This window comes from Streptomyces sp. TSRI0281, assembly GCF_001905125.1.
Classification (GTDB): domain Bacteria; phylum Actinomycetota; class Actinomycetes; order Streptomycetales; family Streptomycetaceae; genus Streptomyces.
In genome coordinates this window covers 337,549-394,808 of record NZ_LWLE01000002.1, presented here as the reverse complement: position 1 = coordinate 394,808, position 57,260 = coordinate 337,549, and the positions used below count along the sequence as shown (strand labels likewise).

The 57,260-nt window shown below is 69.9% G+C and carries 51 protein-coding genes and 3 pseudogenes (2 of these 54 only partly in view); 20 read left to right on the top strand and 34 right to left on the bottom strand.

Annotated elements, in window-relative coordinates:
- Nucleotides 1-127 carry the 3' end of an ACR3 family arsenite efflux transporter gene (gene arsB, locus A6A29_RS08340; protein WP_073719323.1) on the top strand. Its footprint begins 965 nt before the window's first position, so 127 of the gene's 1,092 nt are visible here — the last part of the coding sequence; the start codon falls outside the window, past its left edge; it ends in the stop codon at nt 125-127.
- A 181-nt stretch (nt 128-308) separates the two neighbouring features.
- Here arsB and A6A29_RS08335 read toward each other — a convergent pair whose 3' ends face one another.
- Entirely contained in the window at nt 309-767 is a 459-nt protein-coding gene (locus tag A6A29_RS08335; protein ID WP_073719322.1) for a hypothetical protein, read from the bottom strand.
- Between the two features lie 329 nt (nt 768-1,096).
- Here A6A29_RS08335 and A6A29_RS08330 point away from each other — a divergent pair, with 329 nt between their 5' ends.
- Nucleotides 1,097-2,029, top strand: coding sequence for an erythromycin esterase family protein (locus A6A29_RS08330; protein WP_241838378.1), 933 nt, complete (start codon nt 1,097-1,099; stop codon nt 2,027-2,029).
- A 358-nt stretch (nt 2,030-2,387) separates the two neighbouring features.
- Here the strand turns inward: A6A29_RS08330 and A6A29_RS08325 are convergent, their stop codons facing one another.
- From A6A29_RS08325 to A6A29_RS08310, 4 genes are read right to left on the bottom strand one after another with little or no spacing between them, the layout of a single operon-like run.
- A complete protein-coding gene (locus tag A6A29_RS08325; RefSeq protein WP_158074374.1) occupies nt 2,388-2,870 on the bottom strand; it encodes a barstar family protein in 483 nt (160 codons plus the stop codon).
- Entirely contained in the window at nt 2,870-7,546 is a 4,677-nt protein-coding gene (locus A6A29_RS08320) for a putative T7SS-secreted protein (RefSeq protein ID WP_073719320.1), read from the bottom strand. Before A6A29_RS08320 ends, A6A29_RS08325 begins: the two co-directional genes overlap by 1 nt.
- On the bottom strand, nt 7,546-8,193 hold the full coding sequence (locus A6A29_RS08315) for a hypothetical protein (protein ID WP_073719319.1): 648 nt from the start codon (nt 8,191-8,193) through the stop codon (nt 7,546-7,548). The genes A6A29_RS08320 and A6A29_RS08315 overlap by 1 nt, the downstream gene beginning before the upstream one ends.
- Nucleotides 8,190-8,639 carry an SseB family protein gene (locus A6A29_RS08310; RefSeq protein ID WP_385729723.1) on the bottom strand — a complete coding sequence of 150 codons (450 nt, stop codon included), beginning with the start codon at nt 8,637-8,639 and terminating at the stop codon, nt 8,190-8,192. Before A6A29_RS08310 ends, A6A29_RS08315 begins: the two co-directional genes overlap by 4 nt.
- Before the next feature lie 579 nt (nt 8,640-9,218).
- Between A6A29_RS08310 and A6A29_RS08305 the strand changes: the two genes are divergently transcribed.
- The 4 genes from A6A29_RS08305 (at nt 9,219) to A6A29_RS08290 (ending at nt 12,678) form a co-directional block, all read left to right on the top strand.
- Nucleotides 9,219-10,274 (top strand): lipoate--protein ligase family protein, encoded by a 1,056-nt coding sequence (locus A6A29_RS08305; RefSeq protein ID WP_073719371.1) that lies wholly within the window; start codon nt 9,219-9,221, stop codon nt 10,272-10,274.
- A gap of 193 nt (nt 10,275-10,467) precedes the next feature.
- Complete coding sequence (locus A6A29_RS08300; protein ID WP_073719317.1) at nt 10,468-11,046, top strand: COG4315 family predicted lipoprotein; 579 nt, start codon at nt 10,468-10,470, stop codon at nt 11,044-11,046.
- Between the two features lie 178 nt (nt 11,047-11,224).
- Nucleotides 11,225-11,452: a hypothetical protein gene (locus A6A29_RS08295; protein WP_073719316.1), complete on the top strand. Its 228-nt coding sequence runs from the start codon at nt 11,225-11,227 to the stop codon at nt 11,450-11,452.
- Nucleotides 11,453-11,490: 38 nt separating this feature from the next.
- The gene (locus A6A29_RS08290) at nt 11,491-12,678 is read left to right on the top strand and encodes an SPFH domain-containing protein (protein ID WP_073719315.1); all 1,188 of its coding nucleotides are present in this window, start codon (nt 11,491-11,493) and stop codon (nt 12,676-12,678) included.
- Between the two features lie 126 nt (nt 12,679-12,804).
- Here A6A29_RS08290 and A6A29_RS08285 read toward each other — a convergent pair whose 3' ends face one another.
- Nucleotides 12,805-15,027 (bottom strand): NADP-dependent isocitrate dehydrogenase, encoded by a 2,223-nt coding sequence (locus A6A29_RS08285; protein ID WP_073719314.1) that lies wholly within the window; start codon nt 15,025-15,027, stop codon nt 12,805-12,807.
- Between the two features lie 104 nt (nt 15,028-15,131).
- Nucleotides 15,132-15,326, bottom strand: a pseudogene (locus A6A29_RS08280) (response regulator transcription factor); the annotation flags it as partial.
- A gap of 16 nt (nt 15,327-15,342) precedes the next feature.
- Between A6A29_RS08280 and A6A29_RS45745 the strand changes: the two are divergent.
- From A6A29_RS45745 to A6A29_RS47480, 3 genes are all read left to right on the top strand, one after another.
- Nucleotides 15,343-15,504, top strand: coding sequence for a hypothetical protein (locus A6A29_RS45745; RefSeq protein ID WP_198953022.1), 162 nt, complete (start codon nt 15,343-15,345; stop codon nt 15,502-15,504).
- Between the two features lie 198 nt (nt 15,505-15,702).
- Nucleotides 15,703-15,936 (top strand): hypothetical protein, encoded by a 234-nt coding sequence (locus tag A6A29_RS45740; protein ID WP_073719313.1) that lies wholly within the window; start codon nt 15,703-15,705, stop codon nt 15,934-15,936.
- A complete protein-coding gene (locus A6A29_RS47480; protein ID WP_274535792.1) occupies nt 15,933-16,055 on the top strand; it encodes a hypothetical protein in 123 nt (40 codons plus the stop codon). Before A6A29_RS45740 ends, A6A29_RS47480 begins: the two co-directional genes overlap by 4 nt.
- Here the strand turns inward: A6A29_RS47480 and A6A29_RS08270 are convergent.
- Entirely contained in the window at nt 16,033-17,574 is a 1,542-nt protein-coding gene (locus tag A6A29_RS08270; RefSeq protein WP_073719312.1) for an amidase, read from the bottom strand. The two genes, A6A29_RS47480 and A6A29_RS08270, sit on opposite strands and share 23 nt — an antisense overlap.
- Nucleotides 17,575-18,054: 480 nt before the next feature.
- Here A6A29_RS08270 and A6A29_RS08265 point away from each other — a divergent pair, with 480 nt between their 5' ends.
- Complete coding sequence (locus tag A6A29_RS08265; protein ID WP_073719311.1) at nt 18,055-18,822, top strand: hypothetical protein; 768 nt, start codon at nt 18,055-18,057, stop codon at nt 18,820-18,822.
- 72 nt (nt 18,823-18,894) lie between these two features.
- On the opposite strand, the gene A6A29_RS08260 is transcribed toward A6A29_RS08265, so the two are convergent.
- The gene (locus A6A29_RS08260; protein WP_073719310.1) at nt 18,895-20,421 is read right to left on the bottom strand and encodes an NCS1 family nucleobase:cation symporter-1; all 1,527 of its coding nucleotides are present in this window, start codon (nt 20,419-20,421) and stop codon (nt 18,895-18,897) included.
- A gap of 136 nt (nt 20,422-20,557) precedes the next feature.
- The gene (locus A6A29_RS08255; protein ID WP_073719309.1) at nt 20,558-21,559 is read right to left on the bottom strand and encodes a TIGR03842 family LLM class F420-dependent oxidoreductase; all 1,002 of its coding nucleotides are present in this window, start codon (nt 21,557-21,559) and stop codon (nt 20,558-20,560) included.
- 1,090 nt (nt 21,560-22,649) lie between these two features.
- Here A6A29_RS08255 and ccrA point away from each other — a divergent pair.
- The 5 genes and pseudogenes from ccrA to A6A29_RS46315 all read left to right on the top strand — a co-directional run bounded on the left by ccrA (nt 22,650) and on the right by A6A29_RS46315 (nt 25,939).
- A complete protein-coding gene (ccrA, locus tag A6A29_RS08250; protein WP_073719308.1) occupies nt 22,650-23,930 on the top strand; it encodes a crotonyl-CoA carboxylase/reductase in 1,281 nt (426 codons plus the stop codon).
- Nucleotides 23,930-24,712 carry a 3-oxoacyl-ACP synthase III family protein gene (locus A6A29_RS08245; RefSeq protein ID WP_338012860.1) on the top strand — a complete coding sequence of 261 codons (783 nt, stop codon included), beginning with the start codon at nt 23,930-23,932 and terminating at the stop codon, nt 24,710-24,712. Before ccrA ends, A6A29_RS08245 begins: the two co-directional genes overlap by 1 nt.
- Nucleotides 24,643-24,930, top strand: coding sequence for a 3-oxoacyl-[acyl-carrier-protein] synthase III C-terminal domain-containing protein (locus A6A29_RS47770; protein WP_338012861.1), 288 nt, complete (start codon nt 24,643-24,645; stop codon nt 24,928-24,930). Before A6A29_RS08245 ends, A6A29_RS47770 begins: the two co-directional genes overlap by 70 nt.
- Nucleotides 24,927-25,067: pseudogene (locus A6A29_RS46320) on the top strand (3-hydroxyacyl-CoA dehydrogenase NAD-binding domain-containing protein); the annotation flags it as partial. The gene A6A29_RS47770 and the pseudogene A6A29_RS46320, both read left to right, overlap by 4 nt.
- An 11-nt stretch (nt 25,068-25,078) precedes the next feature.
- Entirely contained in the window at nt 25,079-25,939 is an 861-nt protein-coding gene (locus A6A29_RS46315) for an MFS transporter (RefSeq protein WP_241838377.1), read from the top strand.
- Nucleotides 25,940-26,142: 203 nt separating this feature from the next.
- Here the strand turns inward: A6A29_RS46315 and hydA are convergent, their stop codons facing one another.
- Nucleotides 26,143-27,534, bottom strand: coding sequence for a dihydropyrimidinase (hydA, locus tag A6A29_RS08230; RefSeq protein WP_073719306.1), 1,392 nt, complete (start codon nt 27,532-27,534; stop codon nt 26,143-26,145).
- A gap of 492 nt (nt 27,535-28,026) precedes the next feature.
- On the opposite strand from hydA, the gene A6A29_RS08225 reads away from it, so the two are divergent.
- Nucleotides 28,027-29,916, top strand: a complete 1,890-nt coding sequence (locus A6A29_RS08225) for an alkaline phosphatase family protein (protein ID WP_079182630.1) — start codon at nt 28,027-28,029, stop codon at nt 29,914-29,916.
- A gap of 118 nt (nt 29,917-30,034) precedes the next feature.
- Here the strand turns inward: A6A29_RS08225 and A6A29_RS08220 are convergent, their stop codons facing one another.
- Both A6A29_RS08220 and A6A29_RS08215 read right to left on the bottom strand, forming a co-directional pair.
- Nucleotides 30,035-31,318 (bottom strand): aspartate aminotransferase family protein, encoded by a 1,284-nt coding sequence (locus A6A29_RS08220; RefSeq protein ID WP_073719305.1) that lies wholly within the window; start codon nt 31,316-31,318, stop codon nt 30,035-30,037.
- Complete coding sequence (locus A6A29_RS08215; protein ID WP_073719304.1) at nt 31,315-32,157, bottom strand: nitrilase-related carbon-nitrogen hydrolase; 843 nt, start codon at nt 32,155-32,157, stop codon at nt 31,315-31,317. Before A6A29_RS08215 ends, A6A29_RS08220 begins: the two co-directional genes overlap by 4 nt.
- A gap of 328 nt (nt 32,158-32,485) precedes the next feature.
- Between A6A29_RS08215 and A6A29_RS08210 the strand changes: the two genes are divergently transcribed.
- Nucleotides 32,486-33,544, top strand: a complete 1,059-nt coding sequence (locus A6A29_RS08210; protein WP_073719303.1) for an aldo/keto reductase — start codon at nt 32,486-32,488, stop codon at nt 33,542-33,544.
- A 58-nt stretch (nt 33,545-33,602) separates the two neighbouring features.
- On the opposite strand, the gene A6A29_RS08205 is transcribed toward A6A29_RS08210, so the two are convergent.
- From A6A29_RS08205 to murJ, 6 genes are all read right to left on the bottom strand, one after another.
- Nucleotides 33,603-35,111, bottom strand: coding sequence for a hypothetical protein (locus A6A29_RS08205; protein WP_073719302.1), 1,509 nt, complete (start codon nt 35,109-35,111; stop codon nt 33,603-33,605).
- A 102-nt stretch (nt 35,112-35,213) separates the two neighbouring features.
- The gene (locus A6A29_RS08200; RefSeq protein WP_073719301.1) at nt 35,214-35,594 is read right to left on the bottom strand and encodes a PPOX class F420-dependent oxidoreductase; all 381 of its coding nucleotides are present in this window, start codon (nt 35,592-35,594) and stop codon (nt 35,214-35,216) included.
- Between the two features lie 22 nt (nt 35,595-35,616).
- Nucleotides 35,617-35,886 carry a helix-turn-helix domain-containing protein gene (locus tag A6A29_RS08195; RefSeq protein WP_073719300.1) on the bottom strand — a complete coding sequence of 90 codons (270 nt, stop codon included), beginning with the start codon at nt 35,884-35,886 and terminating at the stop codon, nt 35,617-35,619.
- 177 nt (nt 35,887-36,063) lie between these two features.
- On the bottom strand, nt 36,064-36,762 hold the full coding sequence (locus A6A29_RS08190) for a glycoside hydrolase family 75 protein (protein ID WP_073719299.1): 699 nt from the start codon (nt 36,760-36,762) through the stop codon (nt 36,064-36,066).
- 180 nt (nt 36,763-36,942) lie between these two features.
- Complete coding sequence (gene ggt / locus A6A29_RS08185; RefSeq protein ID WP_073719298.1) at nt 36,943-38,760, bottom strand: gamma-glutamyltransferase; 1,818 nt, start codon at nt 38,758-38,760, stop codon at nt 36,943-36,945.
- Between the two features lie 133 nt (nt 38,761-38,893).
- Nucleotides 38,894-40,612, bottom strand: coding sequence for a murein biosynthesis integral membrane protein MurJ (gene murJ / locus A6A29_RS08180; RefSeq protein ID WP_073719370.1), 1,719 nt, complete (start codon nt 40,610-40,612; stop codon nt 38,894-38,896).
- 252 nt (nt 40,613-40,864) lie between these two features.
- On the opposite strand from murJ, the gene A6A29_RS08175 reads away from it, so the two are divergent.
- Nucleotides 40,865-42,067, top strand: a complete 1,203-nt coding sequence (locus A6A29_RS08175; protein ID WP_073719297.1) for a L,D-transpeptidase — start codon at nt 40,865-40,867, stop codon at nt 42,065-42,067.
- Between the two features lie 104 nt (nt 42,068-42,171).
- Nucleotides 42,172-43,115: pseudogene (locus A6A29_RS08170) on the top strand (CocE/NonD family hydrolase C-terminal non-catalytic domain-containing protein); the annotation flags it as partial.
- Between the two features lie 32 nt (nt 43,116-43,147).
- On the opposite strand, the gene A6A29_RS08165 reads toward A6A29_RS08170, so the two are convergent.
- The 5 genes from A6A29_RS08165 to A6A29_RS08145 form a co-directional block, all read right to left on the bottom strand.
- Entirely contained in the window at nt 43,148-44,020 is an 873-nt protein-coding gene (locus A6A29_RS08165; RefSeq protein ID WP_073719296.1) for an amino acid ABC transporter permease, read from the bottom strand.
- Nucleotides 44,017-44,661, bottom strand: a complete 645-nt coding sequence (locus A6A29_RS08160; RefSeq protein ID WP_073719295.1) for an amino acid ABC transporter permease — start codon at nt 44,659-44,661, stop codon at nt 44,017-44,019. The genes A6A29_RS08165 and A6A29_RS08160 overlap by 4 nt, the downstream gene beginning before the upstream one ends.
- 16 nt (nt 44,662-44,677) lie before the next feature.
- Nucleotides 44,678-45,637 carry a glutamate ABC transporter substrate-binding protein gene (locus A6A29_RS08155; RefSeq protein ID WP_241838376.1) on the bottom strand — a complete coding sequence of 320 codons (960 nt, stop codon included), beginning with the start codon at nt 45,635-45,637 and terminating at the stop codon, nt 44,678-44,680.
- A gap of 11 nt (nt 45,638-45,648) precedes the next feature.
- Nucleotides 45,649-46,392, bottom strand: a complete 744-nt coding sequence (locus tag A6A29_RS08150; protein ID WP_073719294.1) for an amino acid ABC transporter ATP-binding protein — start codon at nt 46,390-46,392, stop codon at nt 45,649-45,651.
- Nucleotides 46,393-46,516: 124 nt separating this feature from the next.
- A complete protein-coding gene (locus A6A29_RS08145; RefSeq protein WP_073719293.1) occupies nt 46,517-46,957 on the bottom strand; it encodes a DUF6278 family protein in 441 nt (146 codons plus the stop codon).
- A 106-nt stretch (nt 46,958-47,063) separates the two neighbouring features.
- On the opposite strand from A6A29_RS08145, the gene A6A29_RS08140 reads away from it, so the two are divergent.
- On the top strand, nt 47,064-47,843 hold the full coding sequence (locus A6A29_RS08140; protein WP_073719292.1) for an SDR family NAD(P)-dependent oxidoreductase: 780 nt from the start codon (nt 47,064-47,066) through the stop codon (nt 47,841-47,843).
- Between the two features lie 21 nt (nt 47,844-47,864).
- Here A6A29_RS08140 and A6A29_RS08135 read toward each other — a convergent pair whose 3' ends face one another.
- The 10 genes from A6A29_RS08135 to A6A29_RS08090 form a co-directional block, all read right to left on the bottom strand.
- Complete coding sequence (locus A6A29_RS08135) at nt 47,865-48,623, bottom strand: Clp protease N-terminal domain-containing protein (protein ID WP_073719291.1); 759 nt, start codon at nt 48,621-48,623, stop codon at nt 47,865-47,867.
- 68 nt (nt 48,624-48,691) lie between these two features.
- The gene (locus A6A29_RS08130; protein ID WP_073719290.1) at nt 48,692-49,471 is read right to left on the bottom strand and encodes an exodeoxyribonuclease III; all 780 of its coding nucleotides are present in this window, start codon (nt 49,469-49,471) and stop codon (nt 48,692-48,694) included.
- 99 nt (nt 49,472-49,570) lie between these two features.
- On the bottom strand, nt 49,571-50,218 hold the full coding sequence (locus tag A6A29_RS08125; RefSeq protein ID WP_073719289.1) for an MBL fold metallo-hydrolase: 648 nt from the start codon (nt 50,216-50,218) through the stop codon (nt 49,571-49,573).
- A 13-nt stretch (nt 50,219-50,231) separates the two neighbouring features.
- The gene (pcaDC, locus tag A6A29_RS08120) at nt 50,232-51,518 is read right to left on the bottom strand and encodes a bifunctional 3-oxoadipate enol-lactonase/4-carboxymuconolactone decarboxylase PcaDC (RefSeq protein ID WP_073719368.1); all 1,287 of its coding nucleotides are present in this window, start codon (nt 51,516-51,518) and stop codon (nt 50,232-50,234) included.
- 531 nt (nt 51,519-52,049) lie between these two features.
- Complete coding sequence (locus tag A6A29_RS08115; RefSeq protein WP_073719288.1) at nt 52,050-52,646, bottom strand: hypothetical protein; 597 nt, start codon at nt 52,644-52,646, stop codon at nt 52,050-52,052.
- 77 nt (nt 52,647-52,723) lie between these two features.
- A complete protein-coding gene (locus A6A29_RS08110) occupies nt 52,724-53,890 on the bottom strand; it encodes an ROK family glucokinase (protein ID WP_073719287.1) in 1,167 nt (388 codons plus the stop codon).
- 134 nt (nt 53,891-54,024) lie between these two features.
- The gene (locus A6A29_RS08105; protein ID WP_073719286.1) at nt 54,025-54,885 is read right to left on the bottom strand and encodes an ATP-binding cassette domain-containing protein; all 861 of its coding nucleotides are present in this window, start codon (nt 54,883-54,885) and stop codon (nt 54,025-54,027) included.
- Nucleotides 54,852-55,934, bottom strand: a complete 1,083-nt coding sequence (locus A6A29_RS08100) for an ABC transporter permease (protein ID WP_073719285.1) — start codon at nt 55,932-55,934, stop codon at nt 54,852-54,854. The genes A6A29_RS08105 and A6A29_RS08100 overlap by 34 nt, the downstream gene beginning before the upstream one ends.
- Complete coding sequence (locus A6A29_RS08095; protein ID WP_443333351.1) at nt 55,931-56,941, bottom strand: sugar ABC transporter substrate-binding protein; 1,011 nt, start codon at nt 56,939-56,941, stop codon at nt 55,931-55,933. The genes A6A29_RS08100 and A6A29_RS08095 overlap by 4 nt, the downstream gene beginning before the upstream one ends.
- A gap of 152 nt (nt 56,942-57,093) precedes the next feature.
- Nucleotides 57,094-57,260 carry the 3' portion of a sugar ABC transporter substrate-binding protein gene (locus A6A29_RS08090; protein ID WP_073719283.1) on the bottom strand. Its footprint extends 832 nt past the window's final position, so 167 of the gene's 999 nt are visible here — the last part of the coding sequence; its start codon lies off the right edge, out of view; the stop codon is at nt 57,094-57,096.

Sequence of the window (57,260 nt, the reverse complement as noted above, 5' to 3'; positions counted from 1 at the left end):
CGTCACCTCCGGCCAGGCGCTCTCCGGCGTGGTCGGGCCGCTGATCGAGGTCCCGGTCCTGATCGCGCTGGTGTACGTGTCCCTCGCCTGGCGCAAGAAGTTCACCCCGGCACCCTTGGGTTCATGACACCGCACCCGCGGGTGGTGGTGATCGGCGTCGGCCGGCCGGCCCGAGGTGCGGCTCGCGGGATCACCGAGCCGCTGGACACGTAGAACGCGTGCGCCCTCGCGGCGGGGGCGCACGCAAAGGCACGGGCGAGGGCGACAATCACGGCAGCCGACGGGCGGGCAACTGCGGCCCTGGGACGTCAACGACCCTGTCGTCCCCAGCGGTTGGGTTCGAATCCGCATGTCCGGGCCACCGCCCATCCCCATGCCACCACCAGGACCACGCCGGGCACCGCCCCCAGCGCGACGAGGGCTCCGTGGAACAGGAGGAGCGGACCCGCTACGAGCCCCGCGACGAGGACCCCCAGCACGAACCCGCCCACCCAGCGGTCGTCGTCCTCGGTCCAGCCCTGGACGCGCAGCCCGGCGAGTATCAGCACCATGAGCCAGAACTCGGTGCCGAACAGCCACCCGAACTCCCCTGTGCTCGCCCGGACCATCCGCGCGTCGACGTACGAAACGATCACCGCCAGAGGACCGACGACGGCCGACTTCCCGGCCGCCGCGAGCAACGATGCCGCTGTCGGAACATGTCCCACCACGGACCGGTCCCCGCCCTCACCCGACGGTCCGTCATCCCCGTCAGCCGTCTCCGTCACCTGGCTTCCTCCCCGCGATGGCAGCTCTCCCGGTGTCTGTGACACACCGATCCTGACAGGTGCCTCTGACAGGCGTCTGCGACAGGTGCGCCGACCGTTGCTCCGCAGGTGCTCCGCACATGGCGCCCGCCTGGTGCGGAGCACCTGCGGGCACATGGCGCCCGCCTGGTGCCGCGAGTCGGTCCGGTCTCCCTGCGAGGGCACTCGGCGACCGGCCGGACCTTCCCGACGAGACCGTTTGGCCTCAGCCGTGGTTCACGTATGAGGCTGCTCCTCAGGCGGCGTTGGCCGCGTCCGGAACGGATCATGCCGATCGAGGAGCCCTCGTGATGAGCGAGACAGTGACCCAGTGGATCAGGCAGCACGCCCACCCTCTCACCACTCTGGATCCGGAGGCGCCCTTGACTGATCTCTCGCCTCTGGCCGGCCTCATCGGTGACGCCGAGATCGTCGCCATCGGTGCCATGACCCGCCAGTCCCACGAACTGTCCGCTCTCGCACACAGGACCGTCCGGCTCCTCGTCGAGGACCTGGGGTTCCGCTCACTGGCTTTGGAAGGCGACGACGCGGCGAGGATCGGACTCGGCGAGTACATCGGAAGCGGTACGGGAAACCCGGAGGCATCACTGTCCGGCGCACGGACGTTCTGGCGGACCGAGGAGATGCTCGACCTCGTCCGATGGATGCGCTCCTACAACCGACGCAACCCCGATGCCCCGGTCCGGTTCACCGAAGACCTCGGCAGCTCCGGGACACCCCGGCCGGACGATCACGCCGCAATCGACCGGGACTTGACCGAGAGCGTGAGGCGGTGGCACGAACATTCCGGCGACAGAATCGTCTACTTGGGCGGCCTCGCCCATACCGCCAACGGCGACGCGCGCACCACCTACCCCACGTCGCCGCCGGTGACACACCGGAACGCGGGCAGCCATATGCGCGAGTACTTCGGATCGGGTTACCTGAGCATCGGCCTGACGTTCCACCACGGCATGGCTCCCTACCCCATTCCCGCTCCACCCGCGGAGTTCGCCGACGCCGTCCTGGGCAGCGCCGGTCTGGACGCCTATGTCCTGGACCTGCGCGGTGAAGGCCCCGCCGCCGCACGGGCATGGCTCGACGCCCCGGCCAGGACGCGCGTGGTGCGGTCCCGTCTACGACCCGGCCGACAACGCCGCCTACCGTCTTTCTGGTGGGTCGTTGGCCGACTGGTTCGACGTCGTCCTCCACTCCCGAGTGGTCACGCCCGCGCGCCTCCTTGAGTAGGGCGGCACAGGGATGCGGCCGTGACGACGAACGGCCCTCGTGCCGTGGCCCCACCGCCGGACGTGATCATGTGGAAGATCACCTCGGACGGGTACCGGCCCGTTCTCGCTGCGCTCGACCAGGTCGTGCGCAGTAGAAGGAACGGTCGATGAGCAGCGTGATATAGCACAAGAAAACCGGCCGCAGACGAACCCGGCCGTACCACCGGAAGATCGAACGGTCACCTGGCTCTTCAGCCACCTCCGCCCCATCGTGCGAGAACGAAAAGGCAGTCACTTCCTCGCCTTCCCAAGCCCGACCGGAGCCCTCACGCGCTAAAGAAATCAAGCGAAACTCGCCACGTGAGACGTCCTTTCAGGCACGGGATTGGTCCTGAAATTCTCCGAGGCGTCCCGCGAGGCGGGACGCGGACCCCTCGTCACATGACAGAACAACGGAGAACTTGCTGAGCGTCACACCCTCGGGCCGCTTGGTGTAGGACCACCGTTGACCAGCGCGCCATAGCGACCTGAAAAACTCCTCGCGAGCCCCACCATCCCCGGAAAGGACACTCTCGGTGGATTCAATGATCAGGATATGATAATCCGATGAAAGCCATTGGAGATCGCGAAGGCAATCGTAGAGGGCATTCCAGTTCCATCCAAAGTATTCAGGAAATTTCAGCCTTTCCGAAAACTGCTGAAATACCGACACCTCGTCGGGCATATCGTGGCCATTTAGACGCGCCACGTAAACACTACCCGACGCGGGCAGGAGTTCATCGAGAGGCAGACCGCCGCCTGCCGTGATGATGTGCATCCATGGGGCGACACGGATTGCCCGCGCTTCTTCTTTCATCACTCCACCCATCCGGGACTTCTGCCCACGATGTACGTCTGATAGTGAGTCGGAGTGTAGTAGGCGGACCCATCACTGCCGAACACCCAGCGCTCGCCGCCTGGCTTAGGATTGTCCGGTGATGGATAGCTCCCATATTCTTGATACGTGATCGGCTTGCCTGAGGGCTCATGGGTGGGAAGTTGGTATCCGCCATTTCTGCCATTATTTTCGAATGTTTCGGTCCACCACTTCGGACCGTGAAAACCTGGCCCGCCCCACCAGCCGAAGTTGTACTTCTCCATGTCTCGAAGGACTTGCATGGACTCTTCAGGAATAGATTTCGGGGACCATCCTTGAACGTTGTCAACATCCCCCAGAGTTGCTCCCGGCTTGAATTCTGTGCAGCCCGAAAGACCCATGGGATCAACCCAGGTGTGAGGATTGAGGATATACGCCGCCGAGTTGGGCGCTGGGGCGAGTCCCAAGGGGTCATGGCTGAGATAGCGGGCAGTTTCGGGTTCGTAGTAGCGGAAGTAGTTGTAGTGCAGACCCGTTTCCGGGTCGAAATACTGGCCGGGAAATCGAAGGGGCGTGTACGTCGTGCTGGTGGATGCCCAAGTTGTGGTGCCCCAGAGAGTGGTGCGGGTATGCCAGGCCAGTGTGCCCGATTCGTCGATCAGTTCTGTAGGGGTGCCTACCAGGTCGGTGATGATGCTGAAGAAGCGGGAGTTGATGGCCTCCTGGGGTGCTCCGCGGTCCAGGAGGCGTTCCCTTTGAATGAGAGGCTGCAGACCCTTGTGGTCCCAGGTGAGCACTACCGAGTGAGGAACGTCCGGTGACTCTGTTGTCTGTTCGCAGAGAGTTGTGCCATCCCAGGTGAACGTGACTTGTTCGAGGACCGTCGCGCCGTCGGAGGCGAGGCGTTGCTTGGAGCTTCGGCGGCCGAGGGCGTCGTAGGCATAGCGCCAAACCACGCCACCGGGGGTAGTCACCGAACACAATCGGTCTTCGGCATCCCACTCGTAGCGCCAGGTGTCCGGCTTGTGGGATAGGCGGGTCTTCCGGCGCAGAGTGATGCGGCCCAATGCGTCGTGTTCGTAGTGAGTCCTACCCGCGCGTGCGATGTTCGTGCGGGCGTAGTCGCGGGAGCCCGCAGCCTCCTGGCCAGGGTGGGTCGACGGCCAGGAGGCGTCCGTCTGGTTTCCCGCCTCGTCGTAGGCGTACCGCTCGGTCCAGCCTGCCGCGTGAACGGCGGTGACCCGGCCGGTCGGGTCCAGGTCGAAGGTCTTGGCGCCCGCGAGCTGGTCGTCCACGCCCACCAGATTGCCGTCCGCGCGGTACGTGTAGTCGCGGCGCTGGATGCTGTGACCCGCTCCGGTGACATGTTGGGTGGTGAGACGGCCCATGTGGTCGTACCGGGACGACAACGCAACGGCGTCGCCGATCCGGCGGGCGACCTCCTGGCCGACCGCGTCGTAGTCGAAGGCCATGGTACGGCCGGACGCGGTCAGGGAGGTGCGGCAGCCGACCAGGTCGTAGGTCCAGGTGCTGACCGCCCCCGTCGGAGTCGTCCGGCCGGTTCGGCGGCCGAGCTCGTCGTACGCGAATGTCGTCGTCCGGCCATTGACGGTTTCGGACTTGAGGTGGCCATATCGGTCGCGGAGGCGTGAAATCGCGGAGTCCGACTTGACCGCTTCCGCCAGTTGGTCGGCGAAGTCGTAGGCGAATGTCGTCACGGCCCCCGCAGCGTCCTTACGGACAACGCGGTCCAACTCGTCCCGCTCGTAGCGGATGGCTTGGCCGAGCGCGTTCGTCCGGGAGATGAGCCGCCCTGCCTCGTCCCTCTCATACGTCATCGTCCGCTCGTCGAAGTCGGTCTCGGACGTGACCTGGCCGACCGGGTCATACTCATAATCCCAGTTCAGCCCCTGGGGGTTGGTGACCCGCGTGAGGTTGAGACTGGTGTCGTGGCTGAACTCGTAGCGGACACCGTCCGGCCCTGTGCGGGCAGTCAAGAGATCGAAGTCCGTGTACTCGAAGGTCGTGGCCCCACCCATGGCGTCGACGTGGCGGACGCAGTTGCCCTCACCATCGATTGTCCATGTTTGCTCGCTGCCGTCCCCCTCGGTACGGCGGGAGAGCTCACCCTCGACCGTCCACTCAAGGCGCGTGACGGCACCCAGCGGGTCGCTGATCGATACGGGTCGGCCGAAGGCGTCGCGCTCATAGCGCGTTGTCGCCCCCTGGGGATCCGTGATGGCCACGGGGAGACCGGCCTCGTCGGAGACGACCGTCGAGGTGTGCCCGAGCAGGTCGGTGATGGAGGTGAGGTTGCCGGTCTCGTCATAGGTGAAGTGGGTGGATACTGCGGACGGCTCCGTCACGGATGTCCGGTTGCCGCAGGCATCGAACGTCTGACGCGTGATATTGCCGTCGGTGCCGACGATCCGGACCGGGAGCCCGAGTTCGTTGTACTCAGTGCGTGACTGACGGCCGTCGGGCCGTTCCACCACGGTGAGGCGGCCGGCTTCGTCGTACGTGTAGCGGCCGACTCGGCCCAGGGGGTTCGTGCGGGACAGCAGGCGATGGCACCGGTCGTACTCGAAGCGGGTGACCGCTCCCAGGGCGTTGATCTCGGCAACGACCTGGGAGCGGTCGTTGATCACGTAACGCGTGGTGTGGCCGAGGCCGTTTGTCATGGACGTCATGCGCAGGCCGGTGGTGGGATCTGTTTCGTCCCAGGTGAAGTGGGCTTCGAGGTGGCCGTTGGTGCCGGTCTGGTGCACACAGCGGTCATCTTCGTCGTAGACGTACTCGTACCGGCTGCCGTTGGTGTCCGTCCACGACGTGATGCGGCCCAGCTCGTCGCAGCCGAAGCTCAGGGGCTTGCCTGAGGAGTTGGTGACAGCGGTGAGGTGTCCGTCGGTGTAGTCGTAGCGGAGGATTTCCTGGTCGGAACCGCCCGGCGCGGCGCCCGCCAGGTGCAGAGCGGTGATCCTTTCCTCGTTCGTGGTGAGTTTCAGGTGGTAGCCGCCGTGGTGCACGATCGAGGTCGGAGCGCCCGCCTCGTCGTACTCGAAGGTGATCCATCGGCCGTTGCGGTCGTCGATCTGAGCCAGAAGCGCCAGCTCCCCGTTGGGGTGGTCGACGAAGTGCCGGACCCTGCCGGTATCCGGATCGGTGACGGTGTAGCCGTCGTCCACTCGGTCCAGGGGCCAGCGCCGACCATGCGTAGGCATCACAGGAACGCCGGGCGCGGGGTGTGGATAGGCGAGCAGACTGCCCTCGTTGCAGCTGAAGACCACGCCTTCCGCGTCGATCTCAAGGCACTGGTCGATCGTGCTCGACCAGCCGGTACCGAACCAGCCCCCGACTCGGTGCGAGGAGTCGAAGACGCGCTCGAAGACAAGAGGCAATGATCCCGGTAGCACGATGTCGGTCTGCGGGAGCAGCATGCGGCCGGTCGCGACGTCGACAGGGTCTCCGGCGCACTTGACCTCGCTGCACTTCTTGGCGTTGGACTCGGGGTTCTTCCCGTGTTCGTGACGGTTCTTGCCCTTGGGGCGCTTGAGGAGGTCCTTCATCCCGGCCCGCAGGCCGCCCTTGATCAGGCCACCGCCCTTTGTGCCGGCCAGTTCGGGGACGAGTCGGCCGATGAATTCGGATGGGTCGCCCTTGGCGGCTTCCCAGGCATTCTTGAGTGCCCGGTCGGGGTTGGTCGCGCTGGACACGAGGCCGGCGAGCGTCATGTTGACGCCTTTGTAGTACTCGGCCGGATGCGTCAGGTTGTAGAGGTCGGTGGGGTTGACCGAGCGGATGAAGTTGACCAACCCCGCGGTGCCCTTGATGACGCCACCACCGAAGTGGGCCAGTTCGATACCCTGGCCGACCCCGTAGTCGTAAAGGTCCTGCTCGGCCCGGCCCAGGCCGGTGGGCTCCTTCGGAGCGTGCGCCATCGCAGCGGTGATCGCCCCCTTGGCCGCTTCGGCGGCCTCGCTGCGGGCCCGCCGCGCATGTTGCAGCATCTCCTGTGCGCGCTGCCGCTTGGCCGCACCAGGATCGGAGAACTTCCCCGGATGCGGGAGCGGGTGATCGGTGTTGCGGACCGCGTTGTACGCCTCCGCCTTCTCCCTGAACGAGGCAGCGGCCGTCTTGTGGTCGTGCTTGCCCTCCTTGTAGAGGGCGATCGCCTCGCCGGCCTTGGCCTGTGCGCTGGTGACCGTACCGGCGTATGTCTCCATTGCGATTGCCGCGTCCTCGAACGCATCCGCCGCCCGCAGCCAGTCGGTGGGCAGGGTCTCGAACTTCGCCCGGAAGGCATCGGCGGCCACACCCTTCCAGCGGCCGGAGTCGAGCTTCTTCATCCCGCCGCCGACGAGGTCGAACGCGCGTCGGAAGTCGCGGAGGTTCTTCACCGCCGCGGCGATCTTCTCCGGCCTGCCGTGGATCAGCTCGTTCGCTTCCTCGCTCTGCCCGAGCTGCTGCTCCCCGACCTCTGCCCCCAGCGAGGAGGCGGTTTCATCGCCCCAGTCCTCGACCTTGTCCGCCCACTCGTCGGCACCGACCTTCTCCAGACCGGATCCGAGTACATCGGTGCCCTTGTCGATCCCCTCGCCGACGATCTCCTTGCCCTTGTCGACGAGATTGCCGACACCGTCGTAGAGGTCTCCGCCGAACTTCCCCCAGTCCACCATCAGTTGCCCTGCCCCCACCGCGGCTGCTCAGCCTGTTCGATGGTCTCCTGCGACGGATCGAGCTTCTCCTTCAGCGTCTCGTCCAAGGCATCGCGCCGCTCCGGGGAGATGAACCCGGAGTTCTCCCACGAGTCGAGCAGTGCGTCCTCCGCGTCATACGTGGTGTCCCGCCACGTCTGGCCCACCTCGTCGTTGGCCGCGGCCATCGAGTCCCAGCTCCAGTCCGGGTTGTCGTACGTGGACTGCTTGCTGATCGTGTCCCAGCTCATGGCCTTGACGTCGTCCTCGGACAGGTGCGGATTTCCGTTCACGGAGTTCACGCCGACCTTGAACGAGTCCTTGATGTACTGCTCCTGCTCGGCGAAGGAACCCGCCGACAGCCCGACTCCCTGGGCGAAGCCGTTGCCCTTCTGCGTGAGGGCCCGTACGCCCCACTCCCAGCGGTTGCAGAATGTCTCGAACTCCGAAGTCAGCCCACCATGTCCCAACTCCAGCCCCGACAAGGCGAGATCCGAGAATCCCCGACCCGTCGATGCCTCTCCGATGGACCCGAGTTCCTTCAACTCCGCATGCGCCAGATCGATGCCTTTCGCAATCGCGGCCAGCGCCTCTGCCGGTACGTCAAGATCAGGTGTCTCCCCGCTCATCGCATCCCCCTGAGATCCACCGCAACCGCATCCGGCACGATGCCGGCCACCGGGGGAAACACCATGCCGTCGTCACTGCCCGCGTCCAGCGCCACCCCCGCAGGCCCCGGCAGCATCGGCACCATCACATCCAGCAACCGCGCACCCAGCGCCGCCCGGTACGCCCACTCCCGCTCGGCATCCCCCCGGGCTTGTGCGAACCGGGCCAACGCCTCCTCGTCCGAGAACGCACAGATCCAGCGCACCCCGTTCTGTTCCGCCGACCACAGATCCCCGTCAACATCCAGTGGCACCAGCACCGCTGATCGCCGGAACTCGCCCAGCAACACTGCAAACTCATCCCGAGCAGCCACCGGATCGTCGTCCGGTGTCATGGCACAGGCCAGGACCGGGGCCGGTGCCTCACGCCGTGCTGAACGCGCCTCTTCAGCAGGCCAATCGGCCAAGTCGGCGATCCTTGAACGCCGGGCAGGCGGCTCTGCTCTGTCATCCCCGTCATAGAACACGCGTCAAATGCTGTCACGGCACGCTTCCCAAGAGCAACGAGCAAAATCGGTCAGCAGGTCACGGACCGAGCCATGTCCAGCTCCACGCGCGCAGAGGGCCGGTCCGTGGACACGCCCCTCGGAAATGCTCCGCTGAGCCCCTCGGCCCTTTCCGAGCTACCGAAATCGCCTCGTGATCACCCCAGTGACCAGAGCCGTACGGCTGGGCCAGAGCCTCGGAGCAAGCGTCTGCCGAGCGTCGGCACGTCTCCGGACGATGCCTCGAAATCATCGCCGATACGGTTGCTTCCACCGTGGACTCGCAGGGCCGCACGTCAGGCACCCCTCACAGCAGGCTCAAGAATCACCACGCACTCCTCGTTCGAGGTCATCGGAACACGTCCACACCATGCGAACGCTGATCATGACCGGCAGGACCAGAGCTGTGACATGAGCGGATTAAACCGTACGGTGGCGGCGTTATGCCTGATCAGCGCCGATTCGCACCGAGGCGGGTCGGCCGGAACTGGAGGCATGGCTGTGCACGGTGAGTACAAGGTCCCCGGCGGCAAGCTCGTTGTGGTGGATCTGGACGTAGAGGGTGGGGCGCTGCGCAACGTGCGGGTGGCCGGGGACTTCTTCCTGGAACCCGACGAGGCGATCCTCGCCATCGACGCGGCCCTCGAAGGTGCCCCGGCCAACACCGACACCGCAGGTCTCGCCGCCCGGATCGACGCCGCGCTGCCCGCGTCCGCGGTGATGCTCGGGCTGACCACGGAAGGCGTCGCCGTCGCCGTGCGCCGGGCCCTGGCGCAGGCCACCGAGTGGAGCGACTACGACTGGCAGCTCATCCGCGAAGCACCCCAGTCCCCCGCCCTGCACATGGCCCTCGACGAGGTCATCACCGCCGAGGTCGCTGCAGGCCACCGCCCGCCGACTCTCCGGGTCTGGGAATGGGCCTCCCCCGCGGTGATCATCGGCAGCTTCCAGTCCCTGCGCAACGAGGTCGACCGGGAGGCCGCCGCGCGGCACGGCGTCGACATCGTGCGCCGGATCTCGGGCGGGGGCGCCATGTTCGTGGAGCCCGGCAACACCATCACGTACTCGCTCTCCGTGCCGGACTCCCTCGTCTCCGGACTCTCCTTCGCCGACAGTTACGCCTATCTCGACGACTGGGTCCTCGGGGCACTCGGCGACATGGGTATCCGGGCCTGGTACCAGCCGTTGAACGACATCGCCACGGACGCCGGGAAGATCGCGGGCGCGGCGCAGAAGCGCGTGGTGGGCCGGGAGGGCGCGGTGCTCCACCACGTGACCATGTCCTACGACATCGACGCCGACAAGATGCTCGAAGTGCTCCGGATCGGCAAGGAGAAGCTCTCCGACAAGGGCACCAAGAGCGCCAAGAAGCGCGTCGACCCGCTGCGCCGCCAGACGGGGCTGCCGCGCGAGATCGTCATCGACAACATGATCGACTCCTTCCGCAACCGGCACGGGCTCACCCCCGGCAAGGTGACCGGCGAGGAGATGGCGCGCGCCGAGGAACTCGTCGGCACCAAGTTCGGTACGGCGGAGTGGACGGCGCGGGTGCCGTAACCCCTGCCGTCATCACCCCGCCGCGCCCCTCGTCCCCCGCCCTTCCGTCCCCCGCTCTTCGCGCCCGCGTAGGCCGAACGGCGTCTCCCGGCGCGCGCCGGATGCGATTCCGCGTCGTCATGGGAGTCGTGGCCCGCGTCGTGCGGGCCACGTACCGCTGTGGCCATTGCCACCGGGTCGAGGAGACGCCAGGATGAAACGCATGATCGTGAAGGCCGCCTCGGTGGCTGTGGTCGCCTTCTTCGCCACCGCAGCCACCGGCTGCGGTGGCGGAGACAACAGCGGATCGTCCGCCTCCGCCTCTCCCTCCGCCTCACTGTCCGCGTCCGCGTCCGCCTCCGCATCGGCGGGGCCGGCTGCCGGGAAGGTGGCGACCGCCACCGGTGCGCTGGGCACATTCCTGGTCGACGGTGACGGCCGCACTCTGTACCTCTTCGAGGCCGACACCTCCACCAAGTCCACCTGTACGGGCACCTGTGCCGCGGCCTGGCCGCCCGTGACCGTGACCGCCGAACCGGTCGCGGGAAAGGGGGCGAAGGCGGACCTGCTGGGCACCACCACACGGGGCGACGGCAAGAAGGAAGTCACGTACAACGGTCATCCCCTGTACTACTTCGGGGGCGACACCAAGGCCGGTGACACCAAGGGGCAGGGCTCCACGGCGTTCGGCGCCACGTGGTACGTGCTCGATCCGGCCGGCAAGAAGATCACGGGTCCGGCATCGCCCAGCGGGCAGCCGACCAGCGGTCAGCCGACCGGCGGCGGGTACTGAACGCCTTGCCGCCCCGGTCGGTCCCTTCGCCCCCGCCGCCCCCTTCGGAGCGGAGTACCGTGGACGCATCGAGGGCATTGTCGCCGTCGGCTGGTGTGCCGTGGCCGTTCTCGATGTGTGCGGGGCCGGAGGCGGTGGCCGGTGGACTTCATTGGAGCGCGATCCCTCGTGAGGGCCCATGAGCTCAACTGACGAGTCGTCCCAGAGCCCGGTCGGAGCGGTCGGCCGGGTGACCGTACAGATCCCGCCGGACGGTCCGGGCGAAGTGCTCGTGGCCGTACGCGGCGGCTCGGAGACCTACGCGGCCTGGTGCGAATCCGCGACCACTCTTGACAGGGACGTACGGGTCATCGTCGTCGACTCCCTCTCGGCACGCTCGGTGATCGTCGAGCCGTTGCCGTCCTGAATCCTGTATGAACCACGAAACACGGCAGGAGTTCTCTCATGCTGTTCTGGCAGGTCCCCGCGCCCAATGAGGCCATGCTCATCTCCGGTACGAAGCGGCAGGCGCAGGAAACACAGTTCCGGATCGTCACCGGCCATGGAAGTTTCGTACTGCCGGTGAAACAGAAAGCCCGCATGCTCTCCCTGGCGCTGCGGGAGGCCGAGATCGCCGAGGACTGCGTCACCCAGCAGGGCATCAGGCTGAGCGTGCGCGCCGTGTGTGTGTTCAAGGTCGGGGACGACGCGGTGTCGATCGCCAACGCGGCACGGCGCTTCCTCTCGGAACAGGACCGGATGGAGGAACTCGTCGGCCGGATCTTCGCCGGGCACCTCCGCTCCATCGTGGGCGGACTGACCGTCGAGCAGATCATCAGGGAACGCAGCCGGGTCGCCCAGGAAGTGATGGCGGGCAGCCACAGCGAGATGGAGAAGCTCGGCATCGTGGTGGACGCGCTCCAGATCCAGGAGATCGAGGACGCCACCGGGTACATCAACAACCTCGCGGCCCCCCATGCGGCCGCGGTCGCCAGCCAGGCGCGCATCGCGCAGGCGAGGGCCGACCAGGAGGCCAGCGAGCGTGAGCAGCAGGCGGCGGCGCTGAAGGCCGAGTACGAGCGTGACACGGCCATCAAGCGGGCCGGGTTCCTCGCCGAGACGGAGCAGTACAACGCCCGTGCCGCGCAGGCGGGTCCGCTGGCGCAGGCCAGGGCGTCCCACGACGTCATCGAGGAGCAGACGGCACTCGCCGAGCGGCAGGCCCAGCTGGCCGCGCAGCGCCTGGAAGCGGAGGTCAGACGTCCGGCGGATGCCGAGGCGTACCGACAGCGCACGCTGGCCGAGGCCGCCCGTGATCAGGCCAAGTTCGCGGCGGACGGCAGTGCCTACGCCGAACGGACTCTCGCGCAGGCGCAGGCGGATGCCAACACCGCCCGCGCCCTTTCGCTGCGCGACGGGAACCAGGAGCTCATCGCGGCCAACCGGGTCGTGGAGAACCTGCCCGCCCTCGCCGACGCCGCGGCGCGCGGCATGGCCGGGGCCCGTCTCACCGTGCTGAACGGGACCGATGGCGTCAACAGCATGGCGGCGGGGCTGGTGGGCCAGGGTCTGGCCATCCTCGACTCGCTGCGCAACACGAAGGATCCGGCGGTGGACGGAAAGCGCAGCCTGCGCGTCCCGGGGAACCCGTGACCGGCCGGAAACAGCCGCCCCCGTCCGCCCCGGTCCCGCACGGCCACCCCGCCCGACACGACCGCCCCGGCCGGCACAGGGCCGACCGGGCGGAAGCGCGGAACGGGAAGGCCGTTGCCGTGATGGTCAGACCAGGCTGGCGATCGCCTGGTTGAACGTCGCGGACGGGCGCATGACCGCGGCGGCCTTCTCCGGGTCGGGCTGGTAGTAGCTGCCGATGTCGACCGGCGAGCCCTGCACCGCGATCAGCTCGGCGACGATGGTCTCCTCCTGCGCGGCCAGCGTCTTGGCCAGCGGCGCGAACGCCTCGGCGAGCGCGGCGTCGTCGGTCTGGCCCGCCAGCTCCTGGGCCCAGTAGAGCGCCAGGTAGAAGTGGCTGCCCCGGTTGTCGATCCCGCCGAGCTTGCGGCTGGGCGACTTGTCCTCGTTGAGGAAGGTGCCGGTCGCCCGGTCCAGGGTGTCGGCGAGGACCTGGGCGCGTGCGTTGCCCGTGGTGGTGGCCAGGTGCTCGAAGCTGACGGCGAGGGCGAGGAACTCGCCCAGGCTGTCCCAGCGCAGGTAGTTCTCCTTGACGAGCTGCTGGACGTGCTTGGGCGCGGAGCCACCGGCACCGGTCTCGAACAGTCCGCCACCGTTCATCAGCGGGACGACGGAGAGCATCTTCGCGCTGGTGCCCAGCTCAAGGATGGGGAACAGGTCGGTGAGGTAGTCACGCAGCACGTTGCCGGTGACCGAGATGGTGTCCTCGCCGCGGCGGATGCGCTCCAGGGAGTACGCGGTCGCGTCCTCGGGCGTCCTGATGGAGATGTCGAGGCCGTCGGTGTCGTGGTCGGCCAGGTAGGTGGTGACCTTGGCGATGAGGTTGGCGTCGTGCGCGCGGCCCTCGTCCAGCCAGAACACGGCCGGGTTGCCGGTCGCGCGGGCGCGGGTGACGGCGAGCTTGACCCAGTCCTGGATCGGCAGGTCCTTGGTCTGGCACATCCGGAAGATGTCACCGGCGCCGACGGCCTGCTCCAGCACGACGTCGCCGTTGGTGTCGACGACCCGCACCGAACCGGTGGCGGGGATCTCGAAGGTCTTGTCGTGGCTGCCGTACTCCTCGGCCTTCTGCGCCATCAGACCGACGTTCGGTACGGAGCCCATGGTCGACGGGTTGAAGGCGCCGTGCGCGCGGCAGTCGTCGATGACGACCTGGTAGACGCCCGCGTAGCTGCTGTCCGGCAGGACCGCGAGGGTGTCGGCCTCGTCGCCGTCCGGGCCCCACATGTGGCCGGAGGCGCGGATCATGGCCGGCATGGAGGCGTCGACGATGACATCGCTGGGGACGTGGAGGTTGGTGATGCCCTTGTCGGAGTCGACCATCGCGAGGGCCGGGCCCTCGGCGAGCTCGGCCTCGAAGGACGCCTTGATCTCGGCGCCCAGGTGGGGCACGGAGTCCAGGCCCTTGAGGATGGCGCCGAGGCCGTCGTTCGGGCTGAGTCCGGCGGCGACGAGCGCCTCACCGTACTTGGCGAAGGTGTTCGGGAAGAAGGCGCGGACCACGTGGCCGAAGATGATCGGGTCGGAGACCTTCATCATGGTGGCCTTGAGGTGCACGGAGAACAGCACGCCCTCGGCCTTGGCGCGGGCGACCTGTGCGGTGAAGAACTCGCGCAGCGCGGCGACGCGCATGACGGCCGCGTCCACGACCTCGCCCGCGAGGACGGGGACGGACTCGCGCAGCACGGTGGTGGTGCCGTCGTCACCCACCAGCTCGATGCGCAGCGAACCGTCCTCGGCGATGACGGCGGACTTCTCGGTGGAACGGAAGTCGTCGACACCCATGGTCGCGACGTTCGTCTTCGAGTCCGCGGACCAGGCGCCCATGCGGTGCGGGTGCGCCTTGGCGTAGTTCTTGACGGAGGTGGGGGCGCGGCGGTCGGAGTTGCCCTCGCGCAGGACGGGGTTCACCGCGCTGCCCTTGACCTTGTCGTAACGGGCGCGGACGTCCTTGTCCTCGTCGGTCCGCGGGTCGTCCGGGTAGTCCGGAAGCGCGTAGCCCTGCTCCTGGAGTTCGGCGATCGCGGCCTTGAGCTGCGGGATCGAAGCCGAGATGTTCGGCAGCTTGATGATGTTCGCGCCGGGAGTCCTGGCCAGCTCACCGAGCTCGGCGAGTGCGTCATCGATACGCTGTTCGGCCTTGAGGTGCTCCGGGAAGCCGGCGATGATCCGCCCCGCCAGGGAGATGTCGCGGCTCTCCACCGTGACCCCTGCGGTCGAGGCGTAGGCCTCGACGACGGGCAGGAACGAATAGGTCGCCAGGGCAGGGGCCTCGTCGGTGTGCGTATAGATGATGGTCGAGTCAGTCACCGGGTGCTCCGCTCCACGTCTGCAACATTGCTTGACATCAAGATATCCCGTGACCGCTCCTCTCTCCACAAGGCCCCCGCACTCGTTCTCCCCGCCCCGGCCCTTCAGTGGCCGGATTCCTGGGCCTCGCCCGGCCACCGCCGGGGTTCCACCAGTCCGGACGCGTACGCGAAGACCACGAGCTGTGCCCGGTCGCGGGCACCGAGCTTGATCATCGCGCGGCTGATACGGGTCTTGGCGGTGAAGGGGCTGACCACCATGTGGACGGCGATCTCCTCGTTGGTGAGACCGCGGGCGGCAGCGCGGTGACCTCGCGTGGAGGCCCACACCCTGCTGCTCCACGCGGGAGGGAACACCCTGCCGGCCGACACCGTCGCGCGGGGCGGCGAACCCGCCGGACCGGCGCACCGGCGGCTGCTGGCCCGGGGCCGGGACATGCGGGCGGCGCCGCCCTTCCCGGCCCGCGAGGCACCCTAGTTCGTGGGGACCGCCGGCGTTCCACTTCATCAACCGGATCGTGTCCGCGCTGCTGGACGAGACCGCGGTGTCCGGGGGCGCCGACGTCTCCGGACTCCTCGACAGCGAGGCGGGCCGTGCGCCGGCCCGCGCTGTGGACACCAGTCCGCTTCCCGGCGAGAGCCTGCCGCTGCTCGGAACGGAGGGCGAGGAACCGCGGTGGCGGCCGGCACGCCCATCGGTACGGCGTTCGGTGCGCTGCGCACGGCGGCGCGGCTGGGGGCGGGGCTGCTCAGCGACGAGGACGCCGCGTTCGTACGGGAGCCGGTGGCGGGCTGGGACGGTGTCACGCCCCTGCCGCTGACCGGCGGCGGGCTGCCGGACCGGGCGGACCGGCCCGGTGTCCGGCCGGCCCTGCTCGCGGCCCGTACCGGATCACCGAGGAGGATGTGAACGCCTGGCGCGTACCGCCGTTCACCGATCACTGTCTGGTCCATCTGATCGCCTTCGGCGCGATCTGCGCCGTGGAGCGCGTCGAGGCGGGGCTGCTCAGCGTTCCCGGACGGGTGTGACCCCGAGGGCCGCGGGGGCGGGCGGCCGGTGCTCGAACCAGCGCCGGTCGTCCTCCAGTTGGGCGGCGAGCGCGATCAGCCGCTCCTCGCTGCGGGAGGGCCCCAGGAGCTGGGCGCCGAGGGGCAGGCCGTCGCGGGTGAACCCGGCCGGGACGTTGATGCCGGGCCAGCCCAGGACGTTCCAGGGCCAGGCGTACGGGCAGGTCGCGGCCATCGTGAGGTCGGTGCGCCAGGCGCTCAGCCGGTCGAAGGCGCCGATGCGGGGCGGCGGGGCGGCGGTGGTCGGGGTGAGCAGTACGTCGAACCCGCGCCCGGACGCGTCGAAGAGGGCGCCGATCCTGCGGTGCTGGCGCACTTCACGGGCGCGGGCCGCCCGGACGACCCGGCCGCCGAGACGGGTGCCGGTGCGCAGGGCGCTGCGGGTGCGCGGGTCCAGGAGGGCCGGGTCGGGGTGGCGGGCGGCGAATTCGGCGATCCCGGTGGTGGCGCGGGGGACGAAGGCGAGGCCGATCAGCCCGTAGCGGGGACGGGCCTCCTCGACATGGTGGCCCAGGCGGGCGAGGGCCTCGGCGAGTGCGGTGACGGCCCGGCGCACCTCCGGGTGCGGGCGGGCGCCGGTGAGGGTGAGCGGCGGCCGCCAGGCGAGCGCGATGCGCAGGCGGCCGGGGTCGCGGAGGGCGGCGGCCGAGGCGCTGACGGCGGGCGGGCGGTGCGGGTCGTCCGGGTGCGGTCCGGCGACCGCGTCGAGGAGGAGGGCGGCATCGGCGACGGTACGGGCCAGGGGGCCGTTGACGGTGAGGCCCTGGAAGGCGTCGCTGTGGGGGTGCGTGGAGATCCGGCCGCGCTGCGGTTTGATGCCGATGAGATGGGTCCACGCGGCGGGGATGCGGACGGAGCCGGCTCCGTCCGAGCCGAGCGCGGCGGGGACGAGTCCGGCGGCCACGGCCGCCGCGGAGCCACCGGACGAACCGCCCGGGGTGTGCCCGGTGTTCCACGGATTCCGGGTGGCGCCGAAGGCCGCGCCCTCGGTGAACGGCCACTGGCCCAGTTCGCAGGAGTTGGTCTTGCCGACGATGACGGCCCCGGCGGCGCGCAGCCTGCGGACCGCCTCGCTGTCGGAGGCTGCCGGGGGCAGGTCCCCGTCGCAGCCGAAGTGGGTGGGCAGGCCCGCGACATCGGTGTCGTCCTTGACGGCGACCGGTACGCCGAGCAGCGGCAGCCGTTCGCCCGCCGCGAGCCGCCGGTCGGCTTCGGCCGCTTCGGCGAGGGCGGCCTCGGCCCGGAGGTGCCGGAAGGCGTTGAGGGTGCCCTGGGTGGCCTCGATCCGGGCGAGGGCGGCCGCGACGAGGGCGGTGGAGGAGGTGCGGCCGTCGGCCAGTTGCCGTGCGCTGTCGGCCAGTCCGGGCGGTGCGGGTGCCGGTGACCGTTCCGATGCCGCTGCGCGTGCGGGCACCGCTGTCGCTGCCGGTACCGGCGGGGTGCTCGGTCCGGTCCGGTCCGTGGGTTCCGTTGAGGACATGGGCTGCCGCCTCCCTCGTGTCCGCCGGATCCACCGGTCCTCCCGGTTCCGCCCGCACGAACTTACTGGAGGGTAACGAAGCGGGGGGCACCCGCTCAAGCGTTTCGCACGGCGGGCCGCGGGCTGCCGTGACACGGATGCGTCCGGATCTCTCCGGCCCGAACCGATACGCCCCGGACCGCGGCTCCGGCTTCCGCCGGGACCGCTTCCCGAAGGCCGTTCCCCGGAGGCTGTTTCCTTCGAGGCCGTTTCCCCGGGGCCGTTTCCCGGAGGCCGTTTCCTTCCAGGCCGTTTCCTTCCAGGCCGTATCAGCCTCCGGAGAGCTCTCCCCCACCGTGCGTGAGCGAAAACCTCGCCAGGCTTCACCCTCCGTACACACCGTCGCGCGCTCCTCACCCCGCGGGCGTACGCTCGACATCACGGATCACACGGATCGCGCACCCTGAACGGCCCTCGACGGGCCCTTTCGAAGGAGGCCACGTGACCCGTCACCGCATGGCCGCACGCACGGCCGCAGGCGCGGCAGTCGTCGCACTCACCCTCACCAGCGGCGCCGTGGCGCACGCCGATGACGACATCGGCTCGCTCAGCGCACAGCAGATCGCCGACCGTTCCCGTGACGCGCTTCTCGGGGTGCACTCCCTGCACCTGAAGACGCGTGGCGACCTCGGCAGGGCGGACTCGCCGATGACGCTGGATCTCGTCCTCGACCGGGACGGCAACTGCGCGGGCGGCGTCGACCTCGGCAACGACGAAGGCTCCTTGAAGATCGTCAAGCGCGGCGACACGGTGTGGCTGAAGCCGGACTCGGCGTTCTGGAAGAACCAGGTGCCGATCGGCGGCTCGGCCTTCGAGGCCATCGTCGCCGGCCGGTACATCAAGGCTTCGGCCACCGACCCGAGGCTGGGCGATGTGACCAGGGCATGCGATCTCGACACCTTCCGCCGGCTGATCTCCGACAACGCGAAGACCGGCTCCGACCGGGGGACCCTGGTCAAGGGCAAGGAGACGCGGCTCGCCGGTTCCCCCGTCATCCCGCTGATCCGGACCAGGAACGACGACACACTCACGTTGTACGTGGCCACCGAGGGCAAGCCCTATCCGGTGCGGCTCACCGTGAAGGGCCCGTCCGCGGACGCGGTCGTGGGCTTCTCCGCCTTCGACAAGCCGGTGCCCACGGCCACTCCCCCGGCGGACGAGACGGTGGATGTCAACGCCCTGCTGGGGCGGACGACCTCGCCCGTCTGACCGTGCTGTTCCGGGCCGGCCCCCGACTCCGGCCGCCGGCCCGGTCCCGCCCCTTCGCCCCTGGGGGCCCCCTCACCCCCGTGGGGTGCGATCCCCCCGGCTGAGCACCGCGTACAGCACGAGCGACGAGGCCAGTCCTACCGCCCAGCCGTAGTCGGCGAGCGGTTTCAGGAACGGGATCAGCCCGTCGGACGGGAAGGGGCCCTTGCCGGGTGCCGAGTGGGAGCCGCCCACGGCCAGGACACCGCCGACGGCGAAGGCGGCGACGGCCCGCCAGTTCCAGCCGTTGGTGTACCAGTAGCGTCCGCCGGGCCGGTAGAGGTCCGCGAGGTCCAGCACGGTGCGGCGGATGATCCAGTAGTCGGCGATCAGAATGCCCGCCACCGTACCGAGGAGTCCGCCGACCAGTCCGAGCCAGGTGAAGATGTACAGCTCGGGGGTCTCGGTGAGTTTCCACGGCATGATGAGGACGCCGACGACACCCGTGATCAGGGCGCCGGTACGGAAGTTGATGACCTTCGGCGCGAGGTTCGCCAGGTCGTACGCGGGTGAGACGACGTTCGCCGCGATGTTCACCGAGATCGTCGCGATGAGGACCGTGATCAGCCCGAAGAGCAGCCCGAACACGTTGTCGGTCTTGGCGACGAGCTGGACCGGGTCCCAGACGGCCACCCCGTACACGGCCTGCGAGCCGGAGGTGACGAAGACCGACAGCAGGGCGAAGAAGGTCATGGTGGTCGGCAGGCCGAGCGACTGACCGCGGACCTGGGCGCGTTGGCCCGCGGCGAAGCGGGTGAAGTCGGGGATGTTCAGCGAGAGCGTGGACCAGAAGGCGATCATGCCCATCAGGGACGGGAAGAAGACCGGCCAGAAGTCCTTGCCCCAGCCGAGCGCGGAGGGCTGGTCCAGCAGCGGACCGAAGCCGCCCGCCTTGACGGCGACCCACACCAGCAGGACGACGGCGCCGACGAGGACGAACGGAGCCGCCCAGTTCTCGAACCGGCGCAGGGTGTCCATCCCCCGGTGGATGATGGCGAGTTCGAGCGCCCAGAAGAGGACGAAGCAGAGCCACAGCGTCCATGGCTGGCCGCCGATCTCGCCGGCCTTCGCCCAGCCACCGAAGATCTTGCCGAGCAGGGTGAAGACGCCGACGCCGCCGATCCAGGTCTGGATGCCGAACCAGGCGCAGGCGACGGCCGCCCGGATCAGGGCGGGCAGATTGGCGCCGCGCAGCCCGAAGGAGGCACGGGCCAGCACCGGGAAGGGGATGCCGTACTTGGGTCCGGCGTGCCCGGTGAGCAGCATCGGCGCGAGCACGATCAGGTTGGCCAGCGCGATCGTGAACACGGCCTGTTTCCAGTCCATGCCGAGCGCCACCAGACCGGAGGCGAGCAGCCAGGACGGGATGTTGTGGGCCATGCCGATCCAGAGGGCCGCGAAGTTGTACGTCGTCCAGGTGCGCCGCTCCAGGGGGACGGGCAGGAGGTCGGCGTTGGCGAAGCGGGGGTCGTCGGGAACGTAGCCGTGGGCGAGTTCGACACGATCGGACGGGGCGGGTATCGGGTCCTGCGGTGGGGTGGGTGGGACGGTTGCGGTCATGGCGGCTGGACCCTTCGCTCGGGAGCGGTGCCGTGCGGGGCTGGTTCGGGTCTACGCGGGGGGCAGGGTGACCTGCGCGCGGGGGCGGGGGTCGGGTGCGGCGGGGCGGGGCGGGGGTGGTGGCCGGGTGTGCCGGTCAGGTCGACAGGGCCGGGATGATCTCGGAGCCGTAGGCGTCGATCGTCGCCTCGCGTGCGTCGTGCATGTTGTACACGGCGAACTGGTCGACTCCCAGGTCGCGCAGGACCCGGAGCTTCTCGATGTGCGCTCCGGCGGGTCCCAGCAGACAGAACCGGTCGACGATCTCGTCCGGCACGAACGCCGTGTCCGGGTTGCCGGTGCGGCCGTGATGGCTGTAGTCGTAGCCGGACCGCCCGGAGATGTACGCGGTGAGGGCCTCGGGGACCAGGCCGGAATGCTCGCCGTAGCGGGACACCAGGTCGGCGACGTGGTTGCCGACCATGCCGCCGAACCACCGGCACTGCTCGCGGGCGTGGTCGAGGTCGTCGCTCACATAGGCGGGAGCGGCGACGCAGATGGTGACCGAGTCCGGGTCGCGGCCCGCGTCGGCCGCCGCCTGCCGTACCGCCTTGATCATCCACTCGGTGAGGAACGGGTCGGCGAGCTGGAGGATGAACCCGTCGGCCTTCCGGCCGGCCAGGGCCAGCGCCTTGGGACCGTACGCCCCCATCCAGACCGGCAGGCTGCCGTCCTTCACCCACGGGATCTGGATCGGCCGGCCGTCGACGGTGGCCTCCCGGCCCTCCGCCAGATCACGGATGACGTCCATCGCCTCGGCGAGGCGGGCCAGGGTGTTGGGTTTGCGGCCCGCGACGCGCATCGCGGAGTCGCCGCGCCCGATGCCACAGACGGTGCGGTTGCCGTACATGTCGTTGAGGGTGGCGAAGGTGGAGGCGGTGACCTCCCATGTACGGGTGCCCGGGTTGGTGACCATCGGGCCGACGATCAGCCGCTCGGTGTGCTCCAGGATGCTGCTGTAGATGACGAACGGCTCCTGCCAGAGCACCGCCGAGTCGAAGGTCCAGCCGTAGCGGAAGCCGTTGCGTTCGGCACGGCGCATGAGACCGACCACCGTCGAGGCGGGCGGGTCGGTCTGGAGGACGAGTCCGAAGTCCATGCCGGGTTCTCCTAGTCCAGGTGCTGACATATGGCACGGGCGGGGTGCCTGCCGAGACCGGTACGGCCCGTGAACTTCCGCCCGTGGATGACGACTTCACCCCGGGAAGGCGCTGTCCCGGCCTCTCCGGTGAGGTGCGGGTCCGGCAGCCCGTGCGGGGGCGGAAGCGGTGTGCCGTCGTCGTCGCCCGGTGCGCATACCGCCCTCTCCCGTACTCCGGCCTTCAGGTACTCGGGCGCACTCCGGTGAGGCTCCGGGAGCGCGGCCCTTGGGTGATGTGCTCGGGAAGATCCTTCCACATCATGCCGTGCCGAACCTTGTGCGACGACGCTCCGAAAGCGAGTCGCGGGGGGCCGATTCTGGACTGCTTCCAAGGTTTTGGGAAGAGGTCCCCCCGCACGTTCCCACTGATCGCCGGTGACCCCTCGCGAAGCGAAGCGGGCAGCTCCTGTATACGGCGGCGACCGCCCGGCGCGGCCGGTCCGACCCGGTCCGACCCGGTTCGGCCGCCCGAGGACGGGCTCGGCGGGGATGGCTCGATATCGACTGCGAGTGGGAATCTCCCCTGGGAGTTTCGAGCGCGAAGGGGCCCGTGCCGGCGTCGTGGCGGGGTGCTCGCCGTCGGTGGCCGGGGCCCCACCGCCGACGTGCGCGCGGTTCACTTCCGTCGTGGCGCGGGGTTCGCCGCCGTCGTGGCGCGGGGTTCACCTCCGTCGGTCCGCCGGGGCGCAGTAACAACACGGTAATCGCATGTTCCGTGCGGGCCGCAGGCCCAGCGATGACTGGGCGGTGGGATCGCCGTCGTTACGTTGTGGGGACGCTTGGGCCGTTCGTGGTTCTTCCGCTGCTCAGGGTGACCGCAGCCGGGCGGGACACGAGATCGGATAGGAGGGGAGGGGGCGGCATCGCGTCGAACGCAGCAGTACCTGCCGCATGTTCCCTGCCGAGTTCGGCCGCGTAGCGCCCACCGTGCCGGGCCGAGTCGCGGTCTGCGTGGTGGGCGCCGTATGCCGGCGCAGGGGTCATGTCCCTTTCCCCGGGCCGTTCGCGAATCGACCGGCCGGCCCCGATCACACGAGAATGGATCACGATGGATTCTCTGACCGAGGTTCCAGATCAGTACACCGCCGCGTACTTGAGGGCCGAGGACGTGGGAATGTTCGAGAACGTCCGTGACAAGGACGTGCGCACCTCCCTACACGTGGGGCAGGTGCCGATGCCGGAGCTGGCCCCGGACGAGGTGCTGGTCGCGGTCATGGCCAGCTCGATCAACTACAACACCATCTGGTCGGCCACCTTCGAGCCCGTGCCGACTTTCGCGTTCCTGCGACGCTTCGGCCGGCAGGGTGGGTTCGCCGCCCGGCACGATCAGCCGCACCACGTCGTCGGCTCCGATGCCTCGGGGGTCGTCGTGCGTGCGGGGGCCGCGGTCCGGCGGTGGAACTCCGGCGATCACGTCGTCGTCAGCTGCATCCAGGTCGACGACCATGAGCCCGCCACGCACGCCGATGCCATGCTCGGCGCCGAGCAGCGCGCCTGGGGGTACGAGACGAACTTCGGTGGCCTGGCCCACTACGCCGTGGTCAAGGCCAACCAGGTCCTGCCCAAGCCGGGCCATCTGACGTGGGAGGAGTCCGCGAGCGTCATGCTCACGGCCGCCACGTCGTACCGCATGCTGATCAGTGACAAGGGTGCCCGGATCAAGCTGGGGGACGTCGTCCTGATCTGGGGTGCGACCGGCGGGCTCGGCGCGTTCGCGGTGCAGCTGGTGCGGGAGGCGGGCGGCATCCCCGTCGGTGTGGTGAGTTCGGAGCGCAAGGCGAAGGCGCTTCAGGCGCTCGGCTGCGACGTGATCATCAACCGGAACGAACTGGGGCTGACGGAGCCCACAACGCCCGAGGACGTCATCGAGCAGGGCAAGCGTCTGGGGCGGGCGATCCGGCGGGAGGTGGGCGAGGACCCCCATGTGGCGTTCGACTACGTGGGGCGCTCCACCTTCGGTATCTCGGTGTTCGCCGTCCGTCGCGGCGGCACGATCGTGACCTGCGGGTCGAGCACCGGCTACCAGCACACGTACGACAACCGCTATCTCCGGATGAACTCCAAGCGGATCGTGGGCAGTCACGCGGCCAATCTGCAGGAGCAGTCCGAGCTCAACCGGCTCGTCTCCCTCGGAAAGATCAATCCCGTGATGTCCTCCGTGTACCGCCTGGAGGACGTGGGCGAGGCGGCCCGTCTGGTGCAGACGAACCAGCACATCGGCAAGGTCGCGGTCCTGTGCCAGGCCCCGCGGGAGGGCCTGGGGGTCACCGACCCCGGTCTGCGGGAGAGGATCGGCGTCGCCGCGCTCAACCCGCTGCGAGGGCTGTGATGAGCGGGACGCGCACAGGAATTCTCGGCACGGGCTCCTACCTGCCCGCCCAGGAGGTCACCAACAAGGAGATCGCCGCGCGGGCGGGCACGACGGAGGAGTGGATCGAGAGCCGGACACAGATCCTCGGCCGCCGGTTCGCGGCCCCCGACGAGGCCACGTCCGACCTGGCCGTGCGGGCGGCCCGGAGCGCCCTGGAGCAGGCGGGGCTGTCCGCCGGGCAGATCGACTACCTCATCGTGTCGACGTCCACTCCGGACTCGCCCCAGCCGCCGACGGCCTACCACGTCCAGCGCGGGCTGGACGCCTACGGTGCGGCCTGCTTCGACATCAACGTCGTGTGCAGTGGGTTCGTCTACGGTCTCGCCCTGGCGAGGTCGCTGGTCGCTCAGCGTCCGGGGAGTCATGCCCTGGTCATCGGTGCGGACGTGTACTCGCGGTCCCTGGACTTCTCCGATCGACGGACCGCCGTCCTCCTGGGTGACGGGGCCGGCGCGGCGGTCCTCGGGGAGGTCGAGTCGCCCTTCGGCTTCCTCGACTTCGAGTTGGGCTCACGCGGCGACGCCCATCAGCTGATACATGTCGAAGCGGGGGGCTCACGTCGTCCGGCGTCCGCCTCGACGCTGGCGGAGGGCGGCCACTTCTTCCGCATGGACGGCAAGTGGCGTCAGGGACTTCGTGATGGCGAACCTCCCCCCCGTTCCTCGACAAGCTGTGCTCGCGCTCGGGCGTCGGCCTGGAGCAGATCGACCACTTCGTACCGCATCAGCCCAACGGAGTGATGCTCTCGCGGCTGGTGGAGCACTGCGGTCTGGCCGACGCGCACACACACCGGACCTTGGAACAGTACGGAAACACGGGCAGTGCCTCCATCGCCGTCACTCTCGACGCGGCGAACCGGCAGCAGCGGTTCAACGACGGCGACCTCGTGCTGCTGGCCGGTTTCGGCGGCGGCATGTCTCTGGGTGCCGGGCTCATTCACTGGAGGACGACAGCATGATCACGACAGCGCAGGGAACGCCGGAGATCAGCCGGGTGGGCGTCGTCGGCTGCGGGCTGATGGGCTCGGGCATTGCCGAGGTGTGTGCCAAAGCGGGTCCGGAGGTGACGGTGGTCGTCTCCCGGCCCGAGTCGATCGCTTCTTGGCCGTGGGCGCGCCGATGGTCGCGTGCATCCTGCTGTACTTCACCTACTGGTTCCGCTCCGAGACCCGCGGCAAGGCCATCGGACTGCTTCTGCTCGGCGCCTCCATCGCCAGCGTCGTCGGCAACCCGCTGGGCGGACTGCTCATGGAGATGGACGGGTTCGGCGGCTGGCACGGCTGGCAGCGGATGTTCCTCATCGAGGGAATCCCCTGTGTCTTCCTGGCGTTCGTCATCTTCCGGTTTCTGCCCGACGGACCGGACCGGGCGTCATGGCTGACGGCGGAGGAGGCACGGCTGGTCAAGGACGCGGTCTCCCGTGAACAGACCGAGGGCGCCGAGGCGGCCGGCAACACCTCCGGTTCCCTGCTGACGCTGCTGAGCGACAAGCAGATGCTGCTGGCCATCTTCGCCAACTGGACGCACCAGGTCGCCCTGTACTCCGTCGTCTACTTCCTGCCCGGCATCATCGGCAGCTGGGGTGATCTCTCCCCGTTCACCATCGGTCTGCTGACCGGACTGCCCTGGATCACCGCGGCCGTCGGCGCCGTACTGGTACCGTCCCGCGCGACCACGCCCCGGCGCTCGCGCAACTTCGTGGTGGCCGGTCTGCTGATGATGTTCACCGGTCTCATCGTCGCCGCCGTCGCCGGTCCCGTGGTCGCCCTGCTCGGCTTCTGCTTCACCGGCCTGGCGTTCGTCGTCCAGCCCCTGCTGTTCAACTTCCCCGCCACCCGGCTCGCCGGCAAGACCCTCGCGGGTGGCCTGGCACTGCTCAACACCATCGGCATCACCGGCGGCTTCGTCGGCCCGTACATCATGGGCTATACCGAAGACGCCACCGGCAACCACCTGTCCGGCCTGTGAGTGTCCGTCGTCCTGCTGGCCCTCGGCGCCCTGGCGGCCACACGGCTGCGCTTCTCGCCCAAGTCCTGAGACCCGCACCCGACTTCGGGGACCGGAGGCCCGGCGGGTCCCGGCCCGGGTCCGGGTCCCGGTCCCGGTCCCCGAAGTCCGCGACGAAGCGGTTCAGCAGCCGCAGGCGAGAGCGAAGTGGCCCACCGGCTCCTTCAGTTGGCCTCCCGGAAGATGCCGCGCGGCACATAGGTCCCATGGCCCGCGTGACCCACGTAGTCGCGGTTGTCGACCACCGGAACACCGCGGGAGAGCACCGTCTCCACCCGACCCGTCACGCGCTTGCCCTCGTAGGCCGAGTAGTCGACGTTCATGTGGTGCGTCTCGGCCGAGATGACCTGCTCGGCGTGCGGGTCGTAGATGACGATGTCGGCGTCGGCTCCCGGTGCGATCGTGCCCTTCTTCGGATACAGGCCGAACATCCGGGCCGGCGCGGCGCAGGCGATCTCGATCCAGCGCCGACGTCCGATGTGCCCGTCGACAACAGCCTGGTGCAGCAGGTCCATGCGGTTCTCGACACCCGGCATACCGTTCGGGATCTTCGAGAAGTCTCCCCGGCCCATCTCCTTCTGGCCCTTGAAGCAGAACGGGCAGTGGTCCGTGGAGACCACCTGCAGATCATTCGTCCGCAGTCCACGCCACAGGGCCGCCTGGTGCTCCTTCGGGCGCAGCGGTGTGGAGCAGACGTACTTGGCGCCTTCGAATTCGGGCTCCGCCAGGTTGTCGGTCGACAGGAAGAGGTACTGCGGACAGGTCTCACCGAATACGGGAAGTCCCTCGTCCCGGGCCCGTGCCAGCTCGGCCAGCGCTTCCTGCGCCGAGACGTGCACCACGTAGAGGGGAGAGCCCGCCACCTGGCTCAGCTTGATCATCCGATGCGTGGCCTCCGCCTCCAGGAGTGCCTTGCGGACTTCACCGTGGTACCGCGGGTCCCGCTCGCCGCGTGCCAGCGCCTGTTCGACCAGCACGTCGATGGCGAGGCCGTTCTCCGCGTGCGTCATCACCAGAGCGCCGTTCGAGCCCGCGCGCTGCATGGCCCGGAGGATCTGGCCGTCGTCGGAGAGGAACACCCCCGGATACGCGGTGAAGAGCTTGAACGAGGTGACCCCGGCCGAGACGAGCGTGTCCATCTCCTTCAGCGAGGACTCGTTCACATCGGACATGATCATGTGGAACGCGTAGTCGATCGCACACTTTCCATCGGCTTTCTCATGCCAAGCGTCGAGCCCCTCACCGAGGGACCCGCCCTTGGACTGGATCGCGAAATCGATAATGGTCGTCGTGCCGCCCCAGGCCGCGGCCCGCGTGCCGGTCTCGAAGGTGTCGGAGGCGAACGTGCCACCGAACGGCATCTCCATATGCGTGTGCGCGTCGACCCCGCCCGGGATCACGTACTTGCCCGCTGCGTCGATGACATGGTCGGCCGTCCACCCATGGCTGCCGGGGGTGGCGAGGGCCACGACGCGGCCACCGTCGACGAGCACGTCGACGTGCAGTTCGTCGGAGGCAGTGATGACCAGGCCACCGGTGATCAGAGTGCGTGCCATAGCGTCTGCTCCATTCGCGTCGGATCCGGGGTTTCACTCATGAGCCGCTTCGGTACGTCCGGTGCGCCCTGCGGCGGAAAGGGTCTACGCACGTAGACACGTGTGTGAGGAAGAACGTAGAAGCGGGTTGCCCACTGTGGCAATACCGCTGCCGCCAACCGATGAAGACGTTTCCGTTTCCCGCCCGGGACACCCCACCGGCCCAATGCGCGACGCGGCACGGCACGGCTCCCGTCGGCGGGCCGACGCGGCGGCGCTCTCGTATACGTCGGTGTACCCGGGCACATGGCCGTGGCAGCCATGGCGGGCTCGACTGCCGCCACGGTCACGGAAATTGATAACGAAATGATGAAGGGTCTGGTCCACATGTTGGGTACGGTTCATCGGCCGGCCCCGCAACGGGCGTGAGGCGATCACCCCGGGCGGCGAACGTCTGACACGTCGCCGGACGCCCCGAAGTCCGGTGCCTTCCGACCGATCCCGGAGGATCACGTGCGCATATCGCGCTCCGCACGTACCGCACTGGCCGCTGCCACCGTCGCGGCCGTCGCCCTGCCCCTGGTCACCACAGCCGCCCACGCCGAGGGGTCCGGAGCCGCGCCCGCCGCCGCCCCGTACGCCGGTCTGCCGTCCGGTACGAAGCAGGCGAAGACCCTCGTCATCGGTGTCGACGGCGCCTCGATCGACACCTTCGCCCGCGCGGCGGTACCCAACCTCGACAAGCTGATGTCGGGCGGACTGACGGCACGCAGCAACCTCTTCGCCAACCCCATGGCCCCGACCGTCTCCGGCGCGGGCTGGTCCTCGATCGCCACGGGTGTCTGGCCCGACAAGCACAACGTCAAGGACAACAACTTCACCGCGCCCAACTACGGGCAGTACCCCGACTACGCGACCCGTCTGGAGAGCGCCGACCCGGCGACGTCCACGCTGGTCGTCGGCACCTGGAACCCGATCCCCGAGATCGTCTTCGGCGCCAGGACCGACCTTCGTCTCCCTGGCGGCAATGACGCGGGCACCACCGCCAAGGCCGAGGACTACCTCGCGCACGGCAACCCCGACTCCACCTTCGTCCACCTCGACGAGGTCGACGGCGCCGGTCACAGCTCGGGGACATCGAGCGACGCGTACCTCAAGGCCCTCGGCGTCGCCGACACCCAGATCGGCCGGCTGCTGAACGCCGTCACCTCCCGGCCGACGTACGCCAAGGAGGACTGGCTGGTCGTCGTCACCGCCGACCACGGTCACACCCCGACCGGCGGTCACGGCGGCAACTCCCCCGGTGAGCGCGGTACTTTCGTCATCGCCCGGGGCAAGGGCATCCAGCCCGGTTCGGTGCGTCATGACGTCAAGATCACCGACATCGCTCCCACCGTCCTGCGTCACGAGGGCGTCGCGACGGACCCCGCCTGGAACCTGGACGGCACCGCGCTCGCCGCGCTGAAGCCGGACGCCTTCGACGCGCTGCGCGGTTCGCTGCGGGCCCCGGCCGACGAGACGAGGCTCCCGACCGGCACCAAGGGCTGGACGAACACCGCGCCCGAGGGCTGGAGCATCGACAATGCGAGGATGCCGGCCGGCGGCGTCACCGAGTGGCGCGGCTGGTCCTTCGCGACCGACGAGTTCTGGACGAACGCCGAACTCGGACAGGGCCGCGAGACGAACGTCCGGGCCCGCGACGTCTTCGCGGTCGCCGACTCCGACGAGTGGGACGACAAGGCGCACGACGCCGGCCGGTTCGACTCGACCCTGGTCGGCCCCGCGTACCGGCTGAACGGTGCGGCGACGGCGAACGTCTCGTACGCCACGAACTACCGTATCGACGGACCGCAGACCGGCGATGTGTACGTCTCCTACGACGGCGGCGCTCCGCAGCTCGTGAAGTCCTACCGGGCGAACGCCAACACCGTCGAGCGCCTGAAGCTCGACGTCCCGGCCGGTGCGAGCACCGCGCGGCTGAGCTTCCGCTACACCGGCACAAACAGCGCGTTCTGGACCGTCGACCAGGTCGCCTTCGGCCAGCCCAACCCGCCGTCCCAGCTGGCGGTCGCGCGTCTGACGGCGGACACCAAGCTGCTCGGCAGGCCGGGTTCCGCCTCCCCGTGGACGGTCGTCGCCAAGGGTGCGGTGAAGACCGCCGACGGCAGGCCGGTGCGCGGGGCGAAGGTCACGGCGGAGCTGGTCTCCGGCGACAAGGTACGGAAGCTGACCGGCAGCACGGGCAAGGACGGCTCGTTCCGCTTCCGGACCACCGTGGGCCGGGGCAACGCCGAGGCCACGCTGACGGTCACGGATGTGCGCTCCGGGAAGCTCGCCTACTACGGCGAGCTCGACCCGGTCCGCTCCCTGGACCTCACCCGCCCCACCGGTCACCGGGGCTGAGCCGGCCGCCGGGGACGGCGACGGACGGCCGGTCCACGGCCCACAGGACGGGGGCCGGGCCCGGGGTGAACAGCACCCCGCGGCCCGGCCCCCGTTCCGGTTCCGGTTCCGGTTCCGGTCAGACCGCCGCGTGCAGGGCGTCCGCCAGGATCGCGGCGCCCTCCTCCGCCTCGGCGACCGTCAGCGACAGCGGCGGTGCGATCCTCAGCACGCTGGTGCTGTGGCCGCCGCCCTTCCCGAGGAGCAGTCCGCCTTCACGGGCCGCCTCCAGGACGGCCGCCGCGGCCTCCGGATGCGCCTCGTCGGTGCCGGGCTTCACCAGTTCGATGCCGATCATGAGGCCCCGGCCGCGCACTTCCCGTACGCACGACGAACGCGCGCCGATCGCCCGGAGGCGTTCGATGAGCAGTCCGCCGACCCGGCGCGCGTTGCCCTGGAGGTCGTGTTCCAGGAGGTACGAGAGGTTGGCGAGCCCGGCGGCCATGGTGACCGGGGAGCCGCCGAACGTCGAAATGGAGTTGGAGTCCAGGCAGTTCATGACCTCGGCACGGGCCACGACCCCGCCGATGGACATGCCGTTGCCGATCCCCTTGGCGAAGGTGAGGATGTCCGGCGGCCCGTGCTCGCCGTGCGCCTGCCAGCCCCAGAAGTGGTCGCCGGTACGGCCCCACCCGGTCTGCACCTCGTCGGAGATCCACAGGATGCCGTGCCGGTCCAGGACTTCACGGAACGCCGCGAACAGTCCGTCGGGCGGTGAGGTGAAGCCGCCGACGCCCTGGATGGGTTCGGCGATCAGCGCGGCGGCCTCCCGGGTGTGCCCGAGCAGGTCCTCCAGATCGGCGACGCACGCCTTGATGAACTGCGCGTCGCTCAGTTCGGCGTACGGACCGCGACTGCGGACGCCACCGTGGACGTACAGGGTCTGCAGCGGTGACAGACTCGTGGGCGACCAGGCGTGGTTGCCCGTGATGGAGACCGCCGAGAACGACCGTCCGTGGTAGCTGTTGCGCATCGCGAGTACCTGGTTGGACCGGCGGTACGCGGTGGCGAGCAGCAGCGCGGTGTCGTTGGCCTCGGTGCCCGACGTGGTGAAGAAGACCCGGGCGTCGGGGATGCCGGAGAGCGTGGCGACACGCTCGGCGAGCTCCACCATCGGGCGGTTGAGATAGAGCGTCGAGGAGTGAATGATGCGCGCTGCCTGCTCGGCCACCGCCTTGGTGACCTCGGGCAGGGCATGGGCGGTCATGGTGGTGAGGATGCCGCCGAAGAAGTCGAGATACCGGTTGCCGTCGGCGTCCCAGACATGACGACCCTCGCCGTGGGTGAGCTCCAGGGGCCGCCGGTAGTAGAGCGCCAGCCAGTCCGGGCTGACCGCCAGATGCCGCTCGTGCAGTCCGGTCACGGCTCCACCAGCCCGTCGTACGCGTCCGGCCTGCGGTCCCGGTAGAACGCCCACTGCTGGCGGACCTCCTCGATCAGGTCGAAGTCGAGGTCCCTGACCAGGAGTTCCTCCTCCTTGTCGCTGGCGACCTCGCCGACGAACTGACCGCGCGGGTCGACGAAGTAGCTCGTGCCGTAGAAGTCGTTGTCGCCGTACTCCTCCTGGCCGACCCGGTTGATCGCGGCGATGAAGTACTCGTTGGCGACGGCGGACGCGGGCTGTTCCAGCTGCCAGAGATGGCTGGAGAGGCCGCGCGAGGTGGCCGACGGGTTGTAGACCAACTGAGCTCCGTTGAGACCTAGTTGGCGCCACCCCTCGGGGAAGTGCCGGTCGTAGCAGATATAGACGCCGACCTTGCCCACGGCGGTGTCGAAGACGGGCCAGCCGACGTTCCCGGGCTTGAAGTAGTACTTCTCCCAGAAGCCCTTGACCTGCGGGATGTGGTGCTTGCGGTACTTGCCGAGGTACGAGCCGTCGGCGTCGATCACCGCCGCGGTGTTGTAGTAGAAGCCGCTCTGCTCGACCTCGAAGACCGGCACGACGATCACCATGCCGGTCTCGCGGGCCAGGTCCCGCATCCGCTGGACGGTCGGCCCGTCGGGCACCGCCTCGGCCCAGCGGTAGTGCTCGGGCTCCTGCACCTGGCAGAAGTAGGGGGCGTTGAACACCTCCTGGAACCCGATGACCTGTGCCCCCTGCCGGGCGGCCTCGCGCGCATGCTCCTCATGCTTGGCGATCATGGATTCGGTGTCGCCGGTCCAGGTCGCCTGGACAAGTGCGGCGCGTACGACGTGGGACATGAGTTGCTCCTTCGACGCGGCGTCCGAGAGCCTCTACGCGTTTCTACGCACGTAGATATCTGCGTTGGAGGAGAACGTAAGCCCCGCCACACGGCGGGGCAAGACCATCGCCGTGAACCGGCGGAGTCGATCATGTTTCGCACCCGAGCGGTCCACACCGGTCCGACCGGCAGTCGATCGCGGTCGAAACAGGTGCCTGGCACGGCATACGCGCCCGGTCCGATCCGGAGGAAAGCCCCGGGGAGCGCCCGACGACGGGTGAGATTTGCGCTGGAGTGCGCTCCAGCTCATAGCCTCCGAGACACCACCCGACCGAAGGGGATCATTCGTGCGTTACACACTGTTCGGCAGGACCGGTCTGCGAGTCAGTGAACTGGCACTGGGTGCCATGACGCTGGGCAGCCATGAGTCGGAGCCGGATGCCGTCCGGGACACCAGCGGGCGGATCGTCGACGCGTATGTCGAGGCGGGCGGCAACTTCCTCGACACGGCCGACATCTACGCGGCGGGCGCCTCGGAGACGGTCCTCGGGGAGGTGCTCGGCGACCGCCGCGACTCCCTCGTCCTCGCCAGCAAGTACACCTGCGCGACCGCCCGCGGCGACGCCAACTCCGCGGGCAATCACCGCAAGAACCTCGTGCGGTCGGTGGAGCGGAGCCTCGGCTGGCTGCGCACCGACCGACTCGACGTGCTGTGGGTGCACGCGCGGGACAACTTCACCCCGGTCGAGGAGGTCATGCGGGCCCTCGACGATCTCGTACGCACCGGAAAGGTGCTCTACGTCGGGGTCTCGGACTGGCCCGCCTGGGAGATCGCCCAGGCCAGTACGCTCGCCGAGCTGCGCGGGTGGACGGCCTTCGCCGGTTCGCAACTGCGGTACAGCCTGCTGGAGCGTACGCCGGAACGCGAACTGCTCCCCCAGGCACGCGCCTTCGACCAGGCCGTCTTCGCCTGGAGCCCGCTGGCCCGCGGCCGGCTCACCGGCACCCACTCCGTCGACGGCACGGCTCCGGCGGCGGGCGACGGCCGCGACGACACGGAACGCCGCGCGTACGAAACGGTCCGCGCGGTCGTGGAGATCGCCGAGCAGGGCGGCTGGACCCCGGCCCAGGTCGCGCTGGCCTGGCTGCGCGGGCGTCCCGGCAACATCGTCCCGATCATCGGCGCCTCCACCGAGGCCCAGCTGACCGACAACCTGGCCTGCCTGGACGTCGAGCTGGACGCGGACGCGGCCGAGCGCCTGGACACGGTGAGCGCGGTGCCGCTGGGCTTCCCGCACGACTTCCTGCGCGAACCGGGAATCAGGGAGACGGTGTACGGAGACCGCTGGGCGGACATCGAGGACCGGCGCTCCACCTACCGGCGTACGACGAGCGACGTCAGGTAGCGGCGGGCAGCGGCGCGGGGCGCACCTCCGGCGCGCGCGGGCCTCGTCGGCCGGCGCCCTACGTCCCCGCGACGCCCGCCACCCGCAGCGCGTGCACCAGGTCCCATTCGCTTTCCGTCGACACCTGACGAGCGGCGGCCAGGAGGCGGGGTACGAGGTGGGCCCGGCCGCCCCCGGCGATCCCGGCCGCGTCCTGCGGGGTTCGTACGCGCACGAAGGCGCCCAGCAGCGCCTGTGCCTCGGACGCCCGGCCCGCGCGGTCCAGGGCGACCACGGCAGCGGCGATGTCGGCGGCGGGGCGCGCCACCCCCAGGCGCAGCAACTGCCCGCAGTCCTCGGTGCGGCCCGCCGCGGCCAGCGCGCCCACCGCACCGGCGAGTCCTTCGGGCGGCAGCAGGGACACCTCCCACAGCAGGGTCGCCCAGTCGGCCGCCAGTCCCGCGCGGTGCAGGGCGAGGGCCAGTACCGGCAGATGTCCGGCGGGCCACGCCGCCGCCTCGCAGAGCACGACGTGCGCCTCGCCACTGCGGCCCCCGGCTCGCAGCCGGACCAGCTGCGCGACGGCGGTGGACGCGACGCGGAGGGCGGCGGGGTCCGGTGGGGTCTCCGGCACCGGGGCGGTGGCAGGGGCGGGGCCGTTCCCGTCCTGCGCGCCGCCGAAGCGGGCACCGCGCGGCGCCGCGGCACCGGCCGAGGGAACGGGCAGCACGGGGACGGGCGAGGGGGCGTGCCCGGTCTCCTCGTCGTCCACCTCAAGACCGGCGAACCGGGCCCCTCGGGGCTTCTTGCGCCGGGGCGCGGGCCCCGGAGCAGATGCCGGAGGGGGCGCCGAAACGGGCTCCAGAGCGGACGTCGGAGCAGGCCCCGGCGCGGGCCCCGGAGCAGATGCCGGAGCGGCCTGAGGCGCGGGGGACGGGGCAGCGGTGGGCCCAGTGGCCGGAGTGGCCGGAGTGACTGACGGGGCAGCGGAAGGCGCGGGTCCAGCGGGTGCGGGGAGGTGTTCCGCGCCGGGCTCGGGCCGGGGGCCCGGCACCCGCGCGGCGTCCTCGCCCGCGTCGCCCTCCTCCCGGAACCACCCTTCCGGAACCGCGACGGCAGCCATCCGCTGGCGCAGGTCCGTGCAGCGGGCCGAGGCGCGTTCGTGGTCGTCCCGGGCCCAGGCGAGCGCGTCCGTGTCCGGTGCGTGCGGGCCGCCCGCCGCTGCCGCGCCCATCCGCTCGGCCGCCCGGCTCTGTACCCGGAGCATCAACTCCAGCCGGTGGACGAGCGCTTGGCGCCCGCCGGGCTGCCGGTCGCGCGCGGCGGCCGATGCGGAGTACAGCGCGGCGGCCCGTACCGATGCACGCTCCGCGAACGCGGTGCCATGTGACACGGCGAGGTCCGACAGCAGGGACTCCACCACGTCCCAGGGCGGGATCTCGACACCGTCGAGGCAGGCTCTCATGCCTACGGGGTCGCGGCGGGTGAAGACTCCGTACCACCCGCCTCCGGGGTCCAGCCGGGCCGCGAGGTCCCGGAGGTACTGTGCGAACGCCCCTACTTCCACCGCGTGTTCCTGCACCGTGATCGTCGCCCTCGCCGACTGTCGACTGGAACCTTCCAGTCCGGAGGCATTCGACCGCAGGTGTGTTACGGGCGGGTCACGCGCGTCTTTCCACCGCGGTGCGGCTCAGAAGGTGACGGCGATACCCGTGTGCGGGCGCTTGCCGAGCCGTACGGCCGTGGCGGGCCAGTCGACGATCCAGAACTTCCAGGTGTACTTGCGGGCCAGTACCTTGCGTACCGCCCGGGTCCCCGCCCCGTCGAGCAGCCGCGCGGTGCCCTCGGCGCTGGGGGCGCCCTCCGCGATCCGGCCGCGCATATCGCAGACGGTGACCAGGACCCGGCTGTTGTTGCGCAGGCGTTTCACCTTCCACGAGTCGGAGCGGGTCCAGACGTACAGCACCTCGCCGTCGGCCGCCGCCCAGACGGGCGTGGCGACGGGGGTGCCGTCCTTCCGGTACGTGGTGAGGCTGACGTACTCGCTGCGGGCGAAGTCCTGAAGAGTCACGGGCGCGACCCTACGCGCCCGCTCAGGCGATCAGGGGAACCGCGTCCGGTTCCGGTGCGCATCGGGTGAGCAGGTCATCCATCGAGAGGCCGAGCGCCCCGGCCAGTGCCGCCACCGTGAAGAAGGCGGGGGTCGGGGCCCGGCCGGTCTCGATCTTGCGGAGGGTCTCGGCGGAGATTCCGGCGCTCGCGGCGATGGTGACCATGCTGCGTCCGTCGCGTGCCTCGCGGAGCAGTCGGCCGAGCCGTTCGCCGCGGAGGCGCTCTTCGGGTGTCAGGGGCGTACGTACCATTCCGTCATTCTAATACCGTGCGGACCGGTATACTCATTGGCTCGTTGCCGCTCGGGGCAGACACCTACTCAGTGCAGACACGTCCACCGCGGTGTGGGCCGGTCGACGCACGAGGATCCGCCGCTCCGGCCACCCGCTTCCCCGGCGCTCCGGTCCAGTGCGCCGATCAGGTGAGGCTCACCCGCCGCCGAGGAACTTCCTCGCCAGCGCCTCACCCGTGGTGACGGCCTTCGTGCGGCTCTCGATCGGCGAGACCCGGGAGCCCTTGAACACGAGGTAGGTGACGCCGGAGTCGGTGCCACCGGTCCGGGGGTCGGGGTCGATGCCGAGCGCGCGGGCGGTGGCGTACGACGCCTCTCCGATGATGCCGCCGGGACCCGTGTCACCCACCACTGCGTACCGCACCCGGTCACGGTGGATGACGGCGGCGACGCTGCCGCCCCTGATCCCGGACTTCCGGTAGTCCCAGACGGAGCTGGGTCCCGGCACCACGATGTACGGGAGCGCGGCCGAGTCCAGCGGTCTGCCGCCCGACGTCACGAACGCCGTCTCCGGCAGGAAGTACGGGTCGGTCCTCCTGTTGCACACCTTCGTCTTCCGGCCGTCGCAGTCGATGTCCATGTCCGCCTTCCAGAACACGGCATCGTCCGTGCCGCACACGGGGACGGTGGCCTTCGGCCGGGAGGCGTCCGTGCGGTACTTCCCCTTGGAGATCCGCGTACAGGACGTCATCCGGGCCAGCAGCGCGGCGGCGGTCACCGGTCCCTCCCCGTCCCCGGCCGGCCGGGAACCGGTAGTGGCGGTGGCGGGCAGTGCCGCGGGGCCGAGCAGAGCGGCGCCGCAGACCGCGGTCAGGGCGAGCGTTCGGGTACGCACGGTGGGGATGGCCTTTCCGCTGGACCCGAAGGCTCCGTAGAGCCTTCCTTGCAGACGCCGGGCTTCCGGCCGCCCCGCATCCAGCCGGGGCGGCCCGAAGCCGCGTCAGGTCGGCGGGGCCGGTACATGCGACAGGTCGCTCCGTACCGGCCCCGCCGACCGTGCTCGTCCGACCGGAGGTCAGTTCCTGCCGCTCGGATGCACCACCATGGCCGAGCCACCGCCCCGCCGCACCTTTTCCGCCGCCGCCAGCCACCGGCCGTCCGGCAGCCGCTGTACGCCGGTGGCCGCGCCGATCTCCGGATTCAGCTTGAAGGCGTGGCCGAGCGCCTCCAGCTCCGCCCGCACCGGGCTGTCCCAGATTCCGGGCTCGATCTCCGTCGTCGGCGCGTTGCGCTGGCTGGCGCGCGGCGCCGCGATGGCGTCGACCAGCGGGAGGCCCCGGTCGACATGACCGGTCAGGGACTGGAGCACGGTGGTGATGATGGTGGCGCCGCCCGGGGAACCCAGGGCCAGCACCGGCTTGCCGTGCTTCAGCACGATGGTCGGGGAGATCGACGACCTCGGCCGCTTGCCCGGACCCGGCAGATTCGGGTCGTGGACCGCCGGGTTGGCGGGCGCGAAGGAGAAGTCGGTCAGCTCGTTGTTGAGCAGGAAGCCGCGGCCGGGCACCGTGATGCCGCTGCCGCCGGTGGACTCGATGGTCAGGGTGTACGCGACGACGTTGCCCCACTTGTCGGCGGCCGTCAGATGCGTGGTGTTCTCCCCCTCGTACGTCGTCGGGGCGGCCGTCCCACCGGTCGCGCAGGTGGTCGGGTCGCTCGGGTCACCGGGCGCCAGCGGGCTGGTCAGCACCGCGTCGTCCTTGATCAGGCACTCCCGCGAGTCGGCGAACCGCTGGCTCAGCAGCCCGCGGGTCGGCACGTCCTCGAACGCCGGGTCGCCGACCCAGCGCCCCCGGTCGGCGAACGCGATCCGGCTCGACTCGATGAGCCGGTGCAGATACTGGACCTTGCCGACCCGCGAAAGGTCCGTGGACTCCAGGATGTTGAGCGCCTCACCGACACTCGTACCGCCGGACGAGGACGGCGCCATGCCGTACACGTCGAGCCCCCGGTAGCCGACCTTCGTCGGGTTCTGCCGCAGCGCCCGGTACGCCTTGAGGTCCTTGCCCGTCAGATCGCCCGGCCGCACCACCCGGTCGGCCCGCGGGTCGACGGGGGGCCGGCGGACCGTACGGACGATGTCGTCGGCCAGTTCGCCCCGGTACAGCTCGTCGACGCCCTCGCGGCCCAGCTCCCGGTAGGTGCGCGCCAGATCGGGGTTCTTGAAGACCGAGCCGACCACCGGCAGCCGACCGCCGGGCAGGAACAGCTCGGCGGACGCCGGGAAGTCGGCGAACCTGGCCTGATTCCCCTCGGTCTGCGAGCGGAACGTTTCGTCCACGACGAATCCGTCGTGGGCCAGCCGCTCGGCCGGCTTCAGCAGCGTACGCAGCGACTTGGTGCCCCAGGTGTCCAGCGCCTTGTCCCAGGTCGCCGGGGTGCCGGGGGTACCGACGCCGAGGCCGCTGGTGACGGCGTCGTTGAACGGGATCGGCTTCCCGTTCTCCAGGAAGAGCGAGGAGTCCGCGCTGCGCGGCGCGGTCTCCCGGCCGTCGATGGTCTGTACGGTGCGCTTCTTCGCGTCGTAGTAAACGAAGTAGCCACCGCCGCCGATGCCCGCCGAATACGGCTCCGTGACACCGAGCGCGGCCGCGGTCGCCACGGCGGCGTCGACCGCGTTGCCTCCCTTGCGGAGCACCTCGATACCGGCCGCCGAGGCGTCCTCGTCGACGCTCGCGACGGCTCCCCCGTACCCCACCGCCACGGGCGACTTGGCCGGCGCCGGCCGCGTGACGGCGGGCGGCGCGGAACCGGCCGGGGCCGCGGCCCCGATCGAGGCGACAACAGCGAAAACAGCTAAGAACGACGTGTTCCGGCCGACGGAACGGCGCATGTGTACCTCCGATAAGCGTTTCGTCCGCGCAGGGTAGCGTCGTGCCGCCCCGAACGTCAGGACCGCCTCGGACAACAACCCCGATGACCGCCTGTTCGGGCGGCCACCCGGTATCGGCGGGCCGGCCTTCACCTCAGCGCCGCCGGAACCGCCCCCGGCCCGCCGCCACCATCGCGTCGATCTCCACGATTCCCAGCGGCCGGGCCAGCAGGACCACCACGAGCAGCAGCACCAGGACCCCGGTCCCGGCGGCCACCGCATCGCCCGCGCCCTCCACCGCCCGCGCCGCCCCGTACGCCAGAGCCCCGGCGGGCACGCACGCGGCGATCAGCCGGAGGTGCGCCCCCAGCGCGGGCGACCGCAGCAGCGCGCGGCCGCCACCCGGCCCCGGGACGCGCCGGTGCAGCACATACGCGGTGACGGCGAACCCCGCGAGGAACGCCACCGAGTTCGCCCCGGCCATCCCGGTCACCGCCCAGCGGGCGGGCAGCAGCAGATACGCGGCCACGCACAGTGCGGCGTTGACCCCGGCGATCACCAGGTTGAGGAGGAAGGGGGTGCGGGTGTCACTCATCGCGTAGAAGCCGCGGGTGAGCACGTACTGTCCGGAGAGGGCGATCAGCCCCGGTGCGAAGGCCGCCAGCATGCCTGCCATCACCGCGATGTCGGCGTCCGTGGTCCGCCCGTACCCGAAGACCGACCCCATCACCCACGGTGCCAGCACGAGCAGGACGGCCGCCGCGGGCACGACGGCCGCGGCGCTGGTCCGCAGGGCGTACGAGACGTCCCGCCGCACCCCGGCCAGATCGCCGTCGGCCGCCGCCCGGCTCATCCTCGGCATCAGCGCGGTGACCAGGGAGACGGTGATGATGCCCTGCGGGACGACCAGGAGCTGGTACGCGTAGCTGTACGCGGTGTATCCGGCGCCGCCCGACACCCCCTGGTCGACGGCGCGCTGCCCGGTGCCGGTGGAGAGCCGGGTCACCACCCAGTAGGCGAGCTGGTTGGTCAGGACGAGCAGCACGAGCCAGCCGGCCGAGCGGAGCGGCCGGGTCAGCCCGCTGCCGCGCCAGTCGAAGCGGGGCCGCCAACGGAACCGGGCGGCGCGCAGCGCGGGGATCAGGGCGAGGGTCTGCACCGCTATTCCGGCGGTCGTCCCCCAGCCGAGCAGTTGGGCGTCGGCGTCGCCGAGGGCGCCGCCGGAGCCCGCGGCGACCGAGAGGTAGAGACCGAACACCGCGATGATCACGACGTTGTTGAGGACCGGGGTCCACATCATCGCGCCGAACCGGTCGCGGGCGTTGAGGACTTGACCGAGGAGGGTGAAGAGCCCGTAGAAGAGGATCTGCGGCAGGCAGTAGCGGGCGAGGGCGACGGTCAGCTCGGCCTGCCGGCCCGTGTAGTCGGTGTAGACGGAGACGATGAGGGGCGCACCGGCCACCGTGATCGCGGTGAGGGCGATGAGGCCGACCGTGCACACGGTCAGCAGCCGGTCGGTGTACGCGGCTCCGCCGTCGGCGTGGTGTCTGGCGGCCCGTACCAGCTCGGGGACGAAGACCGCGTTGAGGGCGCCGCCGATGAGCAGCATGTACAGGATGTTGGGGACGGTGTTGGCGACCGTGTAGCCGTCGGCCGCCAGCCCGGTGCCGAGTGCGGCGACGACGACCGCCGAGCGGATGAAGCCGGTGGCGCGGGAGACGACGGAGCCCGCCGCCATGACGGCTCCGCTGCGCAGCACCGAAGCGGGCTTCGCCGGGCCGTCCCCGGCGGCCTCCGCGCCGGAGGCGGTTGCGACGGAGGTTCCGGCGGCGGTTCCGGCGGCGGGGCTCGTTGCGGGGTCGGTTCCGCCCACCGGTCTCTCCTGGTCTCCGAGGATGTCGAGGGCCTCGTGCCCGGTCGTCGGGCCGAGTGCCGACGGCCGGAGGCCGAGGGTGGAGGGTACCCCGCACAGCTCGTACACCCGTACGTCCTCAGCGGGCCCTGCCGTCCCGCACCGCGTCGGTTGTCACACCGGGAATTCCTCGATTTCCGGAAATTTACGGAACCTTGGGCCGGGGAAATGCCTCTCTTCTCACGAGAAGCACTTGTCCTGGAGGTTTTCCCGTTGAGCTCTGCACGCCGGCACATACGCCGCATCGCCCCGGCCGGCCGTCCCGCCCGGCACGCCCTGATCGGCCCGGTCGTGGTGCTCGGTGCCGCACTCACCGCCTGTTCCGGTGGCGGGTCCGCCGCGGTGGCGGGGTCGGGGAAGGCTCCGGACACCAGCATCTCGGTGAACCTGCGGGGCACGAAGGCCACCGCGGGCGGGCCGGTGAAGGTGACGCTGGCGCGGGGCGAGCTCAAGAAGGTCACGGTGACCGGGGCCGAGGGCGGGGCGCTGACCGGGCGGATATCCGCCGACGGCCGTAGCTGGACGTCCGAGCGGGTCGCGGCGCCCGGCACGGCGTACACCGTGGAGGCGAAGGACACCGACGGCGGCAGCGACCGGGCCGGCTTCACCACCGCACCGGCGGACAAGGTCAACAAGCTGGCCCTCGCCCCGGGGAAGAACACCACGGTCGGCATCGGGCAGCCGCTGTCGATCGTCTTCGACAACCCGGTGAAGGACAAGGCCGAGGTGGAGAAGCGCCTGAAGGTCTCCACCTCGAACAGCACCGAGGGCTCCTGGGGCTGGCTCCAGGACTACTCCGGCAAGGACCGCGTCGACTGGCGGCCCAAGGAGTACTGGAAGTCCGGCACCAAGGTCACCCTGGACGCGGAGCTGAACGGCGTCGACACGGGCGGGTCCGGCGGCTGGTTCGTACGCGACTACACGACGACGTTCACGATCGGTGCCGCCCAGGTGGTCAAGGTCGATCTCGACAACCACCGGCTCGCCCTGCACCGCGACGGCAAGCAGGTCATGGACGTCCCGATGTCGGCGGGCACGCCCGGCGGCGACAAGGCGTCCTGGCGGGGCACGGCCGTCCTGATGTCCAAGGAGGGCACGATCAACATGCGCTCCGAGACGGTGGGCCTCGGCGATGCCTACGACAAGATGGTCGACTCCTCGATGCGTCTGACCTGGTCCGGGATGTACGCGCACGCCGCGCCGTGGAACGCCTCCTACTTCGGCCGCGGCAACCACAGTTCGGGCTGTGTCGGCATGAGCGACGCGAACGCCGCGTCGCTGTACCGGCAGGTGCGGGTCGGCGACCCGTTCGAGATCACCGGTGCCGACGCCAAGGGCACGGTGGCCGAGGGCAACGGCTACGGCGCGTGGAACGTCTCCTGGGCCGACTGGCGGACGAAGAGCGCGCTGAGCTGATCCGCGGCGCTCGCGCCCACTACTGACAACTCGTCCAACAATCGTTACCTTCGTGCGACACACCGACCAGTTACCAGCGGTAAACAACCGGGGTTACCGTCGGGTCACTGACCGACTTCCTCGGCTCCCACCTCGCGAGGAAGCGGACATGATCGCCTGGGGCAAGAAGCGCTCCCCCGCGACGTATCTGGACCGGATCAACGCCAACGGCTCCGCGATCATGATGGGCAACGCCTGGGGCGACACCATCTTCCCGCCCAACCAGTACGCCTCGTTCTACGAGAAGCTCACCGGCCCCAAGCGCCTGGAGTTCCGCCCCGGCGACCACGCCACCGCCGAGGCCACCGGACTGCTCGGCCTGCCCAACGACACCTGGACGAGCGCGCACCGCTGGTTCGACCGGTATCTCAAGGGCGAGCGCAACGGCATCGACATGGAGCAGCCGGTCCAGCTCAAGTCCCGTACCGACAAGGGTTACGAGGGCTACCCGGACTGGAAGTCGGTCGGCGCCGGGAAGCACCGGATCGAGCTGGACGGCACGAAGAAGATCCTGGCGAACGTCGACTCGGGTGCCAACGGCGGCATCGTCATGCTGTCCAACGCCCTCGACCAGTTCGTGAAGCTGCCGCCCGTCGCCTCCATCCCCCTGCTGCCGCGCGCCTTCGCGAGCGTCTGGCAGTCCGGGCCGTACGCCGCCGCCGCCGCCCAGCACATCCGTGGCACCGCCGCGCCGCACACCACGCTCACCAGCACCGAGGAGAGCGGCACCCTCGTCGCCCATCTCTACGACGTGGGGCCGCTCGGCCTCGGCAAACTGGTCAGCGACGCCCCCTACACGTTCCACGGGCAGACCCCGGGCCGGCCGTTCCCCGTGGACCTGGAGCTGTTCTCCACGGCCTACGACGTCCCGGCCGGTCACCGGCTCGCCCTGGTGATCGACACCGTTGATCCGCTGTACATCGAGCACAACCCGACCGGCTCGCAGCTGACCTTCTCCTCGCCCGGTACGGATCCGAGTTACCTCTCGGTCCCGCTGCGCGAGAAGTGATCACCGGCTGCTGCCGGGCGGGCGCTGCCCGGCTACTGCCCTCCCGGCAGCAGCGTCCCTGGTTCGGCCGGGGCCACATCCACCGCCTCGGTCTTCGGGTTGCGCCGCTGCCGTTTCGCCACCCAGGTGGCGAACCAGGAAAGCAGCATGCACATCCCGATGTAGATGGGTGAGATCACCATCACCACAGGGATGAAGGGAAGATCGTAGTCGAGATTCGACGCGATCAGCTTTCCCGCGTGGAGGAATTCCTCATAGGTGATCAGATAGCCGAGCGAGGTGTCCTTCAGGGCCACCACCAGCTGGCTGATGATGGTGGGGAGCATGGCGCGTACCGCCTGGGGTGCGAGGACGAAGGTCGTGACCTGCGTCTTGCGCATGCCGAGCGCGTACGCGGCCTCCCGCTGACCGCGATCCACCGAGTTGATGCCGGTACGGAACACCTCCGCGAGGACGGAACCGTTGTAGAGGGTCAGCCCGGCGACCAGCGCGGGCAGCGGCTGCACCTTCAGCGCCACGAAGATGAAGAAGATCATCACCAGCACCGGCATGGCCCGGAAGAATTCGACCAGCAGTGTCGAGATCCAGCGCACCGGCCGGTGCGCGGAGAGCCGGCCGACGGCGAGCAGGGCACCGAGTGCCAGGGAGAGCACCGCGGCGTACCCGAACGCCTTGAGGGTGTTGCCCAGTCCGCGCAGCAGCAGCTCCTGGATGCCCTTGTACTCGAAGGGCGTCCACTTCTCGCTGGTGAACTGGTTGGTGTCGAAGAGCAGATAGATGACCCAGCCGACCAGCGCGAGGATCAGGATCGTGGAGCCGACCCCGTACAGGAAGTGCCGTTTGCGGGTCAGCGGGCCCGGGATGTCGTAGAGCGCGGTGGCCGTGGGCATGGAGCGGGCGGTCATCGGGCGACTCCCCAGCGCTTCTCCAGCACGTTGAAGAGCGCGCTGATGGACAGGGTGATGATCAGGTAGCCGACGGCGATCCAGATGAACGTCCAGATGATGCTGTAGCCCAGCTCATTGAGGGTCTTGTAGGTGCCGAGCAGCTCCGTGACGCTGAACGCTCCCGCGATCGCGGAGTTCTTGGCCAGCGCGATGAGGGTCGAGCCGACCGGCGGGATCACCGAGCGGAAGGCCTGCGGCAGGACCACCTGGCTCAGGGTCTGCCCGAAGGACATGCCGAGGCTGCGGGCGGCCTCGCCCTGGCCGGTGGGCACGGTGTTGATGCCGGAGCGCAGCACCTCGCAGATGAACGCGGAGGTGTAGCAGCCGAGCGCGAGGACCGCGAAGACCTTGAACGGCAGGACCAGGCCGAAGCGCGGCAGGCCGAGCAGGACGGCGAAGAACAGCAGGGTGAGCGGGGTGTTGCGGAGCACCGCCACCCAGACCGTGCCCAGCACCCGGAAGGAGCCGACCGGGGCGACCCGGCAGGAGGCCATCACGAAGCCGAGGACCAGCGCCAGGATCGAGGCGTACACGGTCAGCTCGACGGTACCGAGGAAGCCCTTGCCGTAGAGGGAGAAGTTCTCTGTCAGTACATCCATGTGCGGTGCCGTCCCCTCAGTTCGCCGGGTAGCGGTCGATGGGCGGGGGCTTCGGTGCGGGCACTCCGGACAGGCCCAGCGTCGCTTCGAACGCCTTCTTCCAGTTGCCGTTCTTCTCGTTGGCCTCCAGGGCGTCGTTGAGCGCGGCGCGCAGCGCGTTGTCGCCCCGGGGCACGCCGATGCCGTACGGCTCTTCGGAGAACGGCTTCCCGACGACCTTCATCTCGTCCGGAGCCTTCGCCGCGAAGCCCAGCAGGATGGCGTCGTCGGTGGTGACGGCGTCGACCTGGTAGGTCAGCAGGTTGTCGACACAGATCGAGTACGTGTCGTAGGCGACGAGGTCCGCCTTGGGATAGTCGGCGGCGATGCGCTGGTACGGGGTGGAGCCCGCCGCCGAACAGACGGTCCTGCCGTCCAGGTCCTGCGGCCCGTGGATGTCGTTCTCGTCGGTGCGCACCAGCAGCCCCTGCCCGGCCAGGTAGTAGGGGCCGGCGAACCCGACGAGTTTCTTGCGCATGTCGTTGATGGTGTAGGTGCCGACGTAGTAGTCGATCTGGCCGTTCTGCAGGGCGGTCTCGCGGTTGGCCGAGGCGATCGTCCTGAACTGGACCGACTTCGGCTCGAATCCGAGCGAGGCCGCCATCATGCGGGCGATCTCGATGTCGAAGCCGGAGTAGATCCCGGTGGCCGGGTCCTTCTCGCCCAGGTAGGGCTGGTCCTCCTTGGCGCCGACCACGAGGTGGCCCCGCTTCTTGGCCTTCTTCCAGGTCGTGGAGCCGGGCAGTTCGAAGCCGGTGTCGACCTTGTACTGCGGCAGCGCCTCCGGCTTCGGCCCCTTGACCGGCGGGCTGCCCTCCTTGCCGCACCCGGCGGCGAGCAGGGCGAGCAGAAGGCCGGCCAGAGCGACCGCGCCCGTCCTCGTACGTGACCTTTTCGTATGTGACGTTTCCGTACGCGAGTTCCTCGTACGCAACATGGAGCCCCCCGTCAGTGCTTGAGGATCTTGGACAGGAAGTCCTTGGCGCGGTCGCTCGACGGCGCCGTGAAGAAGTCCTCCGGGGTGCGGTCCTCGACGATGCAGCCGTCGGCCATGAAGACGACGCGGTTGGCGGCGGACCGGGCGAAGCCCATCTCGTGCGTGACCACGATCATGGTCATGCCCTCCTGGGCGAGCTGCTGCATGACCTCCAGCACCTCGTTGATCATCTCCGGGTCGAGTGCCGAGGTGGGCTCGTCGAAGAGCAGCGCCTTGGGGTCCATGGCCAGGGCGCGGGCGATGGCCACGCGCTGCTGCTGACCGCCGGAGAGCTGAGCGGGGAACTTGTCGGCCTGGGAGGCGAGGCCGACCCGGTCCAGCAGTTCCCTGGAGCGCCGGTCGGCCTCGTCCTTCTTGCGCCTGCGGACCTTGAGCTGGGCGAGCGAGACATTGGCCAGCACGGTCTTGTGGGCGAACAGGTTGAACGACTGGAAGACCATGCCGACTTCGGCCCGGAGCTGCGCGAGCCCCTTCCCCTCCTCCGGGAGGGGCTTGCCGTCGATGGCGATGTAGCCCGATTCGATCGTCTCAAGTCGGTTGATCGCCCGGCAGAGCGTTGATTTGCCGGATCCGGAGGGGCCGATGACCACCACCACCTCCCCGCGGCCGACGGTGAGATTGATGTTCTGCAGTACGTGCAGCTCTCCGAAGTGTTTGTTGACGTCCCGCAGCTCGATCAACGGATCGACGGCCATACGCTGCCCTACCCACTTGTCGCTGTGTCGAGGTCAGCGCAAACTATCCATCCCGACAAGGGACTTCGTACCCGACACGCGCATATAGGGCATAAGGCTGTTTATCTCGATTCGGTGACGCGGGTCAGCTCTCGGCGGACTCCGCGTACACCTGGGAAAGCTCGGGGCTGCCCGCCATCGCCCAGTCGAGACCGGCCGCGACGACATCGATCTCGCGTCCGGAGGCCAGGCGCACCACGGGCTGGCCGCTCGGCCAGACGTCCCAGGCCGCACCGGGCACGGTCCGCACGAGAACCGTGCCGAGGTAGAGGCCGGCGTCGTTGCCGAGCCAGGGCAGTTCCTCGGGATCGTCGCGCCAGCGGGGCGGCAGCTGGTCGAGCGCGGTCAACGAGGCGGGGCTGTCGTCGAGTTCGAGTCCGTTCTGCCCCGCTCGGACACGCAGCAGTTCGCATTCGGCGAGCAGCTCGGCCACGCCGTCGGGATCCGCTTCGACGGCGGCGGCGAGGGCCGCTCCCGGCGTACCGCCCTGACGCTTACGCCAGTTGTCCAAGAAAGGGATGTTCATACCACTAGGGTCCCATCCCCGCCGCGATCCGCACCACAGGGCGCGCGGCCGTTGCCGATCCGACACCGGCCGCGGTCGTGCGGGACCTGCCATCTAGGGTGCGTACATGATCTCGCAGACCTATCTGTCCGAACTGTTCTCCCTGGAAGGCCGGGTCGCCGTGGTGACCGGCGGGAGCTCCGGCATCGGCCGGGCGATCACCGGAGCCCTCGCCCGCGCGGGGGCGAGCGTCGTCGTCGTGGCACGCCGGGAGGCGGAGCTGGCCGCGACGGTCGACGAGCTGACGGGAGAGGGCTGCCGGGCGGCGTGGGTGAGCGCGGATCTGAGTACCGCCGAGGGTGTGCGTACGGGAGCCGAGGCGGCGGCCACGCCGTACGGGGAGCCCGACATCCTGGTGAACTGCGCCGGGATCAATCTGCGGCCGCCCATGGGCGAGCTGGGCGAGGACGTCTGGGACACCACGATGACGGTGAACCTGAAGGCGCCCTACCTGCTGGGACAGCGCTTCGGACCCGGCATGGCCGAGCGGGGCTTCGGGCGGATCATCCACATCACCTCCCAGCAGGCGCACCGCGCGTTCGTGAACAGCGGTGCGTACGGGGTGTCCAAGGGTGCCCTGGAATCGCTGGCCCGCTCGCAGGCGGAGGCGTGGTCTCCGCACGGCGTCACCTGCAACACGCTGGTGCCGGGGTTCGTGCTGACGCCGCTGAACGAACGACTCGCCTCCGATCCGGAGAAGGTGGCGGCCCTGGCGGCGCGCACCATGGTCGGACGCAATGGTCTGGCCGAGGACTTCGCCGCCGCCGCGGTGTTCCTGGCGGGCCGGGGCTCGGCCTATGTCACCGGCCAGTCGATCTTCATCGACGGCGGGTTCTCGGTGCACTGAACCCGCCGCCGCACCCGTCGGTCAGGATTCCTGCTGCCACAGGGCCGCCGCCGCGTCGGTCACGGCGGTTTCGACGGCGGCCGAAGCGGCGTCCTTGCCGATGCCGAGGCCGGTGAGCACACCGGAGCCGTCCTCGAACTCCAGCAGGGCCAGCAGGACGTGCTCGGTGCCGACGTAGTTGTGCCCGAGCCGGAGCGCCTCACGGAAGGTCAGCTCCAGGACCTTGCGGGAATCCGCGTCGTACGGGATCAGCTCGGGCACCTCGTCCACGGCGGGAGGCAGTGCGGCGGCCGCGGCGGTGCGGACGGCGTCCGGGCTCACCCCCCGGGCGGTGATGACCCGGGCGGCGATGCCGTCGGGCTCGGCGAGGAGGCCGAGCGCCAGGTGGGCCGGGAGGATCTCGGCGTGCCGGGCGGCCTGAGCCTCGTTGTGGGCGGCCATGACGACGTTGCGGGCGCGCTGGGTGAAACGGCCGAATCCCTGGCTCGGGTCCAGGTCGGAGCCGGAACCGGCGTTCGCATCGGTCTTCTTGGGGACGAAGCGCTTCTGGGCGGCCTGCCGGGTCACTCCCATGCTCCGGCCGATGTCCGTCCAGGAGGCGCCGGAGCGGCGTGCCTGGTCCACGAAGTGGCCGATGAGGTGGTCGGCGACGTCACCGAGGTGGTCGGCGGCGACGACCGCGCCCGACAACTGTTGCAGGGCGTCGGTGTGGCTGTTCTTGATGGCCGCGATCAGATCGTCGAGGCGCACGGATGGCGTTGCGGGAAGAGGCTGCGTCATGTGTCAACCGTAGGTTGACGCCCTTGAGGTGTCAACCTACGGTTGTCAGTAGATCCCGCTGCCGCCGCTCAGAGGTCGAGGTCGACGACCACCGGGGCGTGGTCGGAAGCGCCCTTGCCCTTGCGCTCCTCCCGGTCGACATAGCTGTCCTTGACCGCCGCCGTGAACGGGGCGTTGCCGTAGACCAGGTCGATGCGCATGCCCTTGTTCTTCGGGAAGCGCAGCTCGCGGTAGTCCCAGAAGGTGTACGGGTGGTCGTACTTGAGCGGGCGGGGCATCACATCGCTCAGCCCCTCCTCCCGGAGCGTCGCCAGGGCGGCGCGCTCGGCGGGGGTGACATGGGTGGCGCCCTCGAAGGGCGCGGGGTCCCAGACGTCCTCGTCCGTCGGGGCCACATTGAAGTCGCCCAGGACCGCGAACGGCAGCGCACCCGCGGCGTCCACCGCCACGGCCTTCTGGAGCGCCTCCAGCCAGCGCAGCTTGTACGCGTAGTGCGCGTGCTCGACCTCGCGGCCGTTGGGCACGTAGACCGACCAGACACGGACCGGGCCACAGGTCGCGGAGATCGCCCGCGGCTCCCGCACCCCGTCGTACTCCGGGCCGTCCGGCAGTCCCGTGACGACATCGGTGAGCCCGACCCGGGAGAGCAGCGCGACCCCGTTCCACCGGCCGGTGGCGTTGACTGCGGACTCGTAGCCCAGCTCGCGCAACTCGTCGGAGGGGAACTGTTCGGCCGTGCACTTGGTCTCCTGGATGCACAGCACGTCGGTGCCGGTGCTCTCCAGCCAGGCCAGCAGCCTCGGGAGCCGGGCGGTGATCGAATTGACGTTCCAGGTGGCGATGCGCATGGCAGCAAACCTAGCCGGTCCCACTGACAGTCGCCGTCGGTCCGGCCCTAGAGCGCCCGTGCGTCCGGTCGCCGGGCAGTCCGGCGACCGGTCGGCCGTTCAGACTTCCGTGACGTCCCCGGGCGCCAGCCGGCCGTGGTCGGCGCCGCCGAGGCTGCCGATCTGGTTGTCGTAGATGGGCCGCGCGAGATCGGTGAGCAGCGCGTCGTGGATGTCGATGGCGCGCCGCGGCCTGACCTCGCGTACGTAGTCGATGACCTCCGAGATCTTGTTCCACGGGGCCATCACCGGGAGCATCAGGGTGTCCACCGGCCGGTCGGGGACGGTGAGCGCGTCCCCGGGATGGAAGAGCGAACCGTCCACCAGGAAGCCGATGTTGGTGACCCTCGGGATGTCCGGGTGGATCACCGCGTGCAGCTCTCCGTGCACGGCCACCTCGAATCCCGCGGCGGTGAAGGTGTCGCCGTGCCCCACGGTGTGCACCCGCCCCGGGAAGGCGGCGGAGAGCTGATCGGCCACACTGCGCAGCGTCCAGATCTCGGCCGCCGGGTTGGCCGCGAGACCGGCCCGCAGCCGCGCCTCGTCGAAGTGGTCCGGGTGTTCGTGCGTGACCAGGATGACGTCGGCACCGATCGCGGCGTCGTCCTCGGAGAAGCCGCCGGGGTCGATGACGAGCGCCTGCCCGTCCTTCTCGATCCGGATGCAGGAGTGCGTCTTCTTGGTGAGTGTGAGAGGCGATGCGTTCATGCCGCTCATCCTGCTACGCGGGCGGTGTGGTTTCCTCCTGGATCACGGACCGCGCGATGTCGAAGGCGGCACCGGCGGCCGGAATGCCGCAGTACACGGCGGTCTGGAGCAGGACTTCCTTGATCTCGGCGGGCGTGAGCCCGTTGCGCAGCGCCGCCCTCGTGTGCGCGGCCAGGCCGTGGAGGTGGCCGGAGGCGACCAGCGCGGTGAGCGTGATGCAGCTGCGCGTCCTGCGGTCCAGCCCCTCCCGGGCCCAGACCTCGCCCCAGGCGTACCGGGTGACGAGGTCCTGGAAGTCCTCGGTGAAGGCGTCGGACGAGGCGTTCACCCCGTCGACATGGGCGTCTCCCAGCACCTCGCGGCGGATCTTCGTACCGCTGTCGAGCACATCGCCGCGGCCCGCGCCGTCGGCCTCGGGCCGGGCTGCCGCGGGGGCGATCTCGGCGACGGGGGTGAAGGGGACGGAGAGCGCCGGGACGACGGGCAGGACCGGAATGGCGGCGAGGGTGTCCTGCCAGGCCGTGGAGAAGTGGGTCAGGAGCAGGTCACAGACGGCGCCGGGCTGTTCGACGGGGGCGAGGTGGGAGGCGCCGGGGACCAGGGCGAGCCGGGCGTCCGGGATGCCCGCGACCAGGGTGCGGGCCTCGGCGGGGCCGGTGACCTGGTCCTCGGCGCCGACCAGGACGAGGGTCGGGACGCCGATGCGGCCGAGTTCGGCGCGGATGTCGAAGGCGGCCAGCGCCTCGCAGGCGGCGATGTAGCAGCCGGGGTCGGTGGTGCGGACCATCTGCACGGCCCACTCGACGATGGCGGGCTGGGCGGCGGCGAAACCGGGGGTGAACCAGCGCTCCGGCGCGGTGCGGGCCATCGGCTCCAGCCCGTTGGTCCGGACGATCACACCGCGCTGGCGGAACTCGTCGGCACTGCCGAACCGGGGCGAGGCCGCCACCAGGGCCAGCGAGGCCACCCGGTGCGGATGGCGCAGGGCGAGCTCGGCGCCGATCGCGCCGCCGATGGAGCAGCCCGCGTACCCGAAGCGCTGGACACCGAGGCTGTCGAGGGTGGCGAGCAGCCGGTCCGCCAGCTCCGCGACGGCGGTGGCGGGGTGGGCGGGGGCGCCGCCGTGGCCCGGCAGGTCGTAGCGGAAGACGCGCCAGTGCTGGGACAGCTCGGGTATCTGCCGGTCCCACATGTGCCAGGTGGTCCCCAGTGAGGGGCCGATCACCAGGACGGGCGCGTCGTCCGGCCCGTCGAAGCGGTACTGAAGGGTCTGCGGGGCCTGAGGGGCGGGCGGGGGCACGGGCGCCTGAGCGGCGTGCGGGGCCTGCGGAGGTATCGGGGCCTGCGGAGGCGTGAGGGCCTCTACCGCCTGCGGGACCACCGGGGCCCGTACCGCGTGCGGGGGCGCGGGGACAGGGGGCGCGGGGACGTGGGCGGCGTGCGGGGGTGCGGGCTGCGGGGCCGGAGCGATGTACGCGGGCTGCTCGCCCCGGCCCGGCTGCGGGGCGGGGGCGGCCTGTGCGGCCTGCGGGGCGACCAGGGCCGGTGGCCCCTGCGGGGCGGGGGCGGCCTGTGCGGGCTGCGGGGCGACGAGGGCCGGTGCGGGCTGCGGGGACATGGGGTGGTGCTGCGGGGCCACAAGGGCGTGCGGGGCCAAGGGGGCCTGTACCGCGTGCGGGACCACCGGGGCCTGTACCGCGTGCGGGGCCGCAGGGGCCTGCGGGGCTATGGGTACCGGGGCGGCGGGCTGCGGGGCCGGCGCGGGCTGCGGGGTCGTGTCGCTCACTTCACTCACTCGCTCCAGGTTAGTGAGCGCGCTGTCGGGTCGCGGTCAGGGGGTCGCCGCGGAAACGACATACACGACGGGGCCGGCCGGATCGGTCATGTTGACGGTGATGTTCTGGGTGGGGCGCGGGTCCTTGTTGGTGTGGGTCGTACCCGCCCAGAACACACCGGGCCCGAAGTACCAGTCGCTGATCTTGATATCGCGTTCACCGATGGTCACCGCCCCCGGTTTCAGGGCGGCGCGGCCCGTTCCGACGCCGGACAGGAACCGGTCGAGACCGGCAGATGTCGTACGGAACTTCACATACAACCGGCTGGCCTTCCAGTTGTTGGTCTCGTAGTACTGAACCCCCGACGCGTTGCCGGGGATCGGCACCTCGAAGATCCGCCGCTGCATCCCGGACGGCCAGTCCTCACGGAGTCCCTGCGCGGATGCCTCGGCCTCCTTGTCCTTGCCGGAGCGGCGGCTCTGGCCTGCGGAGATCAGCAGATAGCCGGCCGGGATACCGATCAGCAGCACGATGATCGTCGCCGTGATCAGCCGTCTGCGGATCACCCGGCGGCGGTCCTGGGGAGGCTTGCCGTCGCCGTCGCCCGGCGGAACGGACTGGCGCGGCACGACGGGGTGCTCGGCTGCGGTCATGATCGGAGTTCCCTTGGTACTGCGGCTGCTGCGGATGCGGTCACTGGCCGGAGGACGCCGCGCGGCGCGGCCGCGGTTCAGTCGGCGGTGCGGGTGGATCGCGTGTTGCGGATGGTGCTCGCGGCCTGGTCGTAGATCTGCGCGTACCGCTCGTACCGCTCCACGCGGCGGCGGTTGGCCCGGCGGAATCTGCGGGCGACCAGTCGGGCCAGGTCCGCGGCGCCGACCATACCCGCCTCGGGGCCGAGCTGGGCCTTCGCGATCCGGGCCTCGGGGCGATAGCCGCGCCCCGTGAGATGCCGCTTGAAGGCATCCCTGGCGGGGCCGATCAGCAGGTCGTCGGCGGCGCTGACGCCGCCTCCGATCACAAAGCAGGACGGGTCGAGCGCGGCGGCCAGGTTGGCGATGCCGACACCGAGCCACTGGCCGATGTCCTGGAGGAGCTCGATGCACATCGCATCGCCCTCCCGGGCCAGTTCGGTGATGAGCGGCCCGGTGATGTCGGGGATGTTGCCCTTGACCCGGTCCAGCAGATAGTGCGCGACCGGGGAGTCCGCCGCGGCCAGCTCCCTGGCCTCGCGCACCAGCGCGTTGCCGGAGCTGTACTGCTCCCAGCAGCCGCGGTTGCCGCAGGGGCAGCGGTGGCCGCCGGGGACGACCTGCATGTGGCCGAACTCACCCGCGACGCCGTACTTTCCCCGCTTGACCTGGCCGTCCTCCAGGATCGCGCCGCCGATGCCGGTGCCGAGCGTGATCATGACGAGGTGGTCCTCGCCGCGGCCCGCGCCGAAGCGCCATTCCGCCCAGGCCGCCGTATTGGCGTCGTTGTCGACCATGACGGGGACAACGAGGCGGGAGGCGATCGCGTCGCGCAGGGGTTCGTCGCGCCAGGCGAGGTGGGGGGCGAACAGGACCTTCGAGCGGTCGGCGTCCACCCAGCCCGCCGCGCCGATGCCCACGGCGTGCACGTCGTGCCGGTCGGAGAGGTCCAGGACCAGCTCGACGATGGTGTCCTCGACGACCTTGGGGCTCTTGGACTTGTCCGGGGTCTCGGTGCGCAGCTGCTCCAGGATGTTGCCGTCCGCGTCGACGACGCCGGCCATCACCTTCGTCCCGCCGATGTCGATGCCGACGGTCGGGACGCGGGGCGCGGTGAGGTGCGAGCGCCGCTCCCTGGTGCCGACGGTCTTGAGGACGGTGGCGCGGGCGGAGCCGCGGTGTGTGAAGTCGCGGTACGTGCTCATCGTCCCTGCGGGGTCTGGAGGGCCGGTCGGGTGCTGCTACCGGCGGCGGACGGCGTCCACCGCGCTCGATTCTGCCACTGCCGGACCCCCGGGGCCGGTGGGCGGGGTCGGCCGCGCCGGAAGCCGTGCCTCCACTACGGCGTGCCGTCGCCCGCCCCGGGCCCCTCGGGACGGCCGGGCGCGGGGGTGCGCTCCAGCTCGTGGCTGAGCTCGTCGAGCTCGCTGCCGCCCGCCATCTGGCGGGTGAGCTCGTCCAGGGTGATCTCGTCCTTGGTGTGGCTGCCCGACATCGCGCCGCGCTTGAGCAGCACGAACCGGTCCCCCACGAGGTAGGCGTGGTGCGGGTTGTGCGTGATGAGAACCACGCCGAGCCCGGCGTCCCTGGCGGCCGCGACGTACTTGAGGACGACACCGGACTGCTTGACGCCGAGTGCCGCCGTCGGCTCGTCCAGGACGAGGACCTTGGCGCCGAAGTAGACGGCGCGGGCGATCGCCACGCACTGGCGCTCGCCGCCGGACAGGGTGCCGATCGGCTGGTCGACGTCGCGCAGGTCGATCCCCATGCGCAGCAGCTCGGAGCGGGTCGTCTCGCGCATCCGGCGCACATCGAGGCGCTTGAGGGGCCCGGAGCCGATCGTCGGCTCGGAGCCGAGGAAGAAGTTCCGCCAGACCGGCATGAGGGGGACGACGGCGAGGTCCTGGTAGACGGTGGCGATGCCCCGGTCCAGGGCGTCGCGCGGGTTGGCGAGGGTGGTCACCTCGCCATCGATCAGGAAGGTCCCGGCGTCGTGCCGGTGCAGCCCCGCGATGATCTTGATGAGCGTGGACTTGCCGGCCCCGTTGTCGCCGAGGACACAGGTGATCTCGCCCGCGTGGACCACCAGCGAGACGTGTTCCAGCGCCTTGATGTTGCCGTAGAACTTGGCTACGTCGGCCAGCTCGACGAGTGCCCGGTCGGCCGTCACTTTGTCGCCTCCGCGCGCTTGCGTACCCATGCGTTGAGCAGGGTGGCCAGGAGCAGCATCGCTCCCAGGAAGAACTTGAACCAGTCCGGGTTCCACTCCGCGTACACGATGCCCTTGCTGGTCATGCCGAAGATGAAGGCACCGACCGCGGAGCCGATCGCGGAGCCGTAGCCGCCGGTGATCAGGCAGCCGCCGATGACGGCCGCGATGATGTACGTCAGCTCGTTGCCGACGCCCTCGCCGGACTGGACGACGTCGTAGCTGAACAGCAGGTGCTGCCCGGAGACCCAGGCGGCGAAGGCCACGCCGAGGTAGAGGCCGATCTTCGTACGGATCACCGGGACGCCGACCGCGCGGGCCGCGTCGGCCTCACCGCCGACGGCGAAGATCCAGTTGCCGAAGCGGGTACGGAGCAGGATCCAGGTGGCGACCGCGACGAGCGCCGCCCACCACAGGATGGTGACCTTGAACTCGACGTCACCGATCGTCAGCTGGGAGGCGAACACCTTGCGGGCCGATTCGAAGCCCTCCATGTCGCCGATCGCCTTGGTCGAGACGGTGTCGCTGATCAGCTTGGTGAAACCGAGGTTGAGTCCGGTCAGCATCAGGAACGTACCGAGCGTGATGATGAAGCTCGGCAGCTTGGTTCGGGTCAGCATGAAGCCGTTGAACGCGCCGACGGCCAGGGTGACCAGCAGGGACACGAAGACGCCGACCCAGACGTTGGCCGTCATCTGGTAGCTGAACATCGAGGAGATCAGCGCGGAGCTGGTGACCAGCACACCGGCGGAGAGGTCGAACTCGCCGCCGATCATCAGCAGCGCCACCGGCGCCGCCATGATCCCGATGGTGGAGGCCGCGTACAGCACCGTGCCCAGGCTGGATGCCTGGAGGAAGCTGTCCGCGACGATCGTGAAGAAAAGGAAGACGGCCGCCGCGCCGACGACCGAACCGAGCTCGGGACGGCCGAGCAGCCTGCGCAGCGGCGAGGTGCGGAGCAGCCGCTCGTCGGCACCGCCCTTGGACGGGGCCGGAGCCGGAGCCGGGGCCGGAGCCGCGGGCTGTCCGGTCCCGCTCATCGGGTCCCCCGCTTCGTGTATGCGGCGAGCGCGTCGGCGTCGTCGGACGTGATGACCTGCGGGCCGGTCAGGACGGGCAGGCCGCCGCCGAGCACATTGCGGTTGTAGCGGTAGAGCCAGAGCAGGTCGACGGCCTCGTAGCCCTGGAGGTAGGGCTGCTGGTCGACGGCGAAGCCGAGCTTCTTCTCCTTGAGCCCGGCGGCGACCTTGGCGTTCAGGTCGAAGGTGTCGATCTCCGCCGTGCTGCCCGCGGTCGCCTTGGCCTGGACGGCGGCGTCGGCGAACGGCGCGCCGAGGGTGACGACCGCGTCGATGCTCTTGTCGGCCTGGAGCTTGGCCTCGATGGACGCCTGGACATCGGGCATGTTGGTGCCGTCGACGTACAGGTTCTGCATCGTGCCGGCGAAGGACTTCTTCGCCCCCGCGCAGCGCTGCTCATGGCCGACGTTGCCCTGCTCGTGCAGGATGCACAGGGCCTTCTTGCGGCCCCGCTTGTCCAGCTCGTCGCCGACGGCCTCACCGGCGATGGACTCGTCCTGGCCGATGTGGGTGAGGGCGCCGAACGCCTTGGACTCCGCGGAGCCCGAGTTCACCGTGATGACCGGGATACCGGCCTTGACGGCCTTGGCCACCACGGCCTTCATGGCGTCGGGCTTGGCGAGCGTGACGATCAGCCCGTCGACCTTCTTGTCGATGGCGGTCTGGACGAGCTGGGCCTGCTGCTGCGCCTCGTCGTTGTGCGAGTACAGGAAGTTGATGTTGTCCTTGACGGCCGCCTGCTCGGAGCCCTTCTGGACGATGTCCCAGAAGGTGTCGCCGTCGCCCGAGTGGGTGACCATGGCGAAGGTCCAGCGGGGTGTGGTCACCGCGGACCGGCCCTCGGCGGCCTCGGCCGCGCGTTCTTCCGCCCGCTTGCCACCGGTGCTGCTGCATCCCACGAGGGAGGCGCCGAGCACCGCTGCCAGCACGGCGCCCATCGCGCGTACCCCTGTCCGAACCCTTGCCACGACGCCGTGCCCTTCTTGTGCTGCTCGCTGTGCTGCTTGGAGGAGCCGGGGGGAGCGCTGTCCCGGCCCGGCTGCCCAAGTATCCCCGAGCCCCGCACGGCATCGCCCGGCAGGGGCCGGGCGGGGGCGGGTCGCGGTGGCGCGCCGGCGGTTCACCGGGTGCCGCGCGCGGTGAATTTCTCCAGCTCCGGTACGTCCTTCGCGGTGACGATCGCCGGTCCGGTGAGCACCGGCTTCCCGCCGCCGACGACATTTCCGTTGGTCCGGTTGAGCCACAGTCCGTCGACGGCGAGATAGCCCTGGAGGTAGGGCTGCTGGT

Bases quoted from the DNA above. Each gene is read 5' to 3' on its own strand.
- A6A29_RS08140 (WP_073719292.1), top strand. From the start codon at position 47,064: ATGATCTCGCAGACCTATCTGTCCGAACTGTTCTCCCTGGAAGGCCGG.
- A6A29_RS08325 (WP_158074374.1), bottom strand. From the start codon at position 2,870: ATGAAAGAAGAAGCGCGGGCAATCCGTGTCGCCCCATGGATGCACATC.
- A6A29_RS08295 (WP_073719316.1), top strand. From the start codon at position 11,225: ATGAGCTCAACTGACGAGTCGTCCCAGAGCCCGGTCGGAGCGGTCGGC.
- A6A29_RS08165 (WP_073719296.1), bottom strand. From the start codon at position 44,020: ATGACCGCCCGCTCCATGCCCACGGCCACCGCGCTCTACGACATCCCG.
- A6A29_RS08130 (WP_073719290.1), bottom strand. From the start codon at position 49,471: ATGCGCATCGCCACCTGGAACGTCAATTCGATCACCGCCCGGCTCCCG.
- A6A29_RS08155 (WP_241838376.1), bottom strand. From the start codon at position 45,637: ATGTTGCGTACGAGGAACTCGCGTACGGAAACGTCACATACGAAAAGG.
- A6A29_RS08110 (WP_073719287.1), bottom strand. From the start codon at position 53,890: ATGAGCACGTACCGCGACTTCACACACCGCGGCTCCGCCCGCGCCACC.
- A6A29_RS08255 (WP_073719309.1), bottom strand. From the start codon at position 21,559: ATGGACTTCGGACTCGTCCTCCAGACCGACCCGCCCGCCTCGACGGTG.
- A6A29_RS08260 (WP_073719310.1), bottom strand. From the start codon at position 20,421: ATGACCGCAACCGTCCCACCCACCCCACCGCAGGACCCGATACCCGCC.
- A6A29_RS08150 (WP_073719294.1), bottom strand. From the start codon at position 46,392: ATGGCCGTCGATCCGTTGATCGAGCTGCGGGACGTCAACAAACACTTC.
- A6A29_RS08100 (WP_073719285.1), bottom strand. From the start codon at position 55,934: ATGAGCGGGACCGGACAGCCCGCGGCTCCGGCCCCGGCTCCGGCTCCG.
- A6A29_RS08135 (WP_073719291.1), bottom strand. From the start codon at position 48,623: ATGACGCAGCCTCTTCCCGCAACGCCATCCGTGCGCCTCGACGATCTG.
- A6A29_RS08115 (WP_073719288.1), bottom strand. From the start codon at position 52,646: ATGACCGCAGCCGAGCACCCCGTCGTGCCGCGCCAGTCCGTTCCGCCG.
- A6A29_RS08125 (WP_073719289.1), bottom strand. From the start codon at position 50,218: ATGAACGCATCGCCTCTCACACTCACCAAGAAGACGCACTCCTGCATC.
- hydA (WP_073719306.1), bottom strand. From the start codon at position 27,534: ATGGCACGCACTCTGATCACCGGTGGCCTGGTCATCACTGCCTCCGAC.
- A6A29_RS08195 (WP_073719300.1), bottom strand. From the start codon at position 35,886: ATGGTACGTACGCCCCTGACACCCGAAGAGCGCCTCCGCGGCGAACGG.
- A6A29_RS08270 (WP_073719312.1), bottom strand. From the start codon at position 17,574: ATGTCCTCAACGGAACCCACGGACCGGACCGGACCGAGCACCCCGCCG.
- A6A29_RS08315 (WP_073719319.1), bottom strand. From the start codon at position 8,193: ATGAGCGGGGAGACACCTGATCTTGACGTACCGGCAGAGGCGCTGGCC.
- A6A29_RS08300 (WP_073719317.1), top strand. From the start codon at position 10,468: ATGAAACGCATGATCGTGAAGGCCGCCTCGGTGGCTGTGGTCGCCTTC.
- A6A29_RS08215 (WP_073719304.1), bottom strand. From the start codon at position 32,157: ATGTCCCACGTCGTACGCGCCGCACTTGTCCAGGCGACCTGGACCGGC.
- A6A29_RS08330 (WP_241838378.1), top strand. From the start codon at position 1,097: ATGAGCGAGACAGTGACCCAGTGGATCAGGCAGCACGCCCACCCTCTC.
- A6A29_RS08245 (WP_338012860.1), top strand. From the start codon at position 23,930: ATGAGCGGGACGCGCACAGGAATTCTCGGCACGGGCTCCTACCTGCCC.
- A6A29_RS08290 (WP_073719315.1), top strand. From the start codon at position 11,491: ATGCTGTTCTGGCAGGTCCCCGCGCCCAATGAGGCCATGCTCATCTCC.
- ggt (WP_073719298.1), bottom strand. From the start codon at position 38,760: ATGCGCCGTTCCGTCGGCCGGAACACGTCGTTCTTAGCTGTTTTCGCT.
- A6A29_RS08145 (WP_073719293.1), bottom strand. From the start codon at position 46,957: ATGAACATCCCTTTCTTGGACAACTGGCGTAAGCGTCAGGGCGGTACG.
- A6A29_RS08320 (WP_073719320.1), bottom strand. From the start codon at position 7,546: ATGGTGGACTGGGGGAAGTTCGGCGGAGACCTCTACGACGGTGTCGGC.
- A6A29_RS08160 (WP_073719295.1), bottom strand. From the start codon at position 44,661: ATGGATGTACTGACAGAGAACTTCTCCCTCTACGGCAAGGGCTTCCTC.
- ccrA (WP_073719308.1), top strand. From the start codon at position 22,650: ATGGATTCTCTGACCGAGGTTCCAGATCAGTACACCGCCGCGTACTTG.
- A6A29_RS08105 (WP_073719286.1), bottom strand. From the start codon at position 54,885: ATGGGTACGCAAGCGCGCGGAGGCGACAAAGTGACGGCCGACCGGGCA.